The sequence below is a fragment of the Vibrio sp. Vb1127 genome, from assembly GCF_033338735.1.
Classification (GTDB): domain Bacteria; phylum Pseudomonadota; class Gammaproteobacteria; order Enterobacterales; family Vibrionaceae; genus Vibrio; species Vibrio alginolyticus.
In genome coordinates this window covers 1-57,671 of sequence record NZ_JAWOTF010000008.1, presented here as the reverse complement: position 1 = coordinate 57,671, position 57,671 = coordinate 1, and the positions used below count along the sequence as shown (strand labels likewise).

General features: G+C 45.3%; 50 protein-coding genes and 1 riboswitch (1 of these 51 running past the window's edge). Of the genes, 29 read left to right on the top strand and 21 right to left on the bottom strand.

Annotation, left to right across the window (positions count from 1 at the left end):
• The 4 genes in view from R7H07_RS12760 to R7H07_RS12745 are tightly spaced (at most 49 nt apart) and all read left to right on the top strand, a layout consistent with a single transcriptional unit that may run on beyond the window.
• Positions 1-62 carry the 3' portion of an autotransporter assembly complex protein TamA gene (locus tag R7H07_RS12760; RefSeq protein WP_005379622.1) on the top strand. 1,651 nt of this gene lie to the left of the window's left edge, so only the last 62 of its 1,713 coding nucleotides appear in the window; its start codon lies off the left edge, out of view; the stop codon is at positions 60-62.
• The gene (locus tag R7H07_RS12755) at positions 59-3,823 is read left to right on the top strand and encodes a translocation/assembly module TamB domain-containing protein (protein ID WP_206959336.1); all 3,765 of its coding nucleotides are present in this window, start codon (positions 59-61) and stop codon (positions 3,821-3,823) included. The genes R7H07_RS12760 and R7H07_RS12755 overlap by 4 nt, the downstream gene beginning before the upstream one ends.
• Before the next feature lie 44 nt (positions 3,824-3,867).
• Positions 3,868-4,215, top strand: a complete 348-nt coding sequence (locus tag R7H07_RS12750) for a gamma-glutamylcyclotransferase (RefSeq protein WP_005379626.1) — start codon at positions 3,868-3,870, stop codon at positions 4,213-4,215.
• 49 nt (positions 4,216-4,264) lie between these two features.
• The gene (locus R7H07_RS12745; protein WP_025768360.1) at positions 4,265-4,627 is read left to right on the top strand and encodes a DUF2799 domain-containing protein; all 363 of its coding nucleotides are present in this window, start codon (positions 4,265-4,267) and stop codon (positions 4,625-4,627) included.
• Between the two features lie 73 nt (positions 4,628-4,700).
• On the opposite strand, the gene ppa is transcribed toward R7H07_RS12745, so the two are convergent.
• Together ppa and fbp are read right to left on the bottom strand one after the other, a co-directional pair.
• Positions 4,701-5,231 carry an inorganic diphosphatase gene (gene ppa, locus R7H07_RS12740; RefSeq protein ID WP_005379635.1) on the bottom strand — a complete coding sequence of 177 codons (531 nt, stop codon included), beginning with the start codon at positions 5,229-5,231 and terminating at the stop codon, positions 4,701-4,703.
• Positions 5,232-5,358: 127 nt separating this feature from the next.
• A complete protein-coding gene (fbp, locus tag R7H07_RS12735; protein WP_005383114.1) occupies positions 5,359-6,375 on the bottom strand; it encodes a class 1 fructose-bisphosphatase in 1,017 nt (338 codons plus the stop codon).
• 312 nt (positions 6,376-6,687) lie between these two features.
• Here fbp and mpl point away from each other — a divergent pair, with 312 nt between their 5' ends.
• From mpl to thiQ, 5 genes are all read left to right on the top strand, one after another.
• Positions 6,688-8,046 (top strand): UDP-N-acetylmuramate:L-alanyl-gamma-D-glutamyl-meso-diaminopimelate ligase, encoded by a 1,359-nt coding sequence (gene mpl, locus R7H07_RS12730; RefSeq protein ID WP_161440778.1) that lies wholly within the window; start codon positions 6,688-6,690, stop codon positions 8,044-8,046.
• 5 nt (positions 8,047-8,051) lie between these two features.
• Positions 8,052-8,690 carry a flavin prenyltransferase UbiX gene (locus R7H07_RS12725; protein ID WP_025768362.1) on the top strand — a complete coding sequence of 213 codons (639 nt, stop codon included), beginning with the start codon at positions 8,052-8,054 and terminating at the stop codon, positions 8,688-8,690.
• 37 nt (positions 8,691-8,727) lie between these two features.
• Positions 8,728-8,864: riboswitch (TPP riboswitch) on the top strand.
• A gap of 72 nt (positions 8,865-8,936) precedes the next feature.
• Complete coding sequence (thiB, locus tag R7H07_RS12720) at positions 8,937-9,929, top strand: thiamine ABC transporter substrate binding subunit (RefSeq protein WP_206959334.1); 993 nt, start codon at positions 8,937-8,939, stop codon at positions 9,927-9,929.
• Between the two features lie 41 nt (positions 9,930-9,970).
• Positions 9,971-11,557, top strand: a complete 1,587-nt coding sequence (gene thiP / locus R7H07_RS12715; protein ID WP_086046505.1) for a thiamine/thiamine pyrophosphate ABC transporter permease ThiP — start codon at positions 9,971-9,973, stop codon at positions 11,555-11,557.
• Positions 11,557-12,261 (top strand): thiamine ABC transporter ATP-binding protein, encoded by a 705-nt coding sequence (gene thiQ / locus R7H07_RS12710; RefSeq protein ID WP_047101922.1) that lies wholly within the window; start codon positions 11,557-11,559, stop codon positions 12,259-12,261. The genes thiP and thiQ overlap by 1 nt, the downstream gene beginning before the upstream one ends.
• Positions 12,262-12,280: 19 nt before the next feature.
• Here the strand turns inward: thiQ and R7H07_RS12705 are convergent, their stop codons facing one another.
• Positions 12,281-13,228 carry a LysR family transcriptional regulator gene (locus tag R7H07_RS12705; RefSeq protein WP_206959332.1) on the bottom strand — a complete coding sequence of 316 codons (948 nt, stop codon included), beginning with the start codon at positions 13,226-13,228 and terminating at the stop codon, positions 12,281-12,283.
• 92 nt (positions 13,229-13,320) lie between these two features.
• Here R7H07_RS12705 and R7H07_RS12700 point away from each other — a divergent pair, with 92 nt between their 5' ends.
• Positions 13,321-14,397 (top strand): alkene reductase, encoded by a 1,077-nt coding sequence (locus R7H07_RS12700; RefSeq protein ID WP_053349696.1) that lies wholly within the window; start codon positions 13,321-13,323, stop codon positions 14,395-14,397.
• A 63-nt stretch (positions 14,398-14,460) separates the two neighbouring features.
• Here R7H07_RS12700 and R7H07_RS12695 read toward each other — a convergent pair whose 3' ends face one another.
• The 4 genes from R7H07_RS12695 to argR form a co-directional block, all read right to left on the bottom strand.
• Entirely contained in the window at positions 14,461-14,898 is a 438-nt protein-coding gene (locus R7H07_RS12695; RefSeq protein WP_005379654.1) for a universal stress protein, read from the bottom strand.
• Between the two features lie 45 nt (positions 14,899-14,943).
• Entirely contained in the window at positions 14,944-17,523 is a 2,580-nt protein-coding gene (locus R7H07_RS12690) for a TRAP transporter permease (protein WP_017820274.1), read from the bottom strand.
• Positions 17,524-17,814: 291 nt separating this feature from the next.
• Positions 17,815-18,783: a TAXI family TRAP transporter solute-binding subunit gene (locus tag R7H07_RS12685; RefSeq protein WP_005379657.1), complete on the bottom strand. Its 969-nt coding sequence runs from the start codon at positions 18,781-18,783 to the stop codon at positions 17,815-17,817.
• A 405-nt stretch (positions 18,784-19,188) separates the two neighbouring features.
• Positions 19,189-19,659, bottom strand: coding sequence for a transcriptional regulator ArgR (gene argR / locus R7H07_RS12680; protein WP_005379659.1), 471 nt, complete (start codon positions 19,657-19,659; stop codon positions 19,189-19,191).
• A gap of 359 nt (positions 19,660-20,018) precedes the next feature.
• Here argR and mdh point away from each other — a divergent pair, with 359 nt between their 5' ends.
• Complete coding sequence (gene mdh / locus R7H07_RS12675) at positions 20,019-20,954, top strand: malate dehydrogenase (protein WP_005379660.1); 936 nt, start codon at positions 20,019-20,021, stop codon at positions 20,952-20,954.
• A gap of 113 nt (positions 20,955-21,067) precedes the next feature.
• Positions 21,068-21,259, top strand: a complete 192-nt coding sequence (locus tag R7H07_RS12670) for a hypothetical protein (RefSeq protein WP_005379661.1) — start codon at positions 21,068-21,070, stop codon at positions 21,257-21,259.
• Between the two features lie 94 nt (positions 21,260-21,353).
• Here the strand turns inward: R7H07_RS12670 and ispB are convergent, their stop codons facing one another.
• Positions 21,354-22,325, bottom strand: a complete 972-nt coding sequence (gene ispB / locus R7H07_RS12665; protein ID WP_064353590.1) for an octaprenyl diphosphate synthase — start codon at positions 22,323-22,325, stop codon at positions 21,354-21,356.
• 256 nt (positions 22,326-22,581) lie between these two features.
• On the opposite strand from ispB, the gene rplU reads away from it, so the two are divergent.
• The 6 genes from rplU (at position 22,582) to folA (ending at position 26,517) form a co-directional block, all read left to right on the top strand.
• Positions 22,582-22,893: a 50S ribosomal protein L21 gene (gene rplU, locus R7H07_RS12660; protein WP_005383096.1), complete on the top strand. Its 312-nt coding sequence runs from the start codon at positions 22,582-22,584 to the stop codon at positions 22,891-22,893.
• A 20-nt stretch (positions 22,894-22,913) separates the two neighbouring features.
• Complete coding sequence (rpmA, locus tag R7H07_RS12655; RefSeq protein ID WP_005383095.1) at positions 22,914-23,171, top strand: 50S ribosomal protein L27; 258 nt, start codon at positions 22,914-22,916, stop codon at positions 23,169-23,171.
• A gap of 212 nt (positions 23,172-23,383) precedes the next feature.
• Positions 23,384-24,559, top strand: coding sequence for an Obg family GTPase CgtA (gene cgtA / locus R7H07_RS12650; protein WP_005383091.1), 1,176 nt, complete (start codon positions 23,384-23,386; stop codon positions 24,557-24,559).
• A 195-nt stretch (positions 24,560-24,754) separates the two neighbouring features.
• On the top strand, positions 24,755-25,555 hold the full coding sequence (locus R7H07_RS12645; RefSeq protein ID WP_005379664.1) for a threonine/serine exporter family protein: 801 nt from the start codon (positions 24,755-24,757) through the stop codon (positions 25,553-25,555).
• A complete protein-coding gene (locus R7H07_RS12640; protein ID WP_005379665.1) occupies positions 25,555-26,028 on the top strand; it encodes a threonine/serine exporter family protein in 474 nt (157 codons plus the stop codon). The genes R7H07_RS12645 and R7H07_RS12640 overlap by 1 nt, the downstream gene beginning before the upstream one ends.
• A gap of 9 nt (positions 26,029-26,037) precedes the next feature.
• Positions 26,038-26,517 (top strand): type 3 dihydrofolate reductase, encoded by a 480-nt coding sequence (gene folA, locus R7H07_RS12635; RefSeq protein ID WP_017820272.1) that lies wholly within the window; start codon positions 26,038-26,040, stop codon positions 26,515-26,517.
• 269 nt (positions 26,518-26,786) lie between these two features.
• On the opposite strand, the gene apaH is transcribed toward folA, so the two are convergent.
• The 6 genes from apaH to lptD all read right to left on the bottom strand — a co-directional run bounded on the left by apaH (position 26,787) and on the right by lptD (position 33,547).
• Entirely contained in the window at positions 26,787-27,593 is an 807-nt protein-coding gene (gene apaH, locus R7H07_RS12630; protein WP_206959329.1) for a bis(5'-nucleosyl)-tetraphosphatase (symmetrical) ApaH, read from the bottom strand.
• 15 nt (positions 27,594-27,608) lie between these two features.
• Positions 27,609-27,989 (bottom strand): Co2+/Mg2+ efflux protein ApaG, encoded by a 381-nt coding sequence (gene apaG / locus R7H07_RS12625; RefSeq protein WP_005379668.1) that lies wholly within the window; start codon positions 27,987-27,989, stop codon positions 27,609-27,611.
• A gap of 75 nt (positions 27,990-28,064) precedes the next feature.
• The gene (gene rsmA / locus R7H07_RS12620; RefSeq protein ID WP_005379669.1) at positions 28,065-28,874 is read right to left on the bottom strand and encodes a 16S rRNA (adenine(1518)-N(6)/adenine(1519)-N(6))-dimethyltransferase RsmA; all 810 of its coding nucleotides are present in this window, start codon (positions 28,872-28,874) and stop codon (positions 28,065-28,067) included.
• Positions 28,871-29,869 (bottom strand): 4-hydroxythreonine-4-phosphate dehydrogenase PdxA, encoded by a 999-nt coding sequence (gene pdxA / locus R7H07_RS12615; protein ID WP_005383085.1) that lies wholly within the window; start codon positions 29,867-29,869, stop codon positions 28,871-28,873. Before pdxA ends, rsmA begins: the two co-directional genes overlap by 4 nt.
• Positions 29,859-31,142 (bottom strand): peptidylprolyl isomerase SurA, encoded by a 1,284-nt coding sequence (gene surA, locus R7H07_RS12610; protein ID WP_005379672.1) that lies wholly within the window; start codon positions 31,140-31,142, stop codon positions 29,859-29,861. The genes pdxA and surA overlap by 11 nt, the downstream gene beginning before the upstream one ends.
• 59 nt (positions 31,143-31,201) lie before the next feature.
• Entirely contained in the window at positions 31,202-33,547 is a 2,346-nt protein-coding gene (gene lptD / locus R7H07_RS12605) for an LPS assembly protein LptD (protein ID WP_005379673.1), read from the bottom strand.
• A gap of 266 nt (positions 33,548-33,813) precedes the next feature.
• Between lptD and djlA the strand changes: the two genes are divergently transcribed.
• Complete coding sequence (gene djlA, locus R7H07_RS12600; RefSeq protein WP_005383076.1) at positions 33,814-34,668, top strand: co-chaperone DjlA; 855 nt, start codon at positions 33,814-33,816, stop codon at positions 34,666-34,668.
• Between the two features lie 141 nt (positions 34,669-34,809).
• Here djlA and R7H07_RS12595 read toward each other — a convergent pair whose 3' ends face one another.
• The 5 genes from R7H07_RS12595 to leuA all read right to left on the bottom strand — a co-directional run bounded on the left by R7H07_RS12595 (position 34,810) and on the right by leuA (position 40,774).
• A complete protein-coding gene (locus tag R7H07_RS12595; RefSeq protein ID WP_206959327.1) occupies positions 34,810-35,592 on the bottom strand; it encodes a DUF547 domain-containing protein in 783 nt (260 codons plus the stop codon).
• Between the two features lie 335 nt (positions 35,593-35,927).
• Positions 35,928-36,530, bottom strand: a complete 603-nt coding sequence (gene leuD, locus R7H07_RS12590; protein WP_167415661.1) for a 3-isopropylmalate dehydratase small subunit — start codon at positions 36,528-36,530, stop codon at positions 35,928-35,930.
• Between the two features lie 11 nt (positions 36,531-36,541).
• Entirely contained in the window at positions 36,542-37,942 is a 1,401-nt protein-coding gene (gene leuC, locus R7H07_RS12585) for a 3-isopropylmalate dehydratase large subunit (protein WP_025768372.1), read from the bottom strand.
• A 110-nt stretch (positions 37,943-38,052) separates the two neighbouring features.
• Entirely contained in the window at positions 38,053-39,144 is a 1,092-nt protein-coding gene (gene leuB / locus R7H07_RS12580; RefSeq protein ID WP_042522421.1) for a 3-isopropylmalate dehydrogenase, read from the bottom strand.
• Between the two features lie 82 nt (positions 39,145-39,226).
• Positions 39,227-40,774: a 2-isopropylmalate synthase gene (gene leuA, locus R7H07_RS12575; RefSeq protein ID WP_005379685.1), complete on the bottom strand. Its 1,548-nt coding sequence runs from the start codon at positions 40,772-40,774 to the stop codon at positions 39,227-39,229.
• 519 nt (positions 40,775-41,293) lie between these two features.
• Between leuA and R7H07_RS12570 the strand changes: the two genes are divergently transcribed.
• The 8 genes from R7H07_RS12570 to R7H07_RS12535 all read left to right on the top strand — a co-directional run bounded on the left by R7H07_RS12570 (position 41,294) and on the right by R7H07_RS12535 (position 52,120).
• The gene (locus tag R7H07_RS12570) at positions 41,294-42,091 is read left to right on the top strand and encodes an SH3 domain-containing protein (protein WP_203345701.1); all 798 of its coding nucleotides are present in this window, start codon (positions 41,294-41,296) and stop codon (positions 42,089-42,091) included.
• Positions 42,092-42,243: 152 nt separating this feature from the next.
• Positions 42,244-42,792, top strand: coding sequence for a phosphatase PAP2 family protein (locus tag R7H07_RS12565; RefSeq protein ID WP_033906038.1), 549 nt, complete (start codon positions 42,244-42,246; stop codon positions 42,790-42,792).
• Positions 42,793-42,795: 3 nt separating this feature from the next.
• Positions 42,796-43,842, top strand: a complete 1,047-nt coding sequence (locus R7H07_RS12560) for an MJ1255/VC2487 family glycosyltransferase (protein WP_005379691.1) — start codon at positions 42,796-42,798, stop codon at positions 43,840-43,842.
• Positions 43,843-44,397: 555 nt separating this feature from the next.
• The gene (gene calR / locus R7H07_RS12555; protein WP_005379693.1) at positions 44,398-45,357 is read left to right on the top strand and encodes a LysR family transcriptional regulator CalR; all 960 of its coding nucleotides are present in this window, start codon (positions 44,398-44,400) and stop codon (positions 45,355-45,357) included.
• A gap of 293 nt (positions 45,358-45,650) precedes the next feature.
• Positions 45,651-47,459 (top strand): AMP-dependent synthetase/ligase, encoded by a 1,809-nt coding sequence (locus R7H07_RS12550; RefSeq protein WP_005379694.1) that lies wholly within the window; start codon positions 45,651-45,653, stop codon positions 47,457-47,459.
• A gap of 449 nt (positions 47,460-47,908) precedes the next feature.
• The gene (locus tag R7H07_RS12545; RefSeq protein WP_005379695.1) at positions 47,909-49,633 is read left to right on the top strand and encodes an acetolactate synthase 3 large subunit; all 1,725 of its coding nucleotides are present in this window, start codon (positions 47,909-47,911) and stop codon (positions 49,631-49,633) included.
• 1 nt (position 49,634) lies between these two features.
• Positions 49,635-50,129, top strand: a complete 495-nt coding sequence (ilvN, locus tag R7H07_RS12540; protein WP_005379697.1) for an acetolactate synthase small subunit — start codon at positions 49,635-49,637, stop codon at positions 50,127-50,129.
• A 110-nt stretch (positions 50,130-50,239) separates the two neighbouring features.
• Positions 50,240-52,120 (top strand): GGDEF domain-containing protein, encoded by a 1,881-nt coding sequence (locus R7H07_RS12535; RefSeq protein ID WP_005379698.1) that lies wholly within the window; start codon positions 50,240-50,242, stop codon positions 52,118-52,120.
• A gap of 54 nt (positions 52,121-52,174) precedes the next feature.
• Here R7H07_RS12535 and R7H07_RS12530 read toward each other — a convergent pair whose 3' ends face one another.
• Both R7H07_RS12530 and pykF read right to left on the bottom strand, forming a co-directional pair.
• On the bottom strand, positions 52,175-52,861 hold the full coding sequence (locus tag R7H07_RS12530) for a GntR family transcriptional regulator (protein ID WP_206959325.1): 687 nt from the start codon (positions 52,859-52,861) through the stop codon (positions 52,175-52,177).
• Positions 52,862-53,018: 157 nt separating this feature from the next.
• Positions 53,019-54,431, bottom strand: coding sequence for a pyruvate kinase PykF (gene pykF, locus R7H07_RS12525; RefSeq protein ID WP_005392243.1), 1,413 nt, complete (start codon positions 54,429-54,431; stop codon positions 53,019-53,021).
• 433 nt (positions 54,432-54,864) lie between these two features.
• Between pykF and R7H07_RS12520 the strand changes: the two genes are divergently transcribed.
• Positions 54,865-55,626, top strand: coding sequence for a DeoR/GlpR family DNA-binding transcription regulator (locus R7H07_RS12520; protein WP_005379701.1), 762 nt, complete (start codon positions 54,865-54,867; stop codon positions 55,624-55,626).
• Positions 55,627-55,736: 110 nt separating this feature from the next.
• Positions 55,737-57,569, top strand: a complete 1,833-nt coding sequence (gene glmS / locus R7H07_RS12515) for a glutamine--fructose-6-phosphate transaminase (isomerizing) (protein ID WP_033906046.1) — start codon at positions 55,737-55,739, stop codon at positions 57,567-57,569.
• Positions 57,570-57,671: the final 102 nt, after the last annotated feature.

The following is a 57,671-nucleotide window of genomic DNA, read 5'->3' as shown; positions in this document are numbered from 1 at the left end:
GGTTGGATGCAAAACCAGAACGAGAGTTTCGTATCCACTTCTCATTGGGGCCTGAGCTATGATCAAAATGATGTTTAAGTGGACCAAATGGCTGTCGCTCAGTTTGATTGGTCTATTGCTGTTGCTCATCATTATTGTCGCGACAGTTTTGTTTACCCACCCAGGCCTCAAATTTGCCTTGTGGGGAGCTGAAAAAGCATTACCACAATTGCAGATTGAAAAAGTGCAGGGTTCATTGTTTCCTCGCTTCGAACTGCATAACGTCAGTTTTGTCGATGAGTCTTTGAATATCGACGCCAAAGTCGAGCGTTTAGCTTTGGCAGTGAACTTCCGCTGTTTCTTTGACCCTAAGGTCTGTGTCGATGAGTTAAGACTGCAGGGGCTTGACTTTAAGATGCCAGAGCTACCGCCAGCAAGCGAGGAGCAAGAGGAAACACCACCACTGCGTTCTATCAGTACGCCAGTGCCAATTTTTGTTAATAAAGTCAGCTTTAATGACATCAATGTCAATGTGCTGGGCAATCAAATTGATTGGCAAATGTTCTCGACCGCTTTGTCGATGCAAGGCGATCGTTTGGTGATCGCACCAACAGCATTGAAAGACATTAATGTTGCGCTCGCACCAAGTGAAGCGGCCCCAGAAGCGGTTGTTGAAGAGCCGAAAGAAGCCGATGCTACGCCGCAAGATATTGTGTTACCCGAAGTATGGATTCCACTGACGGTGGAAGCGCGCCGTCTTGATATTCACAATTTCAAACTGGCGGGAGAAACGCCAGTGATCGTCAATCATCTTGGTTTGGTTGCAAGAGCAGGCGGTGAACGTGTTGATGTCAAAACGTTAGAGCTCGACATGCCAGAAGTGGAAGGCAAGTTGAGCACACAAGTGACGCTTTCTTCTGATTACCCTATCAAAGCGCAATTGGACGCGTTAGTAAAGCAAGCAGATGCGAAGGGACAAAAACTGTCGCTTTCGGTCTCGGGTTCGGTTGGTGATTTGTCACTAAATGCTACGCTTTCTGAGCTTGTACAAGCGGAGATCAAAGGTGATATTCAACCGCTTAAAACGCAGTTACCGTTTGATGTCGCGATTAAAAATGTACAGGCGCAATGGCCGCTATTTGGACAAAGCGATTACCAGGTTTCTGTACCAAGCTTGGCGGCAAAAGGCTCACTTGATGGCTACGAAGTCGCATTAGAAACCAAAGCTTCGGGCAAAGATATTCCCGCCGTTGATGTCGCACTAAACGGCAAAGGTACGTTAGAGCAAATTGACCTCGAAAGCCTTGTAGTGAAAACCTTAGGGGGCGAACTCTCTGGGAAAGTCATGGCCAATTGGGCCGCGCCAATCAACTGGCAAGCTGACTTAAACCTGAAGAACATTCAACCAGGATTGCAGTGGAAAGAAGCCGAAGGGGATATCAGCGGTAATCTTTCGACTTCGGGGTCGTTAACAGAACAAGGCGGTTGGCAAGTCAGTTTGCCTAAGTTAGACATTGACGGCATTTTGCGAGGTTATCCGCTGAATGTTGAAGGGCAACTTGAAGCGTCAGATAAGAACGGCAAAGGCGAAGACATCCAACTTACCACTCAGGGTTTAGCGCTTTCTCATGGCCCGAACCAACTGAGTGCAAAGGGTAAGATCGATAAGCAAATTCTGATGGATGTTGAGGTTAACTTCCCTGATTTTGCAAAAAGTGTTCCCGATCTTGCAGGTAAAATGCAAGGTAAAGTAGCACTACGTGGTAGCTTGAAAGAACCAGACATCAATCTTGATCTCGCTTTAAATCAGATAAACTGGCAGCAACAGGCGAACGTAGAAACGATCACCTTAAAGGGTGATGTGAAGCCTCTGCCAGCACCAAAAGCGAACATAAGCCTAATTGCGAACAACATTACCTATGACGACATAAAAGTTGATAGTGCTGACCTTGAAGTCTCTGGGGATGAAAAACTGCATCAACTTACGCTCGATGTAGTGTCTGACCTGGTGTCGACCAGTTTAGAAATTGAAGGGACATTCCAGCAGAAACCAGAAATGATTTGGGATGGGGCGCTGCGCCGCTTGACGCTGAGCTCGCAACAAGGCCCGTGGGCGTTGCAAAAATCGACCGCGGTGAAGGTCAATATCGACAAACAGATCGCGAACGTTCAAGCGCATTGTTGGTTGCAAGCTGAGTCGAGCGTATGTCTAACCGAAGACATTAGTGTCGGTAAGAGTGGCCAGGCGAAGTTAGCCATCAATGATTTTGATTTTGACCAAATCAAACAATTCCTGCCGCCAGAAACCAAGCTGCAAGGCTCGGTTAATGCACAGGCTTTTGCTAAATGGGCACCAGAGAAAAAGCCTGAAGTAACCTTAAGTGTCAATATGCCAAAAGGCCAAGTTGAACAAGCGCTTGAACAGCCAATTAAAGTCGCTTGGGAAAGCTTCAACTTTAAAGCAGCATTAGCGAAAGACAAGCTTGATGCCGAGTGGCTATTTGATGTGAAAGATAACGGTGACTTGTCTGGTAAGGTTTCTTTACTGAATGTCTCGTCTGAAAAGCCCACTATTGATGGTAAGGTTTCACTCTCTACGTTCCACTTGGATTTCTTGGCACCGTTGATTGGTGAGTACAGCTTGTTTAAAGCAAACATGAATACTGACCTAGCGATATCAGGTGACGTCATGCATCCGAAGGTGAATGGTCAGTTCTTGATTGACCAAATGAAGCTACAGGGTGAAGTCACACCGATAGATATAAACTCAGGGCAGGTCGTCATCAACTTTAAAGGCCATCAAGCGGACTTGGATGCCGGAATTTTAACCCCGGATGGTGAGTTGAACGTTACCGGTGATGCCGACTGGCAGGACTTACAGAACTGGCGCACTAAAGCGCGTGTATTTGCTAAAGAGCTCAATGTTGATTTGCCCCCAATGGTAAAAATCAAAGTGGAGCCTGACATGACAATAGATGTGACCCCTCAGCTTGCGAAAATTGAGGGTGATATTAATTTGCCATGGGGCAGAATTGTCGTCGAAGAGCTTCCACCAAGTGCGGTAGGCGTATCGAGTGATACCGTTATTCTCGATAAAAACTTGCAGCCAGTGGACGATGTGGCTGCGATGCCGTTTGATGTGGAAACGAACATCAACATTAAAATTGGTGATGACTTCCAACTTGCCGCTTTTGGTTTAAAAGGTGGGTTGAAAGGGAACCTAAACGTGACACAAAAAGACAAAGGTCCTTTCATCGTTGGTGAAGTGAATGTTGTCGACGGTTCTTATCGTTCGTTTGGTCAGGACTTATTGATTAAAGAAGGTAAGATTCTGATGAATGGTCCACCAGATCAACCTTACTTGTCTATCAAAGCGATTCGTAATCCAGACAATACCCAAGATGATGTCATTGCGGGGGTACAAGTGTCAGGCCCAGCATCTGATCCGAGTATAGAAATTTTCTCAGAGCCCGCGATGAACCAAGCCAATGCACTTTCTTATCTACTTCGTGGTCAAGATATTGATGGTGAAGCCGGTGGTAATGCAATGACAACTACCTTAATTGGTTTAAGCTTGGCGAAGAGTGGTCGTGTGGTTGGTGAAATCGGTGAAGCCTTTGGCGTACAGGATTTACAGCTGGACACTGCTGGGTCGGGCGATGACTCGCAAGTGACGGTGAGTGGTTATATTCTGCCAGGTTTGCAGGTGAAATATGGTGTCGGCATCTTTAACTCCCTAGGTGAGTTCACTGTGCGTTACCGATTGATGCAAGACTTGTATTTAGAAGCGGTATCTGGTGTAGATAGCGCCGTTGACCTACTCTATCAGTTTGAGTTCGATTAAAGTGCTTTAACCTAAGCATACACAGTCATGACTAAGGAGTGGTTATGCAGCATTTGATTTTTGTCTACGGCACGTTACGCAAGGGAGAGTACAACCATCAGTATTTGCGCTCGGCGCAGTTTCTTGGTTTACATGAAACGGATGCTCAATTTGCAATGTATGACTTAGGCCCTTATCCAGCGTTGTCTGATGGGCAACGCTCGATTCAAGGTGAAGTGTACCTGATTGACAGTGAAACCTTATCTGAGCTAGATAGGTTAGAAGATGTGCCAGTGGAATATCGCCGAGAGAGCATCGTTACGCCTTTTGGCCAAGCTTGGATCTACTTATATCAAGATACTGAGCAGTTAACCGAAGAAATCGCTTCCGGCGATTGGTGTCAAAAGGTGTGAGCTATACTTACATTATCAATAGCAACGAGCTAAACACTAAGGAGTCACGATGAAAACATTCGTAATTGGAGTAATGGCGTTGCTTCTTGCTGCATGCGCACAAACAACACTACCGACTTCGAATAATGTGACCGATTGGCAAGTGTTTGGTAAGCAGTCAGCTTTAGATGGATTACGGGAGTTATCTGAGGAGCGAATTGCGAAGCTGGATGATGTTAACCATGCGACGCCAGAACTGATAATGGCTTATCAAGCGGGTTACCAGCAAGGCAAACAAGAGTATTGTGAGCAAAGTGCTTATATGCTCGGTGTTATCGGGCGTCCGTATTTTGGCATTTGTGATGATGTTGACCCCTTCTTTCAACATGACTACGACGCTGGACGAATGTCTTCAGCAGGCGCACCTATCTAGTTGACACAGGTAAGATGAAAGCAAAAGAGCTGCCCTAGAGCAGCTCTTTTTAATTTTGTATCAGCAGTGATGTTTATTTTTTCTGAGCGCGCTCGTAAGATTCTAGGATCTCAGCTTTAGCGGCAGCAACATCTGCCCAACCATCCACTTTCACCCATTTGCCTGCTTCAAGCTCTTTGTAACGCTCAAAGAATTGCGTGATCTGCGCTTTCAGTAGTTCTGGGATATCGTCCACATCTTGGATGTGCTCGTACTCTTTCGAGATTTTTGAGTGGGGAACCGCAAACACTTTTGCATCTTCACCCGATTCATCTGTCATCTTCAAAACGCCAACAGGACGGCAGCGAATGACTGAACCTGGCATGAGTGGGTATGGTGTTGGTACCAATACGTCGACTGGGTCGCCATCAAGAGACAGGGTATTGTTCACATAGCCATAGTTGCATGGGTAGAACATTGGTGCAGACATGAAACGGTCGACAAATACAGCACCAGAGTCTTTATCTACTTCGTACTTGATTGGATCTGCATTTGCAGGAATTTCGATCACGACATAGATATCTTCAGGCAGCGACTTGCCTGCTGGTACATGGTTTAAGCTCATTAGAATATTCCTTTTCATTAACGATGAGTCACACAAAAGCGGCTTCATCTGATGATAAATTCGCGTTTCACTTTAGCGACAAAAACGCGGCAGGTAAACACCTGCCGCGTTGGACAAAGGTCTGAAATTATTCTTCGTCGCGGTGCAGTTCAAGGAACTCTTCAACTTTGCGAACCATGTTCTTCGAACCCACAAAGAAAGGTACACGCTGGTGCAACTCAGTAGGCTTGATGTCCATAATGCGATTCACGCCGTCCGATGCAATGCCGCCAGCTTGCTCAATGAGGAATGCCATAGGGTTACATTCGTAAAGCAGGCGTAGCTTGCCTTGTGGGTGGCTTTGTGTGCTTGGGTAAAGGTAGATACCACCTTTCAGTAGGTTGCGGTGGAAATCAGCAACCAGCGAGCCAATGTAGCGAGAAGTGTATGGGCGACCGTCTTCTGGCACGTTTTCTTGGCAGTACTTGATGTACTTCTTCACCCCTTGAGGGAAACGAATGTAATTACCTTCGTTGATGGAGTAGATCTTACCATCATCAGGAATCATCATGTTTTCATGAGAAAGACAGAAGCTGCCGATAGATGGGTCGTAAGTAAAGCCGTTTACGCCGTTACCAGTTGTGTATACCAACATGGTGGAGGAGCCGTAAATTACGTAGCCCGCAGCCACTTGTTTGTGACCAGGTTGTAGGAAGTCTTCTTCAGTTGGTGGAGTACCGATTGGAGAAACACGACGGTAAATCGAGAAGATAGTACCAACAGAGACGTTCACATCGATGTTAGAAGAACCATCAAGTGGGTCCATCAGTACTACATATTTGGCGTTTTGGTTGAGTTCTTTATTGAACGCAACTGCTTCGTCTTCTTCTTCACTGGCAACGCCACACACTTGATCACGAGCTTCAAGCGCGGCTTTAAACTTATCGTTCGCGTAAACATCGAGCTTTTGCTGATCTTCACCTTGGACATTTTCCGTGCCTACAGCACCAGTGATATCACCGAGACCCGCTGCGTTGATTTCGCGGTTAACGATTTTTGCAGCTAAACGAATGGAGGCTAAAAGGGATGATAGATCACCGCTAGCGTGGGGGAAATCCGCTTGTTTTTCGACAATGAACTCGCCTAGGGTGCGCAGTCCTGACATGGTTAATCCTTACATTTTCATTTCATTGGGGGTAGTGCGCAAGTGAGCATCTCTTTATGGATGTTAAACGATTGCGCTGGATGTAAGTTTAAGTCGCAGATCTTTTTAATGGTAATGAAGTAACTGTTTGAGATCTCAATTTATTTGTAGACTTGTTTGAGGGATTCATCAGTAAGCAAGAGGTTGTACAGTCTGTGTTCAACCTTGTCATATTTGTGAAAGGGACTGCAAGAAGAAGGCTAAAGTCACTCGCTTTTCAGGCGGTAATCGCGATAATGAAAGCATTAAAAAACGCATTACAAGGTTTAGTTTATGCACATTCATATCTTGGGTATCTGTGGCACATTTATGGGCGGCGCAGCGATTCTAGCGCGCCAATTAGGACATAAAGTCACTGGTTCTGATGCCAACGTTTATCCGCCAATGAGCACACTGCTTGAGTCTCAAGGTATTGAAATTATTGAAGGCTTTGACCCGTCTCAACTCGACCCTCAACCAGATCTTGTGGTGATTGGTAATGCGATGAGCCGTGGCAACCCTTGTGTCGAGCATGTGCTCAACACTAACATGCGTTACACCTCTGGCCCGCAGTGGCTCAACGAGTTTTTGCTGCATGATCGTTGGGTATTGGCGGTATCGGGTACACATGGGAAAACGACCACGTCGAGCATGCTTGCTTGGATACTTGAAGATTGTGGTTATCAACCGGGTTTCTTAGTCGGTGGGGTACTCGGTAACTTCGGAGTGTCTGCTCGTTTGGGTGAAAGTATGTTTTTTGTCGTTGAAGCGGACGAATATGACAGTGCTTTTTTCGATAAGCGTTCTAAGTTTGTGCATTACCATCCTCGCACTTTAATCATGAACAATCTTGAGTTTGATCATGCTGATATCTTCGATGATCTAGAAGCGATCAAGCGCCAATTCCATCATTTAGTGCGAACTGTACCGGGCAATGGATTGATCTTAGCGCCGAGAAAAGATCAGGCGTTAGCGGATGTATTAGAGCGTGGCTGCTGGACTGAAAAACAGTTCTCTGGTGAGAATGGTGACTGGCAAGCGCACAAATTAGTGCTTGATGGCTCAAAATTTGACGTTGCGTTGCAAGGCGAGAAGGTTGGTACCGTCGAATGGAATTTGGTGGGTGACCACAATGTGGATAATGCGCTGATGGCAATCGCTGCTGCACGACATGTTGGAGTCACTCCGGATCTTGCTTGCCAAGCATTAGGGCGTTTCATCAATACCAAGCGCCGTTTAGAGCTGAAAGGTGAAGAACAAGGTGTGACGGTTTACGATGATTTTGCGCATCACCCAACGGCAATTGAACTTACTGTCGGTGGTTTGCGTAACAAGGTAGGTGAAAAACGCATCCTAGCTGTGTTAGAGCCGCGTTCTGCCACCATGAAGCGTGGCGTACACAAAAATACACTTGCAGAGTCACTACACAGTGCAGATGAAGTCTTCTTGTTCCAGCCAGATAATATCGAGTGGTCTGTGCAAGACATTGCCGACCAATGCAAACAGCCAGCGTTTGTCGATGCGGATATAGATAACTTTGTAGCCAAGATCGTCGAACGTGCGCGAGCAGGTGACCAAATTCTAGTCATGAGTAATGGTGGCTTCGGTGGTATTCACGGAAAACTTCTTGAGCAGTTAAAACAAAAAGCCTGATTGATATGCAAAACAAAACACAACCCTCTCACAAAAAAGCCATCACGTTGGCATTAACGGGGGCTTCTGGTGCTCCCTACGGCCTTCGTCTTTTAGAATGCTTGGTTGCGGCGGATTATCATGTCTACGTTCTGATTTCTTCGGCAGCTCGTGTTGTGATGGCAACCGAGCATAATCTTAAGCTGCCAAGTGGCCCAGAAGCGGCGCAGCAAGCATTAGTAGAGCACCTGAACTGCAATCCAAATAACATCACCGTTTGCGGTAAAGACGATTGGTTCTCGCCGGTTGCGTCTGGTTCTGCTGCACCCAAGCAAATGGTGGTTTGCCCATGCTCTGCGGGAAGCGTTGCGGCCATAGCACACGGTATGTCGGACAACTTGATCGAACGGGCCGCTGATGTAGTAATGAAAGAGCGCGGGCAGCTGTTGCTCGTGGTTCGTGAAACGCCATTTTCAACGCTACATCTGGAGAACATGCACAAGCTATCGCAAATGGGCGTCACCATCATGCCAGCGGCCCCGGGCTTCTACCATCAGCCAAAGAGCATTGAAGACTTAGTGGATTTTATGGTGGCGAGAATTCTCGACCACTTAGGTATTGAGCAAGGTTTGGTGCCTCGTTGGGGCTATGACCAGCGCTCGTGAGCTGATTGTGTAACCACTCAAATACCTTTACAATCCATCCAACTCATCGGGGAGCAAACCCATTTTGCATTGAGTCAATCAATGCATTTGGGCGCTGAGACCTAAGTGCTTTACTAGGGACCCGTATTACCTGAACCAGATAATGCTGGCGTAGGAATTGAGTCTGGATATTGGAAATCCTTAATAGCCGCCTCAAACCCTGTGCCGCTCAACTTATTTCTCTGAAATACTCATGGAGAGCGAGCAGTGAAAACCACTCTAAATCTGATTGCCTTAGCTGCAATCACCTCTACTTCAGCGTTTGCCGCTGAAAACACATTAACCATCTATACCTACGACTCTTTTGCCTCAGATTGGGGGCCGGGTCCTAAAATCGAGCAAGCTTTTGAAGCAAAATGTGGCTGTGACGTTAACTTCGTGGCATTAGACGATGGTGTGTCGATCCTGAATCGTCTTCGTCTTGAAGGCGGTAATAGCAAAGCCGACATCGTGTTAGGTTTGGATAACAATCTGATGGCAGAAGCGAAGAAAACCGGTCTGCTTGCCGAGCACAATGTGGATACGGCTAACACAGTGTTACCAAACGGTTGGAGTGACACGACGTTTGTACCGTACGATTACGGCTACTTCGCGTTTGTGTACAACAAAGAGAAACTGGCTAATCCGCCGAAAAGCATGAAAGAGCTGGTGGAAACGCGCGACGATCTGAAAGTGATTTACCAAGATCCGCGGACTTCAACGCCGGGCCAAGGCTTAATGCTATGGATGAAATCTATTTATGGCGACGATGTGACGCAAGCGTGGCAGAAGCTAGCGAGCAAAACCGTAACGGTCACGAAAGGTTGGTCTGAGGCGTATTCTATGTTCCTCAATGGTGAGTCCGATTTAGTGCTTTCTTACACCACTTCACCTGCGTACCACTTAATTGCGGAAAACGATTCGAAGTTTGCTACGGCGAATTTTGCTGAAGGCCACTACATGCAAGTTGAAGTAGCCGCCAAAGTGAAAGGGGCAAAAAATTCAGAACTTGCTGATCAATTTATGAGTTTCATTTTAAGTGATGAGTTCCAATCGGCGATGCCAACGGGTAACTGGATGTACCCAGTCACTGACGTTGAGTTACCTAAAGGTTTTGAAACTTTGAGTGTTCCAAGCAAGTCGTTGAGCTTTAGTGCTGATGAAGTGGCAAAAATGCGTAAGTCTTGGATTCGCGAATGGCAAAGCGCATTGACGTTTTAGCTGACGTTTCCATCCTCATCTGAATGAGATAGGTTTTACCTTTGAATTCTGTTCCAAAAATAGGTTTAGGGGTCGCGATGATCATCGCGACCTTTGTTATTTCTGCCCTAGGTGCTTTGATTGTTCAAGCCCCTTCACTTGATGTGTCTGTGGTATGGGGCGACCCGTACTATCAACATGTCACCAAGTTCAGTTTCTACCAAGCGTTTCTTTCCACATTGCTCAGTGTTGGCTTTGCCATTCCAGTAGCGCACGCACTTTCGCGTCGCCAATTTATTGGTAAATCATTACTGCTTAAGCTGTTTGCATCGACACTGGTTTTGCCGGTTTTGGTTGGTGTTTTTGGGCTGTTAGCGATTTATGGCAACAGTGGTTTGTTGGCGCAGTGGTTGCAAAGTTTCGACACTAAACTGCCATTCTCTATTTACGGTTTGAACGGCATTTTACTCGCCCATGTGTTCTTTAATTTACCTTACGCGGCACGATTGCTTCTGCAAGCCTTGGAGTCTATTCCTGCCGAGCAGCATAAGCTTTGCGCGCATCTTGGGATGAGCCATTGGGATAAGTTTCGCTGGGTAGAATGGCCGCGTTTAAGGCAGCAGCTTCCCCACGTTTGTGGGTTGGTGTTTATGTTGTGCTTTACCAGTTTTGCCACTGTAATGGCGTTGGGGGGCGGGCCAAAATCCACCACCATTGAATTGGCCATTTACCAAGCGATTAAGTTTGATTTTGATTTACAAGCTGGGGCGTTATTGGCGCTGTGGCAGATGCTGTTATGTGGACTGCTTGCTATTGGAGTGCAGAAGTTAACAAGGCCTGTTTCTATCAGTGCTGGAAGCACATCGGTACAGCAATATTTAACGAAGGATCATGGGTGGTCAAAAGCTTGGGATAGCTTTTGGATCATAGGTGCCTTTTTACTGGTAATACCGCCGTTATTGATGGTGTTACTGAGTGGCATCAACCAACAAGTTTGGACAGTATTAACCGATGAGCGTTTTTGGTCTGCGCTATTGAACTCTCTCAAAGTCGCCTGTGTCGCTAGCGCGCTTGCGGTCGCTGCAGGGGTGTCCATACTATTGACCAGTCGCCGTTGGCGGTTGCAGTACAAAAACACGCGAGCCGATCAGATAGAGTTAATCGGCACCATTATTTTGGTGACTCCAGGTCTGGTGATTAGCACCGGTTTATTCTTACTACTGCGCGCATTTACCGATGTTTTTAGCTTGGCATTTTTTGTCGTGATTTTGGTGAACGGTTTGATGGCTTTGCCTTACGTGATCAAAACGCTAGCGCAACCGATGCTGCACATTGAGCAACAGTATCAGTATGTATGTGCCAGCTTAGGCATGCGTGGCTGGCAACGATTTAAAGTGGTGGAGTGGCAGGCGCTACGCAAGCCGTTTGCACATGCCTTTGCGATCAGCTTTATGTTTGCAATAGGGGATTTAAGTGCCATCGCACTGTTTGGTGGACAAGAGTTTCGTACCTTACCTCTGTATTTGTTCCAGTTGCTTGGCAGTTATCAGATGGACGCAGCTGCGGTGGTATCGGTGACCCTATTGTTGTTGAGTGTGGGCTGTTTTGCCTTGATTGAGAAAGTATTGAAAACGAAGGAGAGAGCGTAATGTTAGTGTTGGATGATGTGCAGTACACCTACCAACGTGAGCTGTTTCGTTTTGACTTAACGATTGAGCAAGGACAGATTGTATCGCTGATGGGACCAAGTGGGGCAGGGAAGTCAACCTTGCTGGCGTTGGTGGCAGGATTCATCCATCCTGACCGTGGTGATATTTGTGTTGATGGTGAGTCCATTGTTCGTAAAGAGCCTTATCTGCGTCCGTTCTCTATGTTGTTCCAAGAGCACAATTTGTTTGCTCACTTATCGGTGCGTGACAACATCGGTTTGGGCTTACACCCAGGGCTAAAGCTTACGGTGGACCAAAATCGTCAGATTGAACAAGCCGCGCAGCAAGTTGGTGTTGCAGAGTACCTCGACCGTTTGCCAGAGCATCTTTCTGGTGGCCAGCGTCAACGTGTTGCCTTAGCGCGTTGTTTTGTTCAGCCTCATCCCATGTGGCTGTTGGATGAGCCGTTCTCGGCGCTTGATCCGGTGTTGCGTGAAGAGATGCTAGGTTTGGTAAAAAAACTGGCAGCAGAGCGGGGAATAACCGTATTGATGGTCACGCACCATTTAAGCGATGCCAAAGCGATTGCCAGCCACTTTGTGTTTGTGGCGGATGGTAAAGTGGAAGCCGCGGGTGATATGTCTGCATTGAGTGAACAGCATGCTAGTGAGAAGCTTGCGGCATTTATCCGAGCCGCATGCTAGTGCCCCGATAGTTGCTGGGTTATGCTTCCCCGCAACATAAACCATGCCGAGGGCCAAATTCAAATTGAGCTCTTAAGCTCATGATATGGTCAATCATTGCTTGTACGCGCCGTGGGCGGTTTGCTCCAGGACGATAGACTAAATAAATAGGCATTGGTACAGTGTGCCATTGCGGCAACACTCTGACTAAGGTGCCACTTTCTAGCTCTTGCGTCATGTTCTGCACAGGTAAGTTCGCTATGCCTAGTCCTTTAAGTGCGCCTTTTAATATTGCTTCTACAGTTGTACTTGAGAAGTTACTGGTTATCGAAACATTGACGGTATTATCGTGTGAGATCAGCGTCCAAGGCCCTATTTCTGAAACATATTGATACCTCAAACAGTTGTGTTTTGTCAGATCTTCTGGCGTTTCAGGTACGCCGAACTCAGCTAAATACTCAGGGCTAGCAGCCAGGACTCGAGTGGTATAGCCTAATTTTTTTGCGATCAATCGATCATCAACTATCTGACCGACTCGAATTGCCATATCAAAGCCGTGTGAAAACAGATCAACAAAATCGTTCGATGCTTCTAACGCAATTTGTACTTTTGGCCATTGTTTTAAAAATGGCAAAAAGATGTGTTCCGCCATGTACGCATCCAACGCTGGTGGCGCGGAAATACGCAGCCGGCCTTGGATCTGTTGTTCCATCTCCTGTACGTCATGGCCAATTGAGTGGAATTCTTCAATTAAGCTTGCAGCACGCTCTAAAACCATTTGGCCAGCTTCGGTGATCACTAACTTTCGGGTTGTGCGCTCTAGGAGTTTGGCTTCAAAGTGTTGTTCGAGTTTGGTTATGGCTTTACTAACAGTAGATTTCGGTAGGTTTAACTCCAGCGCGCACTTGGTTAAGCTCAGTAGTCGACAGCTTGTGACAAAGATAGAAAGCGTTCTAAAGTCAATTGTTTCTAAATTGCGAACAATCACTTTCAATTATCCATATTGTTTCAATATTAATCTGATTATAGTCTGGCACCTCATCCTTAGCCATCAAGTTATTGTCATTTGAGGTAAACAACATGTCCAACTCTGTAGACTTATTTTCTCCTATCGAACTCGGTCAATTAGCATTAGATAACCGTGCCATTATGGCACCTTTAACGCGAGCTCGTGCTGGCGCAGACCATATTCCTAATGACCTTATGGTTGAATACTACGCTCAACGTGCGAGTGCCGGACTTATCATTGCTGAATGCACCATGGTGATGGAAGGTACGTCTGCTTTCATGGCAGAGCCGGGCATTTACAACGAAGAGCAAATCGCAGCTTGGAAAAAGGTAACGGATGCGGTTCATGAGAGAGGCGGTAAGATTGTACTGCAAATTTGGCATGCGGGACGAGCTTGTCATCCTGATCTGAATGAAGGAAAAACACCTGTAGCGGCGAGCGCATTGGCCATTCGTGATGAATTAGTTCATACCCCTTCGGGTAAGCAAGCATATACGGTACCACGAGCACTCGAAGTGGATGAGATAGCTTCCATTGTTGCGGCGTTTAAACAAGGTGCAGAAAACGCCAAGAAAGCCGGCTTTGATGGGGTCGAGATACATGGCGCCAATGGTTATCTTATTGATAACTTCCTTCGTGACGGTTCAAATTTACGTACCGATGAATACGGTGGCTCGGTTGAAAATCGTGCTCGATTTTTACTTGAGATAGTGAAAGAAGTCGTTGAGGTGTGGGGACCTGGAAGAGTCGGTCTGCGCACATCTCCGCTAAATGGATTTAATGACATGAAAGACAGTGATCCGGTTGGTTTGGTGCGTTACTTAGCAGAGCAACTTAATTCTTTCGATCTTGCTTATTGGCACGTGATGCGTGCGGATCTGAAAGGCGTACAAAAAGCAGATGTTCTCAAGCCAGCACGCGAAAACTATAAAGGTCACTTAATGGCGAACGTGGGCTACAGTGCACAAGAAGCGGCAACAGCAATTGCAGAAAACAAAGTTGATGTGGTCGCATTTGGCGTTCCCTTTATCGCAAACCCAGATTTAGTTGAGCGATTTAAGAAAAATGCACCTCTTAATGAGGCGAAACCAGAACACTTTTATTTGGGTGGAGCAGAAGGTTATACCGATTACCCAGTGATGGCATAACCCTTACTTGTTTAATATAAAAAGGACGCTAATGTTAGCGTCCTTTTTCGTTTCTGTATTTACTTAGCCTTGCGGTTTTACGACCATCACATTGATTGGAGAATATTCCACAACCTTACTCGCGACAGAGCCAAGCATTACTTTATTGATTTTAGAGCGCTTGTGACTTGGCATAATGATGAGATCAGCGCCTAAACGTTCTGCATAATCAAGAATGGTCGCGTAGGCCTTGCCTTCAGCAACATGCACTTGGTAAACCACATCTTCAGCAATATGCTCATTAGCGAAAGTTTTTAGTTGCTGCTTCACGTCTTGCTTCATTTTGGCCGCAGCATCTTTCGGAAAGTATGTGGCAACCATCGACATGTGAATACCAGGTAGTACCGTCAGAAGATGGATTTGAGCATTTGCTTGCTTTGCCTGCCAAACCGCTAGTTCAACCGCTCGGTCTGAAAAGCCTTGGTCATTTAGATCAACCGGAACAAGAATTTGTTTGTACATTCAATGTCTCTCATTAAGGCCCCTTTATCCTCGGGGCCAAATCGGTTATGCGCTCAATTGTTCCTTACGAGCACGACGTTTTTGGTTCATTGCAAGCACCAGCAAAATCATTAAGCATGGTACAAACACCCACTCTTTCATCGGACGGTCTGCATCCTGGATAACCCACTTGATTTCCCAATCAAAGTCGATACCTGCGGACTCTGCTGGACTACCAAATTCAACCATATCGACAATCATTTTGTTGTCACTTTCGGTCAGCATTAGACCCATAGATGAAATACGTGCGTCTGCTGTTGTCGCACTGTCTTCGAATGGAAGACGAACCGTTTTCTCAATGTAGTCGCCCTCAAGGTTTTCACCGGCAACACGTAACTCCAATGATTCTCCTACATTTAGTGTTTCCGTGATTTGAGCTACCTCAACGCCAGGAGAAAGAACTTTCGCTGGGTACAGCATGTCCCACCAAAAACCTGGACGGAAAAACGAAAATGTCAGTACTAATAATAGGACTGTTTCCCACCACTTGTTACGCGTGAACCACCACCCTTGAGTTGCCGCAGAGAATATCAGCATTGCAATGATCGATGAGATGACCGTGAGTGCCAAATGCCACCAAGAGTCGATCCCCATTAACAATAGTTGGGTATTGAACACAAACATGAACGGCAAAATAGCGGTTCGAATATCGTAAGTAAAACCTTGGATACCGGTACGAATTGGATCTGATTTCGCAATTGCTGCTGCTGCAAAAGCCGCAAGACCTACTGGTGGGGTATCGTCGGCCAAAATACCAAAGTAGAAAACGAACAAGTGCACCGCTATCAACGGAATAATCAAGCCATGCGCCGCGCCGAGCGTAACAATAACCGGCGCCATTAGCGTAGAGACCACGATGTAGTTCGCCGTTGTTGGCAGACCCATCCCCAGAACCAAGCTAATGATGGCGGTAAACAGCAGCATAAGAATGATGCTGCCACCAGAGATAAACTCGACGAAGTCGGTCATCACTAGGCCGATACCCGTTAGTGTAACAACACCAACAACGGTGCCCGCTGCCGCGGTTGCAACGCCGATACCGATCATATTGCGCGCACCAGAAACTAAGCTCTCGGCAAGATCGACAAAGCCATCTTTGGTTTGCTGAAGCATGTCACCTTGCTTTGACAGCAGTGCAATCAACGGACGTTGAGTCAGCAAAATGAAAATCATGAACACCGTTGCCCAGAATGCCGAAAGGCCAGGTGAGAAACGTTCGACAGTCAAACACCAAACTAATACGACGATAGGGAGTAGGTAGTGCAAGCCTGACTTAACGGTTGGGCCAGGATCAGGTACTTCTGTTAATTCTGCATCAATCTCAATTGCGCCATCTTGCACGTGATTTGCTGAGACTTTCACCAGCCCAACGTACGCGATTAATAGTGCGACGGTAACAATTGGTGTCGCGGCATCACCAAAGACGTCCTTTGTCCAACCCACTCCGTAGTAAACCAATGCGCTGATCACACACAATCCTAAGATTGTACCAGTAAAGGACAGCAGACTTTGTACTAGTGTTGGGTTGTGGCGACGAGGAAGGCCTGTCATGCCTGCTTTACACGCTTCAAGGTGAACAATGTAAATTAAAGCAATATAAGAGATTAGCGCTGGAAGTAGGGCGGCTTTAATCACCTCAACGTAGGAGATACCGACGTATTCCACCATCAAAAATGCTGCTGCACCCATGATTGGCGGTGTTAACTGACCATTGGTTGAAGCCGCTACCTCTACCGCACCCGCTTTTGTGCCGGGAAAGCCAACACGCTTCATCAGTGGAATGGTAAAGGTGCCAGTTGTTACTACGTTTGCGATTGAAGAGCCAGAAACCAGACCAGATAAACCTGATGCAACAACGGCCGCTTTAGCTGGACCACCTTTCATATGGCCAAGTAACGAGAAGGCAACTTTAATGAAGTAAGCACCAGCACCAGCGCGTTCCAGCATTGCTCCAAACAATACAAACAAGAAGACAAAAGAGGTAGAAACACCTAGCGCAACTCCAAATACGCCTTCAGTTGTTAGCCACAAGTGAGACATGGCCTTGTTCAAGCTTGCCCCTTTGTGCGCGATAACGTCAGGCATGTAAGGGCCTGCAAAGGTGTAAGTAAGGAAAACAGCAGCCACGACCATTAATGGTGGACCAAGTGCTCGGCGTGTTGCTTCTAAAAGGAGGAGCATACCGATAACAGCAACAACGATATCAACTGTTGTCGGTGCGCCTGAGCGTCCTGCTAGCTCAGTATAAAAAAGGTATATATAGGCTGCTGAAAAGCTGCCAGCCAACGCGAGTATCCAATCAACAAGAGGGATATGATCGCGAGGAGAGTTCTTCATCGCTGGATAAGCAGTGAAAGCCAAAAAGATCGCGAAAGTAAGGTGGATAGATCGCGCTTCCGTGTCGTTCAGTACGCCAAAATTGAAAATAAATGGTAACGGGGATGCGTACCATAATTGAAATAGTGACCAACACAGAGGAACAAACCAAAGGATTCGTCCTTGCATTCCCGAAGGGCTACGTGCACCTGTGTCTGCCTGAGCCACCATTTCTTGCACATCTTGTGACGGAGCTTGATTCGTCGCCATGTACTTTTTCCTTATTATTGATGGTCCTGTCTGATTTTTATCGAGAACCACACTTCGCCTCTATCAGTGTAGTGAATGGAGCGAAGTTTGCTTTCGAGTATTTTGCTGCCTGAACTCAAAGTGTTGATTGTTGGGTACTCTGTTAGGCGGCGTTTAAGTTTTCTTGGGTATGAGCTCGCAGTTTTCAGAAGAAAACTGGCGAATGAAGCATACAGTTAGAACGTGCTACAACCTGTATGCTCAAACAGGCAGAAAATATTCTTTCCTGCCTGTATGTAGAGTCTGAGGAAATTACTTAATTAGACCCATTTCTTTGTAGTATTTTTCTGCACCTGGGTGAAGAGGAATAGAAAGACCAGCTTTCACCATGTCTTCTTTCTTCAAGTTTGCGAATGCAGGGTGTAGACGTTTGAAGGTATCAAAGTTTTCAAACACAGCTTTTGCCACGTTGTAAGCGACATCGTCTGAAACATCAGAGGTCGTTACCATTGTTGCTGCAACACCAAAGCTGTTTACGTCTTTGTCTGTACCGCGGTACATACCAGCCGGTACTGAGCTAAAGGCGTAGTATGGGTTGTCGGCAACAATTTTATCGATTTTAGGGCCTGTTGCTGAAACTAGCTTCGCATCACATGATGTGGTTGCTTCTTTGATTGAACCGTTCGGGTGGCCGACCATGTAAATGAAGGCGTCAATTTTGTTATCACAAAGTGCCTGAGAGCGTTCAGAGCCTTTTAGCTCAGACGCCAATTTGAAGCTGTCGTTTGTCCAACCCATCGCTTCCATGACAACGCCCATCGTTGCACGGTCACCAGAGCCTGGATTACCGATGTTTACGCGCTTACCTTTCAGGTCTTCAACGTTTTCAATACCTGAATCTGCACGCGCAATGATGTTGAAAGGTTCTGTATGAAGAGAGAACATTGCGCGTAGCTTCTTGTACGGGCCTTGTTCTTCAAACTTGCTCGTACCGTTGTAGCCGTGGTACTGCCAATCCGATTGCACGATACCAAAATCTAATTCGCCTGCACGGATAGTGTTAACGTTGTAAATTGAGCCACCAGTCGATTCTACTGAACAACGGATGTTGTGGTCTTTACGACCTTTATTTACCAACTTACAGATAGCACCACCAGTTGGGTAGTAAACACCTGTCACAGAGCCAGTACCGATGGTAATAAACTCTTGAGCGTTAACTGCGCCTGCGCCCATTACGGCTGCAGCGATAGCGCCTACTTTGAGAAGTTTGTTAAATGCCATGAATTTCCCTTCCTTATATTCATTATTTACCCGGAAATAACCATAAATCACTTCTGGAGTTTCCTATTTGGAAACGGCACCTTTTTCAATCCAATCGTTTGAAAAAGCGAGCGAATCATAACAAAAAATTGGCAGAAAATTATCCAATTGTTAAATGTTATAGTTGATAAGTCTGAATTTTGTATCAGGGGATAGGATTCAATTTGTGATTTAATTCTTTTTATAACAATTACTTAATTAACGTTTAGTGACTGAAATGAAAAAGATCAATTGCGTGATGTTAATCACAAAATAGGTGGTTAAAGAATGAGCGGAGTAAGCAAAAAATTTACATAAATTATGGGCTACAAAATGAGACTTCTTTTATAACCCACAATGAGTTAGCTGATTGAAGCTTTATAGAACTTAACCAGTATATTCGAACAGCTCGCACACTGATTTGAAGAGTTGCTCAGTCGTAATTGCCATGGTTGGCGTAATGAAAATGGTATCGTCACCCGCGACAACGCCAAGAATACCTTCGGATTTACCGAGTGAATCAAGCAAGCGAGCAATCAACTGTGCTGCACCTGGGCCGGTGTGAATTACCACTAACGCTGCATTACGATCGATGTCTAGTACCAGTTCACGCAGAGAGCTGCTGACTGTTGGGACACCTAGCTCAGCAGGAAGACAGTAAACCATTTCCATTTTTGCATTGCGCGTACGGACGGCGCCAAATTTAGTCAGCATACGTGAGACTTTAGATTGGTTGATACTCTCAAACCCTTGCTGTTTGAGTGCGTCAACAATCTCGCCCTGTGAGCCAAAGCTTTCTTCTTTTAACAGAGCTTTAAAGGCGCGAACTAAGTTGTCTTGTTTTTCTGAATTGCGCATAGTCATTACAAATCTCTTATTACGGGTCAGCAATTTTGCATATTCTCGCATATATATTCAGGCGGTGCCAAAGAGTCCCAGGATTATGTTAGATGCGTCACTGTAAACTATATACCACATAGAATTCTTTAGCGCGCTGAAGTAGGGCTGTATCTGTTTTCTTGAATTCCTTGTCATTTCAACAGAATAAAAGAATAATCCAAGCCCCATTTGTAGCACGGTAACAGCGAGTTGCGCGAGGTCGCAAAGCTAGCGTTAATTGATTGTAATCAAGTTGTGATTCCGATAGCTTTATTTAAGTTGGTTACAAACTACCCTACGAATACGTTTATAAGAGAAATACTCTCAAGGAGAACTACATGAAAGTAGCCGTTATTGGTGCCGCTGGTGGCATCGGTCAAGCCCTGGCCCTTCTACTTAAGAACCGTCTTCCTGCTGGTTCTGATCTAGCCCTATATGATATTGCTCCAGTAACTCCTGGTGTGGCCGCTGATCTTAGCCACATCCCTACGCCAGTTTCTATCAAAGGTTACGCTGGTGAAGATCCTACTCCAGCACTAGAAGGCGCGGATGTTGTGCTAATTTCTGCTGGTGTTGCGCGTAAGCCAGGTATGGATCGTGCGGATCTATTTAATGTAAACGCTGGTATCGTTAAATCGCTAGCGGAGAAGATTGCGGTTGTTTGTCCGAAAGCTTGTGTTGGTATCATCACAAACCCTGTAAATACAACAGTGCCAATTGCTGCTGAAGTTCTTAAAAAAGCGGGTGTTTATGATAAGCGTCGTCTATTTGGTGTAACAACGTTGGATGTTATCCGTTCAGAAACGTTTGTTGCTGAGCTAAAAGACAAAGATCCAGGTGACGTTCGCGTGCCAGTTATTGGTGGTCACTCTGGCGTAACGATCTTACCTCTACTGTCTCAAGTAGAAGGTGTTGAGTTTACAGCTGAAGAAGTAGAAGCATTAACGAAACGTATTCAAAATGCAGGTACTGAAGTTGTAGAAGCGAAAGCGGGTGGTGGTAGTGCAACACTATCAATGGGCCAAGCTGCATGTCGCTTTGGTCTGTCTCTGGTTCGTGCTCTTCAAGGTGAAGAAGGCGTAGTTGAGTGCGCTTACGTTGAAGGCGACGGCGAACACGCGACTTACTTCGCGCAACCTGTGAAACTGGGTAAAGAAGGCGTTGAAGAAGTACTAAGCTACGGCAAACTCAGCGATTACGAAAAGTCTGCATTAGACGGTATGCTAGAAACACTAAATGGCGACATCAACATTGGTGTTGAATTCGCAAAGTAATCTAGAAAGCCTATATAAGAAGAAAGCCGATCATTTTGATCGGCTTTTTTGATCCTTGATTTCTCAACTTCGTAAAAATGGTCGAATAAAACCACGTAGTGAAGGAGAAGATGATGGAAGCGAGTCGAATCCGTAAAGGCATGGTTGTTGAGTGCCAACAAGGCGTCGGTACGATATTAGTGGTCGACCATGAAGCAGAGACGGTATTGTTGTCCAAACAAGGGACTGAACAGCAGCTCGCCGTTAGCTTTGATGAAATAGAAGATGATCCACAACTGCATGGCGGTAGTGACAGATATTACTAGCGCCTCGGGGCGTCGTCATTAGGTATCAAACGTAAAAAAGGAAGAGCATGCTCTTCCTTTTTGCTATAAGTCTTGCGTTATGGGTAGCTATTGATTACTTCGTGCGTTGTACTGCGACATGAGCCAGAGTAACAAGCGCTTGTTTGTATTCAGACTCTGGCAACACTGATAGTTCTGCGATTGCTTTGTCTGCTTCTTCTAGAGCTTTTTGCGTTGTGTATTCCAGAGAGCCTGCTTCTTTCATGACCGCAAGAATTTCTTCTAAGCGCTCCATGCCATTCGCTTTCTCAATTGCTTCACGAATCATGATGGCGTTTTCTGGTGTGGTATTACGCATAGCATGGAGTAGAGGTAAAGTTGGCTTGCCTTCGGCCAAGTCATCACCCACATTTTTACCCATGTCTTCGCCATCAGAAGTGTAATCCATGACGTCATCAATGAGCTGAAACGCAGTGCCTAGATACTTACCGTAATTTTGCATTGCAATTTCCACATGCTCAGGAGCGTCATTTAAGATCGCACCGATTTGAGTTGCGGATTCAAATAAGCGCGCAGTCTTAGAGTAGATGACTTGCATGTAGCTTTCTTCTGTCGTGTCAGGGTCGTTACAGTTCATCAACTGCTGTACTTCACCTTCGGCGATCACGTTTACGGCATTGCTCATTAGTTTAAGGATCTTCATGGATCCTAGTTCTGTCATCATCTGAAATGAGCGTGTATAGATAAAGTCCCCAACTAATACGCTAGCCGCATTGCCAAATGCTGCATTCGCAGTGGCTTTACCACGGCGCATGTCTGATTCATCTACCACGTCATCATGCAGCAAAGTCGCTGTATGGATGAACTCAATAAACGCAGCTGCCATTGTATGACCATTGCCTTGGTAACCAAGTGCACGGGCTGACAGTATCGCTAAAAGCGGTCTTAGACGTTTGCCTCCACCACTCACGATATAAAAACCGAGCTGGTTGATTAAAGAGACATCAGAATTAAGTTGGGCTTGAATTGTTTCATTCACTTTTGCCATGTCATCGGCAGTAAGCGCTTGGATAGTTTTAAAATCCATCGTATATCCGGCTGAAGTTAGACCCTGCAAGGCTTATTCGATTTATATAATTGTCGAATAATACACTAAAAAACGTTGATTAATACATTACTAAAGGGCATGATTGCCGCACTTTTCTTTGGCGATTAGCTTTTCGCCAATTTTTTCAAAATATGGCTTGTCATAGGAGCATCTATTCTGTAGAATCTGCGCCCTATTGATGATTAGTTTAGCGCACACCCTCAAGAAAGGCTGTGCGGAAAAAGCGGAGTAAAATATGTACGCTGTTTTCCAATCTGGTGGTAAACAACACCGTGTAAGCGAAGGTCAAACTCTTCGTTTAGAGAAATTAGACGTTGAAACTGGTGCAACTGTAGAATTTGATAAAGTTCTTCTTGTTGCTAACGGCGAAGACATCAAAGTTGGTGCTCCTCTTGTAGAGGGCGGCAAAATTGTTGCTGAAGTTGTACAACACGGTCGTGGCGATAAAGTTAAAATCGTTAAGTTCCGTCGTCGTAAGCACTCTCGTAAGCAACAGGGTCACCGTCAGTGGTTCACTGAAGTGAAGATCACTGGTATCAACGCTTAATCTATTAGGAGAGTTTAACAATGGCACACAAAAAAGCTGGTGGTTCTACTCGTAACGGCCGCGATTCAGAAAGCAAACGTCTAGGTGTTAAGCGTTTCGGTGGTGAATCTGTACTTGCAGGTAACATCATCGTTCGTCAACGTGGTACTAAGTTCCACGCTGGTAACAACGTAGGTATCGGTAAAGACCACACTCTATTCGCTCTTACTGAAGGTAAAGTGAAGTTCGAAGTGAAAGGTCCTAAGAACCGTAAGTTTGTAAGCATCGAAGCTGAGTAATTAGGTTTTTAACCAAATTACTTAATAGCTTTAAGCTGAATTCAAAAGCCCTGCCGAATCGGCGGGGTTTTTTATTTGTGGCAGTCGACATATCGAAGTTTCTCGCTAAGATCCTAAGCGATTTGAATCTGGGAGCTTAGATCTGTCATCTGCTAAAATTGTCGGATGACATAGTAAGATTTAATCCACGCACGAAGTAGTCGGAGTAAAAGATGAAGTTCGTAGATGAAGCGGTAGTAAAAGTTCAGGCTGGTGATGGCGGTAGTGGCGTTGTCAGTTTCTGGCGTGAAAAATTCATCACTAAAGGTGGCCCTGATGGCGGTGATGGCGGTGACGGTGGTGATGTTTATATCCAAGCTGATGAAAACCTAAATACCCTGATTGATTACCGTTTCCAGCGCTTCTACGAAGCTGAGCGTGGTGAAAACGGTCGCGGTGGTAACTGTACAGGTAAGCGTGGTAAAGACATTGTTCTTCGTGTACCTGTGGGTACGCGCGCTGTGGATATCCACACAAATGAAATCGTGGCGGAAGTTGCTGAACACGGTAAGAAAGTGATGATCGCAAAAGGCGGTTGGCACGGTCTAGGTAACACGCGTTTCAAATCTTCAGTAAACCGCGCGCCTCGTCAGAGAACATTGGGTACAAAGGGTGAAGTACGCGAAATTCGCCTTGAGCTATTGCTTCTTGCTGATGTGGGTATGCTTGGTCTACCTAATGCTGGTAAATCAACCTTTATCCGCGCAGTATCAGCAGCAAAACCGAAAGTCGCTGATTACCCATTCACGACTTTGATCCCAAGCTTGGGTGTCGTAAGTGTCGTACCAGAGAAAAGTTTTGTTGTTGCAGACATCCCTGGTTTGATCGAGGGTGCAGCAGATGGCGCTGGCCTTGGTATTCGATTCTTGAAGCACTTAGAGCGTTGTCGAGTGTTGCTGCACATGATCGATATTATGCCAATTGATCAGTCCGATCCGGTGCAAAATGCATTGACGATCATTGATGAACTAGAACAATACAGCGAAAAACTGGCAAGTAAGCCGCGCTGGTTAGTGTTCAACAAAGTTGATCTAATGCCTGAAGAAGAAGCGAATGAGAAGATCCAAGAAATCTTAGACGCACTAGGTTGGGAAGACGAGTACTTTAAGATCTCGGCGATCAATCGTAACGGTACTAAAGAGCTTTGTTACAAACTGGCTGACTTTATGGATAACCTACCTCGCGAAGAGGAAGAAGTGGCTGAAGAAGATAAAGTTAACTTCATGTGGGATGATTACCATAAAGATGCGATGGCGGGTAAAGACGTTATCACTGAAGATGACGACGACGATTGGGATGACTGGGACGATGAAGAAGATGACGGTCACGTTGTCTACGTTCGTGACTAATCAGAACGGTCAAACAATGCCTGTTTGCCTATAATTCATTAAGCCGCAATTATCTATTGCGGCTTTTTTTGTATCTAAATCATATTTAGGTGATGTGATTTACGGCACAATAACTGATACGTCGTGTTTTTTGAGGGTTAGTTTGGCCCTCGCGCGTATGAATGAGTAACACCCTAAAAGGAATTAGACTTATTTATGACTCTAGAAACCATACCGCCTAGAGAGTTGGCGGTATCTACTCAACGATCGATTTCTCGTCTTGTCGCTCAAGCCGGACAAATGCTACTTGCTCATGGTGCTGAAAGTACTCTTGTGAGCGATATTATGCGTCGTATTGGCCTTGCTTGTGGGGTGAATGAAGTTGCGGTAGCACTATCAGCTAATGCATTGGTTGTGACGACGGTAATGGATGGGCATTGCATCACCACCACCCGAAGCTGCGCTGATCGTGGCATCAATATGCGCGTTATTACGCAAATTCAACGAATCTGTATCATGATGGAACGTGGTTTGCTCGATTCAACCATGGCGCAGAAAAAGCTGAACGCTATCAGTCCAGAGCGTTATAACCGCTGGTTGGTGGTGTTTATGATTGGCTTGTCTTGTGCGGCATTCAGTCATCTAGCTGGTGGTGACTGGGGAGTATTCATTATGACCTTTTTAGCTTCAGCTGGTGGCATGATCGTTCGCCAAGAAATTGGTCATCGTCATTTCAACCCTCTATTGAACTTTGCTGCGACCGCTTTTGTGACTACCTTAATTTCAGCACAGGCGGAAATTTACCAAATCGGTAATCTACCTACCGTAGCAATGGCATCGTCAGTATTAATGCTTGTACCTGGTTTCCCACTCATTAACTCTGTCGCAGATATGTTGAAAGGCCACATTAATATGGGGATTGCTCGATTTGTGATGGCTAGTTTACTAACGTTGGCGACATGTTTGGGGATCGTTGCTGCGATGAGTGTAACTGGAATTTGGGGGTGGGCTATCTAATGAGTTTATTTGATTTGATGTTTGGCCTGTTGAATGACATGTTTTTTGCGGCGATTCCCGCCGTAGGATTTGCATTGGTTTTTAACGTGCCACAAAGAGCTTTAGTGTATTGTGCTGTTGGTGGTGCGATTGGTCATGGTAGCCGCTACTTGATGATGCAGTTTGGCATTCCTATTGAGTGGGCAACCTTTTTTGCCGCGACGTTAGTTGGGATGATTGGTGTGTACTGGTCTCACCGTTTTCTCGCGCATCCAAAAGTGTTTACTGTGGCTGCTTTGATCCCGATGGTGCCGGGTGTGTTTGCGTACAAAGCAATGATCGCTATGGTAGAAATCAATCATGTTGGCTACTCACCCGAGCTTGTCGCAACCTGTATGGAAAACTTTCTTAAGGCCATGTTTATTATTGCAGGTTTAGCAGTTGGTCTTGCGGTTCCAGGGCTGTTATTCTATCGCCGCAGACCTATTGTATAAGGACCTAACATGATCATTAGTATGATTGCCGCGATGGCCGACAATCGCATCATTGGCAAAGACAATCAAATGCCTTGGCACCTTCCCGCCGATTTCGCTTGGTTTAAGCGTTGTACCATGGGAAAACCGGTTTTGATGGGACGCAAAACCTATGAGTCTATTGGTCGCCCTTTACCTGGTCGCTTGAATATTGTTATCAGCCGTGATGAGACACTAAAGATCGAAGGCGTCACTACCGTAACATCGATTGAGCAAGCTTTGGACGTGGCTGGTGACGTGGAAGAAGTGATGATCATTGGTGGTGGTGCGATTTACGCATCTTGTCTGCCGATGGCCAATAAACTGTATGTAACACACATTGAAGCCGCGATTGATGGTGATACTCAGTTCCCAGACTGGGGAGATCAATTTAAGGAAACTTACTCAGAAATGTATCAAGCCGATGAGAAGAACGCCTACAACATGCGCTTTACTGTGTTAGAAAAGTAATTCGAGATTAACACCGCGTAGTTAATACGGTAATGCCGTTCGTATAACAGCGAGCGGCCATCCCAACCTACCGTCATCCTGAAAAGCGACGAAAGAGCGAGATTCAGGAGCCTCTATACGAGTACTTTGTTGTCAAAGGTATTTCTATCTATTCGCAGCGCGAGGATATTAGATTCCTAGTCTCGTTAAGGCTCGTTGGAATGACCCTACAGGAGGTGTTAAGTGACAGGTATTCTTCCTACTATGGATTATCGACTGTTATTCAGTGTTTAACTTAACGCATCCTGAGTAAAAATTTTCTTATCTTCCCAACGGAGCATGGTCAGGCTTCCGCCCCAAACGCAGCCAGTATCTAGCCCGATGACTTCGTTGTTCATATAGCCTTGTAGTGCAGCCCAGTGCCCAAAGAGCACCGCTTTGTTTAAGTGGATACGTTTAGGCACATCAAACCATGGAATAAGTTCGTTACCGGAAACTTGTTGCGGTGGCAATTTACAATCCATATCCAAACGACCATCAGGGAAACAAAAGCGCATCCGCGTAAAAGCATTGATAATATAACGGTATCGGTCCAAACCTTGTAGAGAGTCATCCCAGGAATCAGGTTGATTGCTGTACATGTTTTTTAATAGCCAAGGCAGCTCTTCACTTTGGATGATGCGCTCAACTTCACGGGCACACTTTCTCGCTGTTTTTAGATTCCACTGCGGTGATATGCCAGCGTGACACATCACGAACTCGTCATGCTCGGCCATTAGAGGTTGCTGAGCTAGCCATGTCAGTAGTTCCTCTTTGTCAGGGGCCGTGAAAATAGGTGCGGTTCTATCTTTGTCTTTGACCTTTTTTATCCCGTGAGCCACTGCAAGAAGGTGAAGGTCGTGATTACCAAGCACGACGATTGCGCTTGCGCCAAGTGACTTCACAAAGCGTAACGTTTCTAATGATTTAGGCCCTCTGGCGACCAAATCACCAGCAAGCCAAAGTTGGTCTTTTTTCGCAGAGAAAGATACTTTTTCTAGTAGTCGCTGCAATTCATCAAAACAGCCTTGGATGTCACCAACAATATAGGTAGCCACTGAATCTCCAATTTACTAATTTAAAACATTTGGAACAGCCAAGCGAAATGGTTCGATTTCGGTGATGAACTCTTGCCCTTTCTCATCCAGCATTTTGTAGTGTCCTTGCATAACGCCGACAGGGGTTTCTAACGCGGTTCCGCTACTGTACGTGTATTCATCATTGCTTGGAATAAAGGGCTGCTGGCCTACCACTCCGTCACCTTCAACCGTCATTTGCTTGCCATTCGAGTCTGTGATTAGCCAGCGGCGGCTCACTAACTGTACGGTTTGCTGGCTAAGGTTTTTGATGGTGATGATATAAGCGAAAACGTAGCGTTGTAGCTCTGGGTTGGACTGTTCTTCGATGTATTTGGTGTGAACTTGAATTTTGATGCAAGGTTGAATGACGTCCATGTGCACTCCTCAGAAACGTAATATCCCAATAATAATAAGCCAAACCTACAAGGGTTTGGCTCATTGTTTGAGTTCTTAGTGCTGCGGGTTATCCGCAAGCCAGTTCGCCATTGCGACGAATTGTTCTAGCGTCAGGTTCTCTGGACGCATGCTTGGATTAACACCTAGCTCTTCTAGTACTTCTGTGCTTAACAACGATTTGTAGCAGTTACGAACTGTTTTACGACGTTGGTTAAAGCCTTCACGACAAACGCGATCGAGCAAACGCAGATCTTTCGCCGGGCATGGCAGCTCTTCGTAAGGCACTAAACGAACAACGGCAGAATCCACTTTCGGTGGTGGAACGAATGCCGTTGGCGGTACTTCCAGTACTGGTACCACTTTACAGTAGTACTGAGCCATTACCGTTAAACGGCCGTAAGCTTTGCTGCCAGGGCCGGCGGCTAAGCGGTTTACCACTTCTTTTTGCAACATAAAGTGCATGTCTTGAATGTCTTTATGGAACTCAAAAAGGTGGAACATCAATGGTGTAGAGATGTTGTACGGCAAGTTACCAAAAATGCGCAGCTTGTTGTTTGGCTTCACTAGTTGAGTGAAGTCAAAACGCATCGCATCGCCTTCATGAATCGTAAGTTTGTCTGCCAGTTCAGGGTGAGTACGTAGGCGTTCCGCCAGATCGCGGTCTAATTCGATAACTGTGAACTTATCCACTTCACGACCTACTGGCTCAGTGATTGCACCAAGACCAGGACCGATTTCAACCAGGTTTTGACCTGGTTTTGGGTTAATCGCTGATACGATTCCATCAATAATGTATGGATCGTTCAGGAAGTTTTGACCAAAACGTTTACGCGCTTTGTGTCCTAAATGGACATCATTTCTCATTGTTTCTTCTCTACCAAATCTATCGCATGCGTGAGCGCTGTTCGGAAACTCCCTGTATCCGCTTGACCTGTCCCTGCCAGATCTAATGCAGTACCGTGGTCCACCGATGTTCTAATAAAAGGTAGACCAAGAGTAATGTTTACTGAACGACCAAAGCCTTTGTATTTTAATACTGGCAACACTTGATCATGGTACATGCCTAAAACAGCATCAGCATCATTTAAATATTTTTCATTGAAAATGGTATCAGCCGGCAGAGGGCCGATCAGGTTGATACCTTTTTCTTGTCGAATTTTTTCCAGTGTCGGAGTGATGGTCTCGATCTCTTCACGACCTAAGCAGCCATCTTCGCCAGCATGAGGGTTAAGCCCGCAAACGTAGATGTTTGGTTGTGCGATAGCAAACTTTTCTACAAGGTCTTTATGAAGAATATCGATGATTTTTTCTAATCGCTCTTCGGTGACAGCTTTGGACACATAAGCTAAAGGAATATGTGTTGTAACCAGCGCCACGCGTAGTCCTTCCGTTGCTAGCATCATTACGACTAGCGGCGTTTGTGACTTCTCGGCGAAAAATTCAGTATGACCACTGAATGCAACACCTGCGCGATTAATCACCCCCTTATGAACAGGGCCGGTGACAATAGCATCAAATTCATCATTCATACAGCCTAAAGCCGCTCTTTCTAGCGTTTTTAATACATAGTGGCCATTCGCTTCATTGAGCTCGCCTGCGACCGCAGGTTCCGATATTTGGATATGATCAACGATAAGCGTGCCCGCTTTTTGTGCTTTAGGTGCTTCTTCTGGATTGTAATCAGACAGTTGGACTTCGATGCCAAGCTGCTTGGCTCGCTCCGTCAGCATATTCTTATCGGCACAGACGACAATTTGGTGCGCCCAATCTTCTTTCGATAGGGCAAGCACTAAGTCTGGGCCGATACCCGCAGGTTCCCCTGCGGTTACGACAATTCTACGAATTGTATTAGTTGTCATTGTTGTCATCCACGATTTCAACAAACGCACTTGCGCGTAGCTCTTGCATCCATGCGCCCGCTTCTTCATTAAATTTACGGTTAAATAGAATACGGTAAGCTTTGTTCTTCATCGCTGAGTCAGTACGGTCAACTTGGCGACGATCCAACACTTCAACGATATGCCAGCCGTGAACGGTTTTGAACGGTTCGCTGATTGAGCCAACTGGCAGAGTTTCTACTTGGTGCTTGAATTCTGGCACGTAAAGATCTGGTGTTTGATAACCTAGTTCACCGTCTTGTGCTGCCGAGCCAGGATCTTGACTGTATTGTGTTGCCAATTGAGCGAACGTTGCTTCACCGGCTTTGATGCGGCGTACAAATTCATTCAGTTGCTTCTTCGCCCCTTCGTCGCTCAGAATCACGGTTGGTTTAATCAAAATATGACGCGCATTTACTTCCGTTACCGCAACCGTTTCTAGGCCTTTTACATCCTCTATTTTTAGGATGTGGAAACCAACGCCACTACGGAATGGACCAATAATGCTGCCTTTGTTTTGCATCTTGATCTGATCAGCAAAGATGGTTGGCATCTCTTCTTTACGCATCCAGCCCCAGTCACCACCTTGTAAAGCTTTAGGACCTTTTGAGTAGGTGTAGGCCATCTCCGTAAAGTCTGCACCTTCGTTTAGCTTTTTCGCGAGCGCTTTAGCTTCTGCTTCTACAGCTGACTTTTCTTTATCGTCAGAGAAGCGCAGTTGAATGTGTCCAATTTTGTATTGAACAGTCGCATTGGTTTCTTGTGATAGTTGCTCAGCAAGGCTATCGACCTCTGCTGGAAGGATATTAATACGGCGACGAACCAGTGCATTGCGAGCTTCTGATGCGGCGATTTCCTTACGAATTTGTTCGCGGAATTCTGGGTAACTTAAACCTTCACTTTCTACAGAAGCGGCGAGTTGTTCTACCGATTGCTCATTATTACGTGCGATCTCTGCAATCGCTTGGTTTAAACGGTTGTCGTCAATACGCACACCAATACGGTCTGCTTCTTGGCCTTGCAACGTATCAATGATAAGTTTTTCAACGACTTGTTCTTTTAACACGCTGGTGGAAGGTAAGCTCTTTCCACTTTGACGTGCGTTGGCTTGCAGCGTTTTCATCGCTGTTTCGATGTCGCTTTGTAGAACTACACCGTCGTTCACGATGACCGCAACCTTATCGATCTCTACTGGTGCTGCAACCGCTCCGCAAGAGAGTAGGGTCGTGAATAAGATTGATTTCCAAATTTTCATTTAAAATTCCGTCAGTATTTTTGAATAGGCGTCTTATTCATTTAAGACGCCTATTTTGATTAATTGTTCAGATAGAATGGGCGGCCGTACTTAATCGCGTTGTCAGAACCATCCAGTTCTTTGACAGCAGTGTCTTCACGCTGGTTGGTCGCAAAGCCTTGAATACCGAAGTTAACGCTGAAGTTATTTTCGTATTCAGGTGATGCCCCGGTGCTGCCGATAGCTTGGTCTTCCCAACCAAGCAATTGGTTTGAGTAAGTGACGCCAATGTACCAACAGTCAGATTGGTAACGTAGGCTCGCTAACCATTCTAGGTCCGCATTTTCATTGAGGTCGTAGTAGTATTGACCACTCGCAGACCAGTTCGGGTTGAACTCGTAGGCCGCTACAATACCTGCTTGAGAAATACCTTTACGAGTAATTGTGTCTAGGTTTTCGAGAATGATCGTATCTTCGATGTATTCACGCGTAACGTAGCGATAGTTACCCTGAATAAAGCCGCCGTTGAATTGGTATTCCAAGGTACTGTTTGCCAACTGCATGGAGCTCAAATCAATATCGTATTGAATTCCACCGTGATAGAACAAGTAATCGTTGTAGTTGAAATCAGCTTCAATTGCCCATGATGAGTAATTGGTTGTCTCATCCGGAAGATTTGGGCTGTTGCTCAGTTTGGTCTTTTTATCGAAGTAGTAAATCTGACCAAATGAAACGTTAAGACGCTCTTTATAGTCATCATCAAAGAAGCGAGTACTCGCACCGTAGCTTAACTGGTTCGCCGAGGCGATTTTATCAATGCCACTGTACTTACGACTGCGGAATAGCCCGTAGTAGTCGGTTTGTAGCAAGGTGGTATCGTAGTTGTAGATGTTGGTTTGATCTTCTTCAGGTACGTACAAGTACTGCAGCTGAGGCTCCAGTGTTTGTGTGTAGCCCTTGATCCAGCTTGTATCTCGCTCTAAGTAAAGTTGCGCATGCGTACGGAACTCAGGAATAACACGAGAAACTTCATCATCCAACTGGTTTTGCAAGTTTACATCTGTCAAACCCGTTAAGTCTTGAGAGTAATACGTAGAGAGCACACGCGCTTCTGTTGTCCACGTTGCCCATGAGTTTGAGAGTGGTAATGTAAGCCCTGGTTCAATGTGAACACGGGTCGCATTTGGTCGCGCAGCATCGCTCGTATCGAAGCGGCTGACTTGGCTCTTCACGTCAAAGTTAAGGTAATCTCCCCACAACGGCGTGTAGTAGTTCAAGTCTAACTGAGGAAGCAGGCGATAAGGGCGGTTCTCTTCTTTCAATAAGATTTGGAAGTCACGAACGGTTAACGAGGCATCCCAGAAGTCAGAACGATATTGTACTTGTCCTTCTTGAACCAGTTGACCATCTTCACGGTTACCAATGTCGGAGTCGAGATCGAGGAAGTAATCAATATCACTCACTTTTGAGTAATCGACTTTGACTATCCACTGTTTATTGATGATACCGTCGTGTTTAACTTGGTAGCCCCAACGAGACTCGTCCTGATATTTGCGATCACTATTGAGGTATTCGCCTTTGATTTCTCCATTTCCCCAACCATCTGTTAGGTAGCGGAAGTCAGTATCGAGTTTTGTACCACGTTGCTGCATATAGAGCGTGGTGAGTGTCATGTCATATTGAGGCGCGATGTTCCAATAGAATGGCACCTCGACTTCCATACCATCACTAGAACCGTACGATAAAGAAGGGAAGAGGAAACCCGTTTTACGCGTATCTCCAATTGGCATGGTTAGATACGGCACATAGAAAACAGGCACATCTAACACTTCAAATCGAGGATGGTGCAGCGTCGCTGTCTCTTCATCTTGGTCAACATCGATGCCTGACGCAACCAATCGCCATGAATTATCGCCTTGAGGGCACGATGTGATAGAGCCATCTTCGAGTTCATAAACCGACTGACCTGTGCGAGCGATATAGGCTGCAGTGCCTCGGCCTTGTTGGCAAAGGAACTGATAATCGGTGTTCTCAAGTGAAAACGTATCTTGATTAATGTCGTTAGTAACACGATCAGATCGAGCTTTGACTTGGCCGTCATTGAAAGTCACGTTGCCTTCGGCAACCACGACGTTGTCTTGTTGGTGCAGCGTTACGCTATCTGCGGTAATTTTCTTCTGGCCTTGGGTGACTTGTACATTACCTGAGTACTGAGCTTTGTCACCATTGATGGCTTGCAGGGTGTCAGCTTCTACCACTACTGGGGTATTAAGAGCGTCCTCCTCGCCACTTGTATCGACCAAACATTGATCTGTGGCGGGCATTTCCTGCACACTATCATGGATATTCGCTTCAGCTTGAGTGGTGGGTACAAACAAGGCGGTGCTGATAGAGGCCGCTAAAAATGTGCGGGAGAAATGTTGCATTGAATTGAACTTTCCTGTGTCACTACTACTCGATGGCTATAGGGCTTGTTGTACCCTAGCGTAATAGCCAAATGAATCAACTATAGTCGCATTTATCCCAGCGTATTGATTCACTGTGGCATAATGACGACAAAATAGCTGCAAAGATAAGCAGGCGAAATGGCCTAGCCGAAATAAAACTAATTCCATTATCATAAAGGAAATCGTTGCATCCGGCACTATAAGACCGCCGTCGTCGATAAAAATTCATTGATAGAGAACACATAATGCATATTTTTGGCAAAATTCTGGGTGCCTTTTTTGGCTTGTTACTTGGCGGGCCGCTAGGTTTACTCTTTGGCTTATTTATTGGCCATCAATTCGATAAAGCACGTCGCTTGAGTCAAGCCGGGTTCTCTACTGGCGGCTTTGGAAAAGGGCCAAGTCAAGCTCAGCGCCAAGAAGAGTTTTTTAAAGCGGCGTTTGCGGTAATGGGACATGTGGCAAAAGCGAAAGGCCAAGTCACCAAAGAGGAAATCCAACTGGCTTCAGCCATGATGGACCGCATGAATTTGCATGGCGAACAGCGTCGCGCAGCGCAAGACGCGTTTCGTGAAGGTAAAGACAGCGACTTTCCGTTAGAAGATGTTCTTGTTCGTGTGAAAATTTCGACAGCTGGTCGCTTTGACTTGTTGCAATTTTTCTTAGAGCTGCAAATCTCGGCGGCTTTTGCAGATGGCTCAATCCACCCGAGTGAACGAAATGTACTACACAAAATTGCACGTGGTTTGGGTTTCTCTTCTGAGCAATTAGAGCGTCGTTTGCAAATGCAAGAAGCCGCATTTCGTTTCCAAAGCCAGGGCGGTTTTCATGGTCAGCATCAAGGCCAATCTTCAGGTGGTAGCTGGCAACAAGCTTCACAAGCGGATCAGTTGGCCGACGCGTACAAAATTCTGGATGTGTCTTCAGATGCAGACAGTAAAACCGTTAAGCGTGCTTATCGTAAACTGATGAACGAGCATCACCCGGACAAATTGATGGCTAAAGGTTTACCACCAGAGATGATGAACGTCGCGAAAGAGAAATCTCAAGAGATTCAAAACGCTTACGATCTTATTAAGAAGGTTAAAGGCTTTAAGTAGCCGGACGTTTTCTATCAAACATTTGGATGTAAAAAAGGGTACTCAGTGCCCTTTTTTCATGTCTTAGTCTTTGAGTTGCCGGTGTCTTTAGCTTTTGGCCTATTATGTCCCTAATGCTAATTGACCTCACATCCCCCCAGTTTAGTTGGCTTGATTCAAGTCCCAATCGTATTCGTATTTCACTTTGCCAGAGAAGTTTTTGTATTGCGGTGCGTACTTTGCGATGTGTTTGAAGATTTGTTTTTCTCCACCAAAGTCCGTTGCAAACCAATCATAAATAGAAGACAGCTGTGCCGTGTTACCTTGGATAGATACGCCTTTGCTGCTGTTGATAAATGTTTTGGCGGCACTATCCAGTAGAGCTTGCGTGTTGTCAGCAGTGAATGCTTGAGCTTGTAGGTTAGGGCATCCCAAACTTGCACAATTTACGGCGTAATGCGTTCTTGGGTCATTCCAAATTGGACGCAAAATTCGATGTTCAATATCGTTTAAAGTTAGATCCTTCCCGTTGACCACGACCACATCGTCTCCCCAAGGACCAAAGCTAAATAAACCACCTAGCTTGGTGATTGATTCGACTGGATAGTTATCCAAAATAAGATCTACCGTGATGGCGTTGTAAAGGTTTACCCAATAGGCATATTGCTCTGCTTGGTTGTATTGTAGAGGGTCTAGTTTTGCCAAACGCTGGATGTATTGTTTCAGCTTGGTTTTATCGACAGAGGAGACTTGGCTGTAACGAAACAAGGTATTCTCGCCTTGTTCAACTAAATAAGTATCGAGTAGTTGTTGCCATTCTTGATGAGAAATTTGGGTTTGGTTGGCTTGATTCGATTGTTTCCAATATGGCCATAAGTCGGATTTTGGAGCGGAAAATGTCGAGAAAGAAACCAGAGCACACAACAGCAATAACAGACGCTTCATAGAGATACCTTTGAATGAGATATTGTTGATAGTGTAGACCAGTTTAGTGCTTGTTTTCTTTCAGTAATCAGTGGTCTTTATTCGCCGTCATTCTGAGGAGCATAAGCGATATCAGGAATCTAATACCCACAAACTCTTGAGTAAAGACAGTATGAATCTGCACAGTGCGCTCTGGCAGTAGATCCTGAATTACACTCCTTCGTCGCTGTTCAGGATGACGAATTTCAACAGAGGCGTTCGGTATTCCGTAAGCAAAGCGATATAAAATCAGTTGTCTAAATAATTAAAAGGGCCGACAATTGCCAGCCCTTGATTTGTGTATTTACTAACGCGTCTTAACACAAGAAGCTTGGAATATTCGCTTCGTACTCGGCAATCTTATCTTCGTGCTGAAGGGTTAGACCAATGTTGTCCAAACCGTTTAGCAGGCAGTGACGACGGAACGAATCGATTTCAAAACTATATTCTTTGCCGTTGGCGCGAACCACATTCGCTTCTAGGTCGACCTCGATCTCTGCGCCTTCATTCGCCTCAACAAACTGGAAGATTTCATCCACTTCTTGCTCAGTCAAACGAACTGGCACCATTTGGTTGTTGATCGAGTTACCGTAAAAAATATCGGCAAAGCTTGGTGCGATCATCGCTTTGATGCCGTAATCCGCCAGTGCCCACGGTGCGTGCTCACGAGAAGAACCACAACCGAAGTTTTCACGCGCGAGCAAGATAGAAGCACCTTGGTAGCGAGGTGCGTTCATCACGAACTCTGGGTTTGGCTGTTCGCCAGCATCGTCTAGGAAGCGCCAGTCATGAAATAGGTGCTTACCAAACCCTAGGCGAGAGACCTTTTGCAGGAACTGCTTTGGAATGATGGCATCAGTATCTACGTTCGCTGCATCTAGAGGAACAACTAAGCCTGTGTGTTGTTTAAAGCCTGACATTTGTTTGCTCCTTAGTCTAGTTCACGAATATCTACAAAGTGACCAGCAATTGCTGCCGCCGCTGCCATCGCAGGGCTCACTAGGTGGGTACGGCCATCACGACCTTGGCGGCCTTCAAAGTTACGGTTTGAAGTAGACGCACAACGTTCATGTGGACCTAAACGGTCGTTGTTCATTGCTAGACACATTGAACAACCTGGTAGGCGCCATTCAAAGCCCGCTTCTTTAAAGATCACGTCCAAACCTTCCGCTTCTGCTTGCGCTTTTACTTGCTCAGAGCCAGGAACGATGAGCGCTTGAACGTGAGGCGCGACTTTGCGACCTTTCGCTACTTCAGCGGCTGCGCGCATGTCTTCGATACGTGAGTTAGTACAAGAACCAACGAAGACTTTATCGACGTTGTAATCAGACAATGACTTGCCCGCTTCTAGACCCATGTAAGCCAATGCTTTTTCTGCCGAGGCTTTTTCTACTGGGTCCGCAAAGCTCTCTGGTGCTGGGATCGGCTGGTCTACCGCGATTACTTGACCTGGGTTTGTGCCCCAAGTGACTTGTGGTTTGATGTCTGCACCGTTCAGCGTTACTACGGCATCAAACTGAGCATCATCGTCAGTTTTTAACGTCTTCCAGTATTCTACTGCTGCATCAAAGTCCGCACCTTGAGGGGAGAATTTACGGCCTTTAATGTATTCGAATGTGGTTTCATCTGGTGCAATCAAACCGGCTTTTGCACCTAACTCAATCGCCATATTACATACGGTCATACGACCTTCCATTGAAAGGTCAGTGATCGCTTCACCACAGAATTCAACTACGTAACCGGTACCGCCTGCTGCTGTGGTTTCACCGATGATTGCTAGCACAATGTCTTTCGCAGTAATGCCCGGAGCTACTTTGCCTTTCACTTCGATCTTCATCGTTTTAGCGCGCGCTTGTTTTAGCGTTTGAGTCGCTAATACGTGCTCAACTTCAGATGTACCAATACCAAAAGCTAGCGAGCCGAATGCACCGTGTGTAGCAGTGTGTGAGTCACCACAAACAATGGTCATGCCCGGTAGGGTAATACCAAGCTCTGGGCCCATAACATGCACAATACCTTGGTATTTGTGGTTGATGTCGTAAAGCGTAACGCCAAACTCTTCACAGTTTTTCGATAGCGTTTCCATCTGGATACGAGCCATCTCACCGGATGCGTTGATGTCTTTGGTGGTTGTCGAAACGTTGTGGTCCATGGTGGCAAAAGTTTTGCTGACCTGACGCACCTTACGACCTTTTTCACGCAAGCCGTCAAATGCTTGCGGAGACGTCACTTCATGTACCAAGTGACGGTCGATGTACAAGATTGGGTTTTCCCCTTCTGCTGCGACGGCAACGTGTGCGTCGTAGACTTTTTCGTATAGTGTTTTGCCCATTGTTTGCTTCCTTTCCTCGTTATCCTTGTTGCTTTGTTTTAGCACCAATGACTTAGAGGTAAGTCATTGGTGGATAGAGGATTTAGTATTTATTATGAATCTGTTCTGTATTACGAGTTTAAGATGTACTCAGCGATCTTATCGCCCATCTCAGATGTTGTAAGCGCAGGGTTGTCACCAGCAAGATCGCCCGTTAGCTCCCCAGCTGAAAGTGCTTTTGATACTGCGGCTTCAATGTCTTGTGCCGCTGTTTCCTCACCTAGGCTATAACGCAGCATCAGTGCAGCAGATAGGATTTGTGCCACAGGGTTAGCGATGTTCTTACCTGCGATATCTGGTGCACTGCCGCCTGCTGGCTCGTACAGACCGAATTTGCTTTCGTTTAGACTTGCTGATGGCAACATACCCATAGAGCCTGTGATCATCGCGCATTCATCAGAAATGATGTCGCCGAAGATGTTTGAACACAGCATTACGTCGAACTGAGCAGGGTCTTTGATAAGCTGCATAGTCGCGTTATCAATGTACATATGTGACAACTCGACATCTGGGTAGTCTTTTGCGATTTCTTCGACTACTTCACGCCATAAGATAGAGCTTTGTAGAACGTTCGCTTTGTCGATAGAGCACACTTTCTTGCGACGTAGACGAGCAGATTCAAAAGCGATTTTTGCAATACGTTCGATCTCAAAGCGGTGGTACACCTCAGTATCAAATGCTTTTTCTGTTGCGCCTTCACCTTCACGACCTTTCGGTTGGCCGAAGTAGATACCACCCGTCAGTTCACGGACTACCACGATGTCAAAGCCGCGACCCGAGATGTCTGCACGTAGCGGTGAGAAAGCTTCAAGACCTGAGTGAATTTGCGCTGGACGTAAGTTACAGAACAGTTGGAAGTGTTTGCGTAGTGGCAGTAGGGCACCGCGTTCAGGTTGGTCATTTGGTGGTAAGTGCTCCCACTTAGGGCCGCCAACCGAGCCGAATAAGACTGCATCAGACTCTTCACATGCTTTTATTGTGCTCTCCGGAAGTGGACAACCGTGATTGTCGATCGCGATACCACCGACATCATGCTCGTCACGCTCAAACGCAATACCATGTTTCTTTTCGATTGCATCCAATACTTTATGTGCCTGCGCCATTACTTCCGGGCCAATGCCGTCACCGGGTAGGACGGCAATTTTGTACGATTTGTCTGTCATGTTAATCCTTTAAGTTTTCTAATTTTGAGCTTAATTATTTCAACGAGCGTGTTCTTTCCTGAGCCGTGTAGCCCGGTTGTTATTACACAGTCGCAATCTTTTTCTGCTTCATTTCTTCGATTTTATCTGCACGATGAATGCTGTTAATAACGTGCAATAATGCTTGGCCGGAAGCCTCAACGATGTCGGTGGAAACACCCGTACCGTGGTATTTGCGACCTTTGTAGTTGGCAATGATGTCTGCTTGACCCAAACCATCTTCACCTTCACCTTTCGCGGTTAGGTCGAATTTATCCAGAACGATGTCGTAGCCTGTCACGCGGTAGATACATTGGTATAGCGCATCAACTGGGCCATTACCGACCGCTGCTTCACACATTTCTTCATCACCGCATTGCATTTTGATGCTGGTGGTAGCCATTACGCTGCCAGACTGCACGCTTAGGTAGCTCAATTTGTAGAAGTCATCTTCTTCACGCAAGTTCGAGAAGTGCATTAGGGCTTCTAGGTCGTAATCGAACACTTGGCCTTTGCGGTCAGCAAGTTTCAAGAAATCCGCATACAGTGCGTCTAGGTTGTACTCGTCTTCGTTGTAACCCATGGTGTCCATATGGCTCTTCACGGCAGCGCGACCGCTGCGGCTGGTTAGGTTCAGAGCTTGGTTTTTTAGGCCAATAGACTCAGGGGTCATGATTTCGTAGGTATTCTTATTCTTCAACATGCCATCTTGGTGGATGCCTGAAGAGTGGCTAAACGCATTTGCACCCACAATTGCTTTGTTGCTTTGAATAGGCATATTGCATAGCTGGCTAACCAACTTACTGGTGCGGTGAATTTCATCATGCTTAATGCCAGTGTGAACGCCCAAAAACTCTTGACGAGTCTTGATGATCATTGCGATCTCTTCAAGTGAACAGTTACCCGCTCGCTCTCCAATGCCATTGATCGTGCCTTCTATCTGACGTGCGCCAGCTTGAACGGCGGCAATAGAGTTGGCAACTGACATCCCCAAATCGTCGTGACAGTGAACGGAGATGATCGCTTTATCAATGTTCGGAACGCGGTTAAACAGAGTTTCAATAATCCCACCAAACTCACTTGGTACGGTGTAGCCAACGGTATCTGGAATGTTGATTGTACTCGCACCTGCATTGATGGCGGCTTCTACCATGCGACATAGGTTGTCGATTGGAGTACGACCAGCATCTTCACAAGAAAACTCGACATCATCAGTGTAGTTACGTGCATGTTTAACGGCGTTGACTGCCATTTCTAGTACATCGTCGTAGCTGCGGCGTAGTTTGTCTTCTACGTGAATGGTGGAAGTGGCTAAAAACGTGTGGATACGGAATTGGTCGGCCACTTTTAAGGCTTCAGCGGCAGCATCAATGTCTTTCGCAACGGCACGCGAAAGGGCACAAACTCGACTGTTTTTTATGTTTTTTGCGATGGTTTGTACAGACTCGAAATCACCTGGTGAAGAGATTGGGAAGCCAGCTTCGATAACATCAACGCCGAGTCTTTCCAGCGCATAGGCAATCTGCAGTTTTTCTTTAACCGTCAAGCTTGCTGACAACGCTTGCTCGCCATCACGCAATGTGGTGTCGAATATAATGACCTGATCGTTCATGTTTGCTTCCTTCCTGATTTCTGCACTTTCGCGCAAGTGAATCGTTTACTTCCAGTATTTAGATATAAAAAAACCCGCATTCTCATGCGGGTTCTTAGAAATTGGTGTGGTTATTTTTCTTCCACAGCCTACCCGCGCGAACTGGTCACGATCAGGAGGAGGCTAAGCAGGATAGAAAAATGAGCTGACATAGTTGTTAAGCTTTCCACATAATTAAGTTAACAAATTAGTACCGCACTCCATGAAGCGCGTCAACCCTAAAGTCGATTTTTTATTCATATCGGATGAGTCTTTTCGTTTGCTTGAAAAAAATGATGCACTAAGTGAAACGACATGATGCGATAGAAACGTGCTAGAAGAAGTAAGTTCTCATCAAGTTTGCGACGTTTCATTACCAAAACAAGCATCGGGATTGCGACTTGTCACACAAAGGTTCGAATTGTTTGGCAAAAGTTTTGAATGACCATTTATAGTAGTGCAGTTGCACTAGGTAAAAGAAATATAAGGGTTAGGGAAAGAATGAGGTTAACAAAACAATTTGGACGTTCAGCCATAGTATTTACTCTGGTCAGCTTGTCGGGTTGTCAGCTGTTTCAATCGCAGACCTATGTGGAAGTGGCTTCCCCCGTTGTTATGAATGATCACTCACAGAGCGTCATGGTCATCAATGATCAAATGGACCGATTTTTGAGTTATGAAGGACGCGAATCGTTCTTGAATCAGATGCTTGTTGCTCTTGAGTCTGACAGCCGAAATAAGTTTAAAGGTAAAGATCCGGAAACGTATTCTTGGTGGAAGATCCGTGTCCAGCCTAGTGAGAAACAGCAAGCGGAAGTTTTCCGACCAACCACTGAAGGTGTCGATACCTCAAACCCAGTAGAGTTTATGGATGTCTCTTACCGCTCTAAGACCACATTAAACCTACGCTCCAAACCGAGTCTTGAAGGGGCAAAGCTTGGCGTATTATCGAAAGGGGAAGTCTTTAATGTGCTAGCAAAAGTGGTTGATCAACCTTGGTTTCTCGTTGAACAGAAAGGAGTGATAAAAGGTTATGTCCATAAGGATTATGCGCGCAGCAATGTGATAAATCGTGACATTTTATCTACTCAGCCTAACCCTCTACTAGAGCCTAACTCGAGTAAAACGGAGCAAACGAGTATAGAGCATGAACTGTCGGGAAACTATACTTGCCGCTCACTGAGCTATGAGCTTACAAAAGATGGCGACATGACGACGGGCTCTTTGCGCGCCTGCCGCAAGAAGAGAAAAGTCTGGTATATAGACACCCCTCAACCGCAACTATCAAACCCTTCTTAATGTTCTATTTTTATGGTTATGCCCAATAGATAAATTGTTGGGCGCACCTTAATTTGGCCTTTGTCATTAATTGTCCAAACTCCCGTCATGCTGTTGTCACCTAAACCTCCTACTTTTCACACAAAGGCGTTGTCAAAGTAAGGAAAGGTCACATGCGAACCATAGAGACAATTACACAGCCAATTGCAACCATTGCTAAGTTTGATTTAGCGCTCTCTAGTGTTTGTCTTAAGCACCGTTTTAATCAACAAGTCGCCAATATCAGTAAAGGAGTTTCCCACAGTGGTGACGGGCATCTTTACTTGGTGTTGGGGTTATTAGCTTGGTATTTAGATAAGGAGCAAGGAGTCTGGTTTTTACTGGCGGGTTTACTTGCTTTTGCTATCGAGCTACCAATTTATTGGACGCTGAAAAATAGTTTTAAGCGTCGTCGCCCTGAAGAGCTTAATGCACTCCTTCCTGCTTTTATTACCCCCTCTGATCGCTACAGTCTTCCTTCAGGACACACTGCCGCTGCGTTTGTCATGGCGACGCTGATTGACCATTTCTATCCGAGCCTAGGCGTTGCTGCATTCTTTTGGGCAAGTTTAATTGGAACCGCGCGAATCTTATTGGGTGTGCACTTTTTTACCGATGTCATCATTGGTGCACTGCTTGGCAGTCTTTGTGGTGGATTAGCGATTGCGATGTTAGGAGGCTAATTGATGAAAATCTTGTACGGTGTTCAAGGGACAGGAAACGGACATATTGCACGCGCAAGGGCGATGAGTCATGCGTTTAAAGAGCACGATGTTGAGGTCGACTTTTTGTTTTCTGGGCGAGCGCCGGAAAAATACTTTTCAATGGAAGCATTTGGCGATTACCAGACTCGCCGAGGCTTCACCTTTATTACCGAAAAAGGCTCTGTAAACTACGCGAAAACAGCATTGAATAACAATTTGGTGCAGTTTTTCAAAGAAGTTAAGCAACTCGATCTGTCGTCCTACGATCTTATCATTAATGATTTCGAACCTGTGACTGCGTGGGCAGCGAGACAACAAAATAAGCCTTCTATTGGTATCAGCCACCAAAATGCTTTCCGTTATCCAGTGCCACTAAAGGGAGCAAGTTGGTTAGATAAATCCGTCATTGAATACTTTGCGCCTTCTCAACATCACCTTGGTTTGCATTGGCATCATTTTGATCAACCTTTGTTACCACCGATAGTGCATACCGTCGATAGCCAAGCAGAAAACGACGACTTCGTGTTGGTGTATCTACCGTTCGAATCGATTGAAGATATCTCGGACTTATTGTTCCACTTTAATCAACAAGCGTTTATCTGTTATCACCCGGATGTGATCGAATGTGAGCAGGTAGAAAACATAGAACTGCGCCCTTTATGCCACAGCAACTTCCAGCATCATTTGCATCGCTGTAGTGGTGTCATTGCTAATGGTGGGTTTGAGCTTCCTTCAGAAGCCTTGTCTTTGGGGAAAAAATTGTTACTAAAGCCACTCGCGGGTCAATTCGAGCAGCAGAGCAATGTTGCGACCTTAGAAGATTTAGGGCTTGCGATGTCGATGGAGAGCTTAGACATTTCCGCAGTACGCCAGTGGCTAAAGGAGCAACAAGCCGAAAGTGTGAAATACCCAGATGTTGCTCAGGCTATTGTTCATTGGGTACTGCAAGGTGCATGGGATTCAAAAGCAGAGTTATCCAGACAGCTGTGGGAGCAGGTTGATTTTCCAAGTTACGTGTCGAACATTTAAGTACGTTGTTCTAAGTACATTGTTCCTTCCATTTTTGACACGATTTTGTTGCAGCCTTTCTGTTTGGAAGGCTGCATTTTTATTCTTCCTCTCTCATTTCTATTCAGTGTGTATTTGCTGATAATTTGACTGATAAGTGCAAAATTCAATCAGAGATATAGCTGTCATCTGTTGTTCTTATTCCAACTAATAACTGAGCTAAATGCATGCTTGTGTTGACCGCCTGTCCTATCAATTTGCTAAATACGTCCTCAAAGAATGCATTTTTACGTGTTTTATAGTTTTTTATGTTTTTATCAAGTATTTGTTATTTAACAAATAAATACCTAATTGGCTAAAATTTACTGATTAAATATCAATCTAGTTGCGAAACCGCAATCGATTAGTTGATAGTACAGTTCGAGCCGGAAGTATCCGGACGATAAATATAATAAAAAGTTAGGTTATCTATTCGTAAAATGATTCGAATCCAGCCGCCGTCTTTTGTGCGAGATGGGATTCTATTCGTTATGAATTTAATGAACAAAGTTGACGATTACAAAAGAGGCGCACTCAATGTTAGAGAAGAAAGACGCGATGAGCGCAATTGCTAGCTACCGTATGGAAAGCACTTTGCGTGGTGTAGATTTAAACCTACTGACTGTATTTGATGCTGTAATGCAAGAGCAAAATATTACTCGTGCAGCACATAACCTAGGCATGTCTCAACCGGCAGTAAGTAACGCCGTGGCACGCTTAAAAGTGATGTTTAACGACGAGCTATTCATGCGCCAAGGCCGTGGTATTCAGCCTACGCAACGAGCTCGTCAACTGTTTGGCCCTATTCGCCAAGCACTACAGCTGATTCGCAATGAACTTCCTAGCTCTGTATTCCAACCAGAATCTTCGACTCGCTTATTCAAGCTTGCGATTTGCAGCCCTTGTGACATGCGTTTTGCTCCGAAGATCATGGCAAAAGTGAATCAACAAGCACCAAACGTTCAGCTTCACCTAGATGCAGAATTTGACCGTTTGTTGTCTGAGCGTATGCGCTACCAAGAAATTGATTTCGTGATCGACTACGCTCGTTTTGATGAGCAAGGTTTCTCAAGTACTGAAATCTTCAAAGATGAATTAGTGGTTATCGCATCAAAAACACACCCACGCATTCAAGGTGGTGTGACGGCTGAGCAACTGCTTAACGAAAAGCATGCGAAGTTATCGAAAGTGCATGGCCAACGTAGTTTCTCAGAGCAAGCGTACCGTGAACTGGATTGCCAAGCGGCGTATGAAGGTTCTAGTTTAAGCAACCTACTATACGTGGTGGGTCAATCTGAGCTTGTGACTATTGCACCACGTTGGATGGCGGAAAATGCGGTAAACAGCGATCAACTGCAAATTCTTGATTTCCCATTTGCGAACAAAGAAATCAGCGGCTTCTTAAGCTGGCATGAATCAAGCGAAAAAGATAAAGGCCACATTTGGCTGCGCGATCAACTGATGATCACTTGTGGTGAAGTCGTTGCCGCAAAATAAGATGACGTTTGGTCTTCTCGATTAGACCATATTGGTAATCATCAATTTTTACAATTCATTGGTCCCCGAGCGATTTTTGTCTCTCGGGGCTTTTTGTTTTCGTAATAAACAATCTAAACAGTAAGTTAAATAGAGTAATCATTCAGCAATTTGAGGTACGTTCGCGACGTATAAGTGATAGTTGTCTCTTATTAGTGATAAGTTTGATACTGGTCAGTTGCGTTTTAGCAAGCCGTGAGTACACTTGTTCGCTCAATTAGCTTACGCCTGTAAGCCAAAAGGTAAGTAAAAGAATGGCCAAGTTAGATTTTCATATCGTTAAACGTATTCGTGAACAAATTGCGAACGGTGGTACACGCGTTGCACTCAAGCATAAAGTGGGTGAGGAGTGGCAAGGTATTACGTGGACGCAATTTGGTCAGCAAGTTGATGCTTTATCACTTGCACTTTTGGCTCAGGGATTAGGAGTCCAAGATAAGATCGGCATTTTCTCGAACAACATGCCGCAATGGACGATCGCTGATATCGCAGCACTGCAATTACGCAGCGTGACAGTACCTATTTACCCAACCAATACTGCCGCCCAGTCGGCGTACATCATTAACAATGCAGACGTCAAAGTTCTGTTTGTTGGTGAACAGCCTCAATTTGATGCAGCAGTGAGCATTTTCGACCAGTGCGAACAGTTAGAGCTCATTGTTGCGATGTCTGATGATATAGAACTTGGCGATCATGATTTCGTTATCTCTTGGCAAGCATTTGTTGCCAAAGGCGACGCTACATATCAAGTTGAATTGGACGCGCGTTTAGATCAGGCAAAAGAAGATGATCTACTCACGCTGATCTACACCTCGGGTACAACAGGCCAGCCAAAAGGCGTTATGTTGGACTACGCAAACATTGCGGCGCAATTGGAAGGGCACGATCAGCGCTTGAGCCTTTCTCAAAGTGACGTGTCATTATGTTTCCTTCCGTTGTCACACGTATTTGAGCGCGCTTGGACCTTTTATGTATTGTACAAAGGGGCGACCAACTGCTATTTGCAAGACACCATGCAAGTACGTGATGCACTGAGCCAGGTGCGACCTACCGTGATGTGTGCCGTACCGCGTTTCTATGAGAAGATCTTCTCTGCGATTCACGAGAAAGTGTCTCGCGCGCCGATTCACCGTAAGATCATGTTTACTTGGGCAGTCAACATGGGCGCAAAAATGGCCGCTTGTCATCAAGAAAAACGTCAGCCATCGCTCTTGCTGCGTAAGTCATACGCTTTGGCGGATAAGTTGGTTCTGAGCAAACTGCGTGCGCTACTTGGCGGGCAAATCAACTTTATGCCTTGTGGCGGTGCAAAGTTGGATGAAACCATCGGTCGATTCTTCCATGCGATTGGTATCAACGTTAAGTTGGGCTACGGTATGACTGAAACCACGGCGACAGTATCGTGTTGGGATGATAAATGTTTTAACCCCGACTCTATTGGTATGTCGATGCCTGGCGCACAGGTTAAGATCGGCGAAAACAACGAGATTCTGGTTCGTGGTCCAATGGTGATGCGTGGCTATTACAAAATGCCAGAAGAGACGGAAAAGACCTTTGATGAGCACGGTTTCCTAAAAACGGGCGACGCTGGTTACATTGATGAAAATGGCAACTTGTTCATCACCGATCGTATCAAAGAGTTGATGAAAACTTCAGGTGGTAAATACATCGCTCCACAAATGATTGAAGGTGCGATTGGTAAAGACCACTTCATCGAGCAAATCGCAGTCATTGCGGATACTCGTAAGTTTGTTTCTGCGCTTATCGTGCCTTGTTATGACTCGCTAGAAGAGTACGCGAAAGAGCTGAATATCAAATATCACGATCGCGTTGAGTTGATTAAGCACCACCAGGTGGTCGAAATGCTTGAGAAGCGGGTGAACGATCTTCAAAAAGAGTTGGCAAAGTTTGAACAAGTGAAGAAGTTTAAATTGTTACCAAGAGCTTTCTCTATGGATGATGGTGAGTTAACGCCAACTCAAAAACTTCGTCGTAAAGTCATCAATGACAAATACCAAGATGAAATTGAAGAAATGTATAAGGAAAAGTCGGATAAAAAGTAACTTAAGCTGACTTAGATTTTATATTGATGAAAAAATCCCCAGTGATGTGATCGCGCATTGCTGGGGATTTTTGTTTGTATTGATTTTTTCTGCTCTGCTCGTCAAATAACGCTATTTCGCCCTCTGTAGCTAAAAGCTTATGAAATAATGTTCTTTTTTTGAGCGTTGAGTTTTTAGGTTGTACTGTGAAATAGGAGATGTGTGGCTGCTATTCCTACTAACATTCTAATTACTAGTATCTTGTTTAAAAAGTAGATCAATCTCTCATTAGACCCTTTGATAATAAAACGTTACATTTGTTGGGTAACCTTGCGGGATGTTATGACGAACGCAAGACATAGCCGAAAACGTGGAAGTATTTCGATTAGGCTACGAATAAGACCTAGACTATGTAAAACCAGACCAATCCGTTGACCTTACGGTGAGGAAACTGGCTAAGGAGAGCAATTATGACAGCAATGTTGTCAGGCGCAGAGATGGTGGTTCAATCTCTGATAGAAGAGCACGTAGAGCAGATCTTTGGCTACCCAGGTGGCTCTGTTTTGGATATCTACGATGCACTGCATGCCAAAACCGATCAAATCAAACACGTACTTGTAAGGCATGAGCAAGCCGCCACTCATATGGCAGATGGTTACGCTCGAGCTACCGGTAAACCGGGTGTCGTACTTGTGTGCTCGGGGCCGGGCGCGACCAATACCATTACGGGTATTGCAACAGCGTATATGGACTCTATCCCAATGATCGTTATCTCGGGTAACGTACCGAATAGCCTAATTGGTAATGATGCTTTCCAAGAGTGTGACATCGTCGGTGTCTCCCGCCCAGTGGTCAAACACAGCTTTTTAGTAAAAAAAGCGGAAGATATTCCTGAAACAATCAAAAAAGCGTTTTATATCGCGACTACAGGTCGACCTGGTCCAGTTGTGATTGATTTGCCAAAAGATGTAATGAACCCGCAAATCAAACTGCCTTATCAATATCCAGAAACGCTTTCAATGCGCTCTTACAAGCCGACAACTTCGGGCCATAAAGGCCAGATTAAAAAAGCGCTTAAATCGCTATTAGAAGCGAAAAAACCAGTGCTTTATATCGGTGGTGGTGCGGTGATTTCTGGCGCCCATGAACATATTTTAGAGCTTTCCGACAAACTGAACCTACCCGTTGTGAGTACTTTGATGGGCTTGGGGGCATTCCCGGGTACACATAAAAACTCACTGGGCATGTTGGGTATGCACGGCACTTACGAAGCTAATATGGCAATGCATGAAGCGGATCTTATTTTTGGTATCGGTGTGCGTTTTGATGACCGTACAACCAACAACCTTGAAAAGTACTGCCCAAACGCAAAAGTGATGCATATTGATATCGATCCGTCATCGATCTCGAAAAACGTGAAAGTGGATTTGCCGATCGTAGGTTCTGCGGAAAAAGTGCTGACAACCATGCTCGGGCTGCTTGCAGAGCAAGGTAGTGGAAATGATCAAGATGCTATCACCGCATGGTGGGATGACATTCAAGTATGGCGTGACCGTAACTGCTTGTCTTATGAAACGTCTCCAGAACGAATCAAGCCACAGCAAGTAATTGAAACGCTGCACAAGCTAACTAATGGTGACGCATATGTGGCGTCTGATGTGGGCCAGCATCAGATGTTTGCGGCGTTGTACTACCCATTCAATAAGCCGCGCCGTTGGATAAACTCTGGTGGTCTTGGCACCATGGGATTTGGTCTTCCGGCTGGCATGGGCGTGAAGTTTGCCATGCCACAAGAAGAGGTCGTGGTTGTGACTGGTGACGGCAGTATTCAGATGAATATTCAAGAATTGTCGACAGCCATGCAATACGACATTCCGGTGAAGATCATCAACCTGAACAACCGATTCTTAGGCATGGTAAAACAGTGGCAAGACATTATTTATCAAGGTCGTCACTCTAATTCTTACATGAGTTCTGTTCCTGACTTTGCAGCGATTGCAGAAGCTTATGGTCACGTCGGTATTCGTATCGAAACGCCTGATCAGCTCGAAGAAGGGCTACAAAAAGCGTTGGATATGAAAGATCGTCTGGTGTTTGTGGACATCAACGTAGACGAAACCGAACACGTATACCCGATGCAAATCAAAGGTGAGGGTATGGATAAAATGTGGCTAAGCAAAACGGAGAGAACTTAATATGAGACACATTATTTCATTGCTATTGGAAAACCAACCGGGTGCGTTGTCTCGTGTTGTTGGTTTGTTCTCTCAACGTGGTTACAACATTGAATCTTTGACGGTATCACCGACTGATGATGAAACCCTGTCGCGAATGAACATTACCACGACATCTGATGAGATGCAGTTGGAACAAATTCAGAAGCAGTTACACAAATTGATCGATGTGCTGAAAGTACAAGAAGTCACCGAGTATGAGCACATTGAACGTGAACTGATGATGGTGAAAGTGAAAGCCAGTGGTTTTGCGCGAGCAGAAGTGAAGCGGACGGCAGACATCTTTCGTGGCCAGATCGTGGATGTCACGGCTTCTCAATACACCGTACAACTTGCGGGTACGAGTGAAAAGCTAGATGCCTTCATTCAAGCGATATCCGAAGTGACCGAGGTTGTCGAAGTTGCTCGTAGTGGTGTCGTTGGCATTGCGCGAGGAGAGCGAGCCCTCAAACCTTAACTCTCTGATTGCATATAGAAAAGCCACTTAATCTAAGTGGCTTTTTTGTTTAGAAAATAACAATTAATGATATAATTGTCGTTTTAGTAAGCATGATAGGCATTAGACGTGTGAAAGTACCTAAGCGAGTCGGCACCTTATTGGCGACAGCACTATTTTTTAGTGCACTCACTGCCGCTTACTACTATCAGAAATATCTGACGTTGTTAGAAAACAATGTTGAGAACACCGCTCAAGAAGCGTTACATCAATTGGCCTATACTGGCCGTGAATACAGCAATATTCAGGATCAAATCGAAACGATCAGTGACCTACTTGGTCACAGCCAAAGTCTGTATGAATATCTGCGCCAACCTAACCGGGTGAACCGTTCCATCTTAGAAGACATGTGGATCTCGGTCGCAATCAATCAAAAGTTGTATAAGCAAATTCGCTTTCTTGATGTTTCTGGTCGAGAAAAAGTTAGGATTAATTATGAGATTGAAACAGGCGCTGCGTTGCCCGCGATCAAATTGCAAAATAAGTCAGAGCGAGATTACTTTCAATTCGCTAAGAACTTAGACGATGGCGAAATCGCTTCGTGGGGGATAGGTTTAGAACGAGAGTATGGCGAGTTAGTCTATCCCTATAGCCCGTCACTGCGTATTTTGATGCCTATTTCGCTTAACGGAAAGCGCGAAGGGTATCTTGTGCTTAATGTTGATATTGACTATTTATCCTCTCGACTCAACTATTCGTCAGTGCTTGATTTCCATATTGAGCTGATTAAGAGTGACGGATTTTACATTGATAGCCCTAAATCAGCTCGTTTGTATGGCCATATAATTCCCGCTCGCTCTCAATTTAATTTTGGCCGGATGTACCCAAACATTTGGCGTAGTTTAAATTCAAAAGATTCGGGCTATGCTTACAATGGTTCGAATTTGGTCGCGTATCGCACCATCCAGTTTGTTTCTAGCGAACCTCTTCATCTGGTTATTGATCTTACCAATGAGCAGTTATTATCCCGAGCTCAGAGGGATATTGATGACTTAATCCAAGAAGCGTTTTTTGTTTTAAGTTTGGTGCTCGGCTTCACTTTGCCGACGGCAGCCCTTGCTCTGCATTATCGGCGTCATAGTATGGAATCGAAGTTGGCTCGAGCTGCTCTTGATGGTATGACTGCGGTGATGATCTCGGATGCTTCACATAGAATCATCATGGTTAATCAAGAGTTTGAAAACATGATGGGTTACTCAACCAAGCATGCCCAAGGTTGGAGTGCACATCATTTAATTCTCTTACCTGAAGATCTCGAAGCAAACCTGAGTATCTGGAAAACACTGAAGAGTGAACACGTATGGGAAGGGGAGATTCGTTGTCGAACTAAGTTTAATCAAGTCTTTACTGCAATAATGCGTATTCAGGCGAATTTAACCAAGTCAGGTAAAGTGAGTTATTACATTACGTCGCTGGTGGATATCTCTGGGCAAAAAGAGTTAGAAGAAAAATTACGAAACCTAAGCGAAAAAGATGGCTTGACGGGGTTGTGGAACCGCCGAAAATTTGAAGAGCAATTGGCGCAATATGCGGGGATTATTGAACGCTATCCTGATAGCCCTCCTGCTTGTTTGGCGTTGTTTGATATTGACCACTTTAAACGTATTAATGACGAGCTTGGCCACGACGAAGGAGACAAGGTGATTTGTAGTGTCGCAGAAACCCTCCTAGAAGAAGTCCGCAGCACAGACTTTGTATCTCGTGTCGGTGGTGAGGAATTTGCAGTGATTATGCCGCATACAACACTAGAAGAGGCTGAAATTGTATTGAACAGGCTACGTGTCGCGGTTCAAATGCGTAGTGATAGAGGCATTACTGTCAGTGCTGGGTATAGTGATTTAACCTCTGATCGTACAAGAACGTATAAATGTGCTGATATTGCTTTGTATGAGTCAAAAAGTGCAGGGCGTAACTGCGTATCGCTATGTCATAGTTATGATGATATTGCTTAGTGCTTTTACAAAAACGAAAAAACGGGGATAGACCCCCGCTTTTTAGTCTCAGCGTTATTCGCTAGCCAGTATGCGACATTGGTTGTCGATGGCGGCTTCGATACACTGTATTGACTGTCTCAAATAACGCTCTAGATAACCTAAAGCATCCTGACTCTTTTTGTCTAGCGATGCCTTCATCAGTATTTCTTGCTCATCGAGATTACAGTGCCCAGGGTTCCCTGTGCCTAAAATCTGCATCGCGAAGTATTGGTAGCGTTTAATTTGCGTGAGTAGATCGCGGAAAAACCCAAACATATTGACAGAGCCAGCACCTTCAAACAGCGCAGTAAGAAACTGATTTTGGCGCTCTTCCCATTCCCTCCAACAAAAGCTTTCGCCAGGTTTTACTCGGGATAACTTGTGATAAGCAGTTAGTACATCCAGTTCCCATTTTTCATCGCCAATCATAATTGCCTTACTGAGTAAGTATGCGGAGACCATTTGCAGGCTTTCGTACAAGTCATGTAACTCATCTTTACATACAGGTGCAACCCAGCAGCCTTTTTGCGGCTCGAGTTTGACGTACTTGCTCCAAGATAATTGCACCAATGCTTCTCGAATGGGTGACGCTCCTACGTTGTACTTCTCTTTGAGTTCGGCAACCACGAGTTTTTGACCTGGTTTAAGCTCGCCATCGAGAATATCCTGACGGATCATTCTTAATACTTTGTCGGTAAGAGTGGGACTAGACACATACACCTCATAGAAACTTTAATCGTGACGATAAAATTAAACAGTACGAAATTCTGATAGAGGTAAATAATACAATTAGCCTATTATGAGAGCAAGAAAGCCATATAAAAAAGGAGGGCATAAGCCCTCCTTCTCAAGAAACTGAAGTGTTAAAAGTTCAGTCTTATAGCACGTGTACAGAAGCTGTGTTCGTAGTACCTGAAGCAACTAGAGCGCCAGAAACCATAACAACGATATCGCCTTTGTTACCTAGACCTGATTCTAGAGCAAGTTCTTTACCCGCTACGTAGAATGCGTCAGTGCTTTCGATTGAATCAACAACTACAGGAGTAACACCTTTAGTTAGAACTAGCTGTGCAGCAGTTTTCTTGTTAGTTGTTAGCGCTAGAATGTTTGCAGTTGGGAAGTACTTACGTACTGAACGTGCAGACTTACCGCCTTCAGTTGCAACAACGATAAGTGGAGCAGCTAGTTTCTCAGCTGTGTCTACAGCGCCTTTACATACTGCTTCAGTGATACGAAGACGTGGGCTGTCTAGACGAGAACCTAGTTCAGCTTTTAGCGCTGAGTCAGTACGGTTCGCGATTTGAGCCATGATAGTTACCGCTTCAACAGGGTATTTACCTTTCGCCGTTTCACCAGAAAGCATTACTGCGTCAGTACCGTCCATTACTGCGTTAGCAACGTCGCCTGCTTCCGCACGAGTAGGACGTGGGTTGTTGATCATAGAATCAAGCATTTGAGTTGCAGTGATAACCATCTTACGTGCACGGTTACACTTCTCGATCATCATTTTCTGAGCGAAGATTACTTCTTCAGCTGGGATTTCAACACCTAGGTCACCACGAGCAACCATGATGCCGTCAGAAAGCTCTAGGATCTCGTCGAAGTTATCAACACCTTCTTGGTTTTCGATCTTAGAGATGATGTGGATGTTCTCGCCGCCGTTTGCAGCAAGTACTTCACGGATTTCTTGAACGTCAGACGCTTTACGGATGAAAGAAGCTGCTACGAAGTCAACGCCTTGCTCACAACCAAACTTAAGGTCGTTCTTATCTTTTTCAGATAGTGCAGGTAGGTTTACAGAAACGCCAGGAAGGTTAACACCTTTGTTTTCGCCTAGTGCACCGTTGTTAAGAACTTTACATTTAACTTCAGTTTCAGTCTTAGAGATAACTTCCATCTCGATTAGACCGTCGTCTACTAGGATAGTGTTACCTACGTTTAGGTCTGCTGCGAAACCAGCGTAAGTTACTGCAACTTTATCTTTGTTACCTACAACTGAAGTGTCAGTTGTGAAAGTGAATTCTTGACCTGCTACTAGATCAACATCGTTACCGCCTTCTAGCTTGATAGTGCGGATTTCTGGACCTTTAGTATCTAGAAGAATTGCTAGTGGTTTGCCAGTAGCTTCCATTACTTTACGGAAGTTCGCGATACGAGTGCCGTGTTCTTCGTAGTCACCGTGAGAGAAGTTAAGGCGCATTACGTTCATGCCTGCGTTAACTAGTTCAGTTAGCTTCTCTACAGATTCTGTTTTAGGGCCAATCGTACATACGATTTTGGTCTTTTTCATGGAAGATACTCTCCGGTAAGTATAGTTACAATTTGAAAGTCGGTTATTTACTCTGAAGTCAGGACGTTTTTGATGACATTTAGTACCTGTCACCCACCGATTTTTCGTCTCATTATTAGAACTTCAGATTCTGAAAGTCTTTCACCAAGTTTAGTCATTTTATGACTAAAAGATCGGCGATTTTGGTTACCTTTTTGTGACTAATCCCACTTTATATGCAGAAAGTTGCAAAAAAATAGCCTTCAATTCTGTAATTTTTTTTCTTTTCGGTGGCGAATTCTACCACTGAATGAATCCAATATCACTGTTTAAGAATTGTCTTAGGACAAGGTTTTATCGAGAAATATTAATTTTTTGGATCGAAATAAATGGACTTAAAAGTTTCGGTTTGACTATAATAAGTTTCACATCGAAACTTAAAATCAAAACTTAAATGTCGAAACGAAATACTCAATTAAGAAGACACGCCATTTCTAACTTGGTTTCTGAACTAGGAGAAGTCAGCGTTGATGAACTTGCTCAGAAATTCGAAACCTCAGAGGTCACGATTAGAAAGGATTTAGCTTCTTTAGAGAAAAACGGCCAACTTCTACGCCGCTATGGCGGTGCGATTGCTATCCCAAAGGAAGTCATTCACGAAGAATTGGGCGCTAATGTTTCGACTCGAAAGTTAAGCTTAGCAAAAGCAGCAGCATCATTGATTCGCGATCATAATCGCATCGTGATCGACAGTGGCAGCACGACTGCCGCGCTGATTCAACAGTTGAATGATAAACGTGGCTTAGTGGTCATGACCAACTCGTTGCATGTTGCTAACGCTCTTAATGAATTAGAGAGCGAACCGACACTGCTGATGACTGGCGGTACTTGGGATACGCACTCAGAGTCCTTTCAAGGCAAAGTAGCCGAATCTGTATTACGAGCTTACGACTTTGACCAACTATTCATCGGTGCGGATGGCATCGATCTCGAGCGTGGAACCACGACATTTAATGAATTGGTTGGCTTAAGTAAGGTAATGGCAGAAGCGTCACGTGAAGTGATCGTAATGATCGAGTCCGAAAAAATCGGCCGTAAGATCCCAAACTTAGAGCTCGCTTGGCATCAAGTTGATGTGTTGGTGACCGATGCAGATATCCAAGCAGAGCATAAAGTACAGATTGAACAACATGGCGTGAAAGTCATTTGCGCCTAATAATGTAATCAGTTTCATATTTCACTTCCCTCTGGATAAAGGCCTTTGCTTGCTGCCTCTATTTGAAATCATGGCTAGGGAAGAACAAAACTACAAACGGAGATAAACACATGTGTGGAATCGTAGGTGCAGTAGCACAACGAGATGTTGCAGAAATTTTGGTTGAAGGTCTACGCCGCTTAGAGTACCGCGGTTACGACTCTGCTGGCGTTGCGGTTGTTGATGGCGAATCAAACCTAACGCGCGTTCGTCGCTTGGGTAAAGTACAAGAATTGGCTGATGCAGTAGAAGAAGCAAAAGTGATCGGCGGAACTGGTATTGCGCACACTCGTTGGGCGACGCACGGTGAACCTTCTGAAATCAATGCTCACCCACACATGTCTGGTGATATCGCAGTGGTACATAACGGCATCATCGAAAACCATGAAGAGCTGCGTGAGCTGCTTCAATCTCGTGGCTACGTGTTTGAATCGCAAACGGATACAGAAGTTATCGCACACATGGTTGAGTGGGAACTTCGTACTTCAGAAACGTTATTAGAAGCGGTACAAAAAACAGCAAAACAACTTGAAGGCGCATACGGCACAGTAGCGTTGGATCGCAAAGATCCTTCACGCATCGTAGTAGCGCGTTCAGGCAGCCCGATCGTGATCGGTTTTGGTGTAGGTGAAAACTTCCTAGCGTCTGACCAACTTGCATTACTTAACGTTACGCGCCGTTTCATGTACTTAGAAGAAGGTGACGTAGCAGAAATTACTCGCCGTGAAGTCACTGTGTTTGATGCAACGGGTGAGCCAGTTGAGCGTGAAATTGTTGAATCTAACGCAGAGCATGATGCAGGTGATAAAGGCCAATACCGTCACTTCATGCAAAAAGAAATCTATGAGCAACCTAAAGCGTTGATCAACACAATGGAAGGTCGTATCACGGCAGACTCTGTTGTGACAGACGCGATCGGTGTGCACGCGGCAGACATTCTAAGCAAAGTAGAACACGTACAAATCGTGGCGTGTGGTACGTCTTACAACGCAGGTATGACGGCACGTTACTGGTTTGAAGACATTGCAGGCGTTAGCTGTGATGTAGAAATTGCGTCTGAATTCCGTTACCGCAAGTTTGTGACTCGTCCAAACAGCCTATTGATCACGTTGTCTCAGTCTGGTGAAACCGCTGATACCCTAGCAGCACTTCGCCTAGCAAAAGAGAAAGGTTACATGGCGGCGATGACCATCTGTAACGTAGCGGGCTCTTCTCTGGTTCGTGAATCAGATTTTGCGTTCATGACTCGCGCTGGTGTTGAAATCGGTGTGGCTTCAACCAAAGCGTTCACGACTCAACTTTCTGCACTACTTATGTTGGTAACGGCACTGGGTAAAGAGCAAGGTCGCATTAGCAAAGAGAAAGAAAAAGAGATTGTTGAAGCGCTACACGCACTTCCTAAGCAAATCAACGCGGCACTTTCTTTCGAGAAAGAAATTGAAGCACTAGCAACGGATTTTGCAGACAAGCACCACACATTGTTCCTAGGCCGTGGCGAGTTCTACCCAATCGCGATGGAAGCGTCTCTAAAACTGAAAGAGATCTCTTACATCCACGCAGAAGCGTACGCGGCGGGTGAACTAAAACACGGTCCTCTGGCTCTAATTGATGCTGACATGCCTGTTGTTGTGGTTGCACCAAGCAACGACCTACTTGAAAAGCTAAAATCAAACGTTGAAGAAGTGCGTGCGCGTGGCGGTCTTCTGTATGTATTCGCAGATGCAGACGCAGGCTTCGAAGGCGATGAAACAATGAAGATCATCACGATGCCTCACGTTAGTGAAATCACGGCGGCGATCTACTACACCATCCCAATGCAATTGCTGTCTTACTACGTAGCACTGATCAAAGGTACGGACGTAGACCAACCACGTAACCTGGCGAAAGCGGTAACGGTTGAGTAATTACGCTTAACAGCAAAAATCCAAGTGTCGTAAGACAATAAAGATTGAAACTAAACAATAAAGTTTGAAACTAAGACATTAAAGTTGAAAACTTTTTAAACC

Excerpts from the sequence above, each read along its gene's own strand:
- R7H07_RS12755 (WP_206959336.1), top strand. The coding sequence starts at position 59 with ATGATCAAAATGATGTTTAAGTGGACCAAATGGCTGTCGCTCAGTTTG.
- R7H07_RS12750 (WP_005379626.1), top strand. The coding sequence starts at position 3,868 with ATGCAGCATTTGATTTTTGTCTACGGCACGTTACGCAAGGGAGAGTAC.
- R7H07_RS12745 (WP_025768360.1), top strand. The coding sequence starts at position 4,265 with ATGAAAACATTCGTAATTGGAGTAATGGCGTTGCTTCTTGCTGCATGC.
- ppa (WP_005379635.1), bottom strand. The coding sequence starts at position 5,231 with ATGAGCTTAAACCATGTACCAGCAGGCAAGTCGCTGCCTGAAGATATC.
- fbp (WP_005383114.1), bottom strand. The coding sequence starts at position 6,375 with ATGTCAGGACTGCGCACCCTAGGCGAGTTCATTGTCGAAAAACAAGCG.
- mpl (WP_161440778.1), top strand. The coding sequence starts at position 6,688 with ATGCACATTCATATCTTGGGTATCTGTGGCACATTTATGGGCGGCGCA.
- R7H07_RS12725 (WP_025768362.1), top strand. The coding sequence starts at position 8,052 with ATGCAAAACAAAACACAACCCTCTCACAAAAAAGCCATCACGTTGGCA.
- thiQ (WP_047101922.1), top strand. The coding sequence starts at position 11,557 with ATGTTAGTGTTGGATGATGTGCAGTACACCTACCAACGTGAGCTGTTT.
- R7H07_RS12700 (WP_053349696.1), top strand. The coding sequence starts at position 13,321 with ATGTCCAACTCTGTAGACTTATTTTCTCCTATCGAACTCGGTCAATTA.
- R7H07_RS12695 (WP_005379654.1), bottom strand. The coding sequence starts at position 14,898 with ATGTACAAACAAATTCTTGTTCCGGTTGATCTAAATGACCAAGGCTTT.
- R7H07_RS12690 (WP_017820274.1), bottom strand. The coding sequence starts at position 17,523 with ATGGCGACGAATCAAGCTCCGTCACAAGATGTGCAAGAAATGGTGGCT.
- R7H07_RS12685 (WP_005379657.1), bottom strand. The coding sequence starts at position 18,783 with ATGGCATTTAACAAACTTCTCAAAGTAGGCGCTATCGCTGCAGCCGTA.
- argR (WP_005379659.1), bottom strand. The coding sequence starts at position 19,659 with ATGCGCAATTCAGAAAAACAAGACAACTTAGTTCGCGCCTTTAAAGCT.
- mdh (WP_005379660.1), top strand. The coding sequence starts at position 20,019 with ATGAAAGTAGCCGTTATTGGTGCCGCTGGTGGCATCGGTCAAGCCCTG.
- R7H07_RS12670 (WP_005379661.1), top strand. The coding sequence starts at position 21,068 with ATGGAAGCGAGTCGAATCCGTAAAGGCATGGTTGTTGAGTGCCAACAA.
- ispB (WP_064353590.1), bottom strand. The coding sequence starts at position 22,325 with ATGGATTTTAAAACTATCCAAGCGCTTACTGCCGATGACATGGCAAAA.
- rplU (WP_005383096.1), top strand. The coding sequence starts at position 22,582 with ATGTACGCTGTTTTCCAATCTGGTGGTAAACAACACCGTGTAAGCGAA.
- rpmA (WP_005383095.1), top strand. The coding sequence starts at position 22,914 with ATGGCACACAAAAAAGCTGGTGGTTCTACTCGTAACGGCCGCGATTCA.
- cgtA (WP_005383091.1), top strand. The coding sequence starts at position 23,384 with ATGAAGTTCGTAGATGAAGCGGTAGTAAAAGTTCAGGCTGGTGATGGC.
- R7H07_RS12645 (WP_005379664.1), top strand. The coding sequence starts at position 24,755 with ATGACTCTAGAAACCATACCGCCTAGAGAGTTGGCGGTATCTACTCAA.
- R7H07_RS12640 (WP_005379665.1), top strand. The coding sequence starts at position 25,555 with ATGAGTTTATTTGATTTGATGTTTGGCCTGTTGAATGACATGTTTTTT.
- folA (WP_017820272.1), top strand. The coding sequence starts at position 26,038 with ATGATCATTAGTATGATTGCCGCGATGGCCGACAATCGCATCATTGGC.
- apaG (WP_005379668.1), bottom strand. The coding sequence starts at position 27,989 with ATGGACGTCATTCAACCTTGCATCAAAATTCAAGTTCACACCAAATAC.
- rsmA (WP_005379669.1), bottom strand. The coding sequence starts at position 28,874 with ATGAGAAATGATGTCCATTTAGGACACAAAGCGCGTAAACGTTTTGGT.
- pdxA (WP_005383085.1), bottom strand. The coding sequence starts at position 29,869 with ATGACAACTAATACAATTCGTAGAATTGTCGTAACCGCAGGGGAACCT.
- surA (WP_005379672.1), bottom strand. The coding sequence starts at position 31,142 with ATGAAAATTTGGAAATCAATCTTATTCACGACCCTACTCTCTTGCGGA.
- lptD (WP_005379673.1), bottom strand. The coding sequence starts at position 33,547 with ATGCAACATTTCTCCCGCACATTTTTAGCGGCCTCTATCAGCACCGCC.
- djlA (WP_005383076.1), top strand. The coding sequence starts at position 33,814 with ATGCATATTTTTGGCAAAATTCTGGGTGCCTTTTTTGGCTTGTTACTT.
- R7H07_RS12595 (WP_206959327.1), bottom strand. The coding sequence starts at position 35,592 with ATGAAGCGTCTGTTATTGCTGTTGTGTGCTCTGGTTTCTTTCTCGACA.
- leuD (WP_167415661.1), bottom strand. The coding sequence starts at position 36,530 with ATGTCAGGCTTTAAACAACACACAGGCTTAGTTGTTCCTCTAGATGCA.
- leuC (WP_025768372.1), bottom strand. The coding sequence starts at position 37,942 with ATGGGCAAAACACTATACGAAAAAGTCTACGACGCACACGTTGCCGTC.
- leuB (WP_042522421.1), bottom strand. The coding sequence starts at position 39,144 with ATGACAGACAAATCGTACAAAATTGCCGTCCTACCCGGTGACGGCATT.
- leuA (WP_005379685.1), bottom strand. The coding sequence starts at position 40,774 with ATGAACGATCAGGTCATTATATTCGACACCACATTGCGTGATGGCGAG.
- R7H07_RS12570 (WP_203345701.1), top strand. The coding sequence starts at position 41,294 with ATGAGGTTAACAAAACAATTTGGACGTTCAGCCATAGTATTTACTCTG.
- R7H07_RS12565 (WP_033906038.1), top strand. The coding sequence starts at position 42,244 with ATGCGAACCATAGAGACAATTACACAGCCAATTGCAACCATTGCTAAG.
- R7H07_RS12560 (WP_005379691.1), top strand. The coding sequence starts at position 42,796 with ATGAAAATCTTGTACGGTGTTCAAGGGACAGGAAACGGACATATTGCA.
- calR (WP_005379693.1), top strand. The coding sequence starts at position 44,398 with ATGTTAGAGAAGAAAGACGCGATGAGCGCAATTGCTAGCTACCGTATG.
- R7H07_RS12550 (WP_005379694.1), top strand. The coding sequence starts at position 45,651 with ATGGCCAAGTTAGATTTTCATATCGTTAAACGTATTCGTGAACAAATT.
- R7H07_RS12545 (WP_005379695.1), top strand. The coding sequence starts at position 47,909 with ATGACAGCAATGTTGTCAGGCGCAGAGATGGTGGTTCAATCTCTGATA.
- ilvN (WP_005379697.1), top strand. The coding sequence starts at position 49,635 with ATGAGACACATTATTTCATTGCTATTGGAAAACCAACCGGGTGCGTTG.
- pykF (WP_005392243.1), bottom strand. The coding sequence starts at position 54,431 with ATGAAAAAGACCAAAATCGTATGTACGATTGGCCCTAAAACAGAATCT.
- R7H07_RS12520 (WP_005379701.1), top strand. The coding sequence starts at position 54,865 with ATGTCGAAACGAAATACTCAATTAAGAAGACACGCCATTTCTAACTTG.
- glmS (WP_033906046.1), top strand. The coding sequence starts at position 55,737 with ATGTGTGGAATCGTAGGTGCAGTAGCACAACGAGATGTTGCAGAAATT.